This is a genomic window from Posidoniimonas polymericola, from assembly GCF_007859935.1.
Taxonomy (GTDB): domain Bacteria; phylum Planctomycetota; class Planctomycetia; order Pirellulales; family Lacipirellulaceae; genus Posidoniimonas; species Posidoniimonas polymericola.
In genome coordinates, this window is the sequence record NZ_SJPO01000001.1 from 800,042 (window position 1) to 857,712 (window position 57,671).

Below are 57,671 nucleotides of genomic sequence, written 5' to 3' on the forward strand. Positions count from 1 at the left end.
AGTTCCAGCTGCCGGCAAAGTTACGCGGGTCGGCGCCGAAGCCGTTGAGCTGCTGGTTGATGCCCTGGGAGGTAACAGCGACAGCCAGCGTGCCATTGACAAGCATGGTGTCCGAGCCAAGGTCACCCAACTTCACCGAGCCCTGCCAAGCCGGCACGCCGAATACGTTGGGGTTCAGAACGCTGATGTCGGTGGCGCCAACAACTCCACCCGGATCGGCGAGGATGTCGAACGAGGCGCCGTTGATCTTGGTGCCGGCATCTGGGGTAATCCAGATGTACAGCTCGGCGGTGTCGCCAATCCTCATTTCGGGCAGATCAGTGGCCGACGGGTCCGTAGCGCTGGTGCCGAGGAAAATGCTTACAGCCGAGGCATTGGCGGCAAAAGCGGCGACGATCAGTAGTGCAAAGAAGCTCTTCATAGGGTTGACTCCGGTATCTGATATTCTTGTTTGAAAAATCGAAACTAAATCTTAGGTGTTTGGCCTGCTGAACAAAGGTGCTTGTTGCTTAAGCGATTGGCCGCTCGCTGAAGCACACCCTGCTACATTAGCTCTCCAAGATGCATGCCTGCCAAAGGAAGCGGAGTTGCTTCGGTTGGTCAAACATTTCAAACAAGTCAGAATTGGTTGAGAATTTACGATGGATTGAGCGTTGCTTCCGAAGCCTCACTCAGGTTGTTTCAATTTAGCAGCGACGGCGGCCACGGGCCAAGCCAACCAAGCCGGTCAGCAGCAGCATCGTAGCGGCGGGCTCCGGAGCGGCAGTGGCGGCGCCACCGGTGATCAGAGCCACGAACGGGTCGATGTCAAGCGTGTTGACCGCCAGGTCGAAGTTGGTGTCGGCACGATCAACGCGGATGCCGGGGTAGATGGCATCGTAGCCGGCCGGGTCGGTTAGGGCCTGCACGAACGGGTCAATGTCAAGCGTGTTGACCACGCCGTCGTCGTTGGTGTCGCCGACCAAACCACCACCGATATTCAGGGTCGGGGCGGTCAGCAGGTCGCCGAGCACGCCGAGCTGGGCCACATAGCCTTCGGCGTCGAGGGCACCGGTGCCGGTGTAGGTGAGGTCGAGGAAGTTGTAGGTGCCGGCCGCGGTGCCGGGGCCACCGAAGGAAGCGAACACCATGCCGCTGGCAATGTCGGTCAGGTCGAGGCCGACGGCGTCACCACCGACCGGGCTGCCAGCGATGAACGGGTTGTCGCCGGGGTTGGCTTCGTCGAAGGCAACCGCGTCGGCGATCGAGGCAGCGGTGAGCGTCAGGCCCCCGGTGGCCTCGAGGGAGATCTCGGCCCCGATGGCGCCAGCGGCGTCGAGCGTGACCTGCAGGGTGGCCGAGCCACCGCCGTTGTCAATCAGCGAGAGCGACGGGACTGCAAAGGCTTGGGCGGCCGGCAGGCATAGGGCAGCTACGGCCGCCAGGGAAATCTTCTTGAAGGACATCTGAGTTTTCTCCACCCACTTATCTAGAGAAACGAGTTTAATTCCACAGAGTTGCCGAACTTTGCGATAAGTGCTCAACGCGTCTTTTCGGCGCCCCTTCCAATTGTCTCGGAGAGCCTCAAGTCAACCAGCACGCATGCCCCATCAGTATGACCAACCAGGTATCCCCTTGTCGAGGAATTGGAAGCGAAATTTAGTAAATTCGATTCCGCGGAATTTCTTCCACCGGTTTGCCCGCTGGCGGATAGCTGATGCCAGGTTGTCTTGAAAAGTTGGCTCCACTTGCTTTGCAGGAAGCCCCAAAAACCCCTGCAATGAGTAGAAACCGGCTCAACGGACCGCATTATGCGAGCGGTCAGATAGGGTGTCAAGCAGTTTTCGGAGGGTTCGGGGGTTTTTGCGCGTTTGCGTGAGCGGTGGTGGGCCAGGCGCGAAATGTGGCCACGAGTGCATAAATCCTCGGAAAATAGCCGCGTTTGTAGCGCTACCGCTGAGGCGAATAGTCTCACCCGTTGGCGATGAGTCCGCGGTCGCGAGCGGCGGGGCTGGCTTTTGTGTCGCGAAGCAGGGGCGTTTGGGCGTTCTTGAAACGTCTGCCGAATCGCCGCGGGCGTTGTTGTTCTTTGGCGTTTGCTCGGGCACGCGATTTGCGCTGGGCACGGCTGTCCTGGGCGGCAATTGCGGGGCCTTGGACTTTGTCTGGGACGTTCCGGGGCCGGGCTGCTACGAAGCGCGGCACTGGGCCGCAGCAGGGAAGAAGAGAGAGAAGAGGCGAGAGTCGTGCATTGGAGCGACGGTTCGCGGGGGCACACGGGTTCCGAGCGTAGCGACGGCGAACGGACAGGGCGGAGCCGCTGCGAGTAGGGCCGGTTTTGATCGAGGTTTGTAACGCGAGTAGGCGCGCAGGCGGCGGAAAAGCTGAGTCTGTAGGCGCTTTCGTGAGCGGCGCGTGTGAACGTCTCGCGCTCGTCTCTCAATGCCGTTGAGTCGCTGCGTTGTGGTGGCGTTGGGTGGCTGCGCTTGTTTGAGCAGTTAAGAGACGCCGTTGGCGGGCCTTGCGAGTGGTGTGCGGTGGCTGGTGGCGTGGTGGATTCGGGACGCTTCACTCGGGTTGGCGCTCGCTGGCGTCGTAGTTTCGCTACAACCGGCGCGACACGAACGCCGAGCGGATTAAAAAGCAGTTGAGGGTTCAGAATGGGGCAAAAAGCTTTGCAATCGCCGACGGCCTTTTGCTAAACCAACACTTGTCGACACGCGGGCCACAGAGACGTCTGACGGCCGGCAGAATGGTGGGGCGGGCAGGGTCGCTCGCCCAGCGATTTCGTCACCACGAAATGAGAAAGGAGAACACGATTACAGCGACGACTGGTTCCGATGACTCGTGCGATACGCCATTCGGGCACGCACGGGACGCCCGGCGCCACGCGAGCGTTTGTCGTGACTCCCCAGACAGGATTGAGGATCGGCGGGGTGGCGTCTAACGCCCCGATAAGCCGACTCGATCAGGCCCAGCAGGGCGGATGGCATAGAGCCGACCGATGCTTGAGATGGCGGTCCGACGCCCCGGCGTGCAGGACTAGAAATCAAGACCCTGACGAATAAGAAAATCTGGCTCTCAAGCCCGTCCCATCGCCGCGATGGGGCGGGCTTTTTTCGTGGGCGCCGGTTGGAGCGCGCTAGGCGCTGGGCATTCTCTTGGGCGTGGTCGCGGCGGCCGGGTCCTGTTCCACAGTTCTAGCGTTCAACGCCTTCTCTAGAATGCGGCCGGCTTAGCGACCGCGCAACAAAAAACCCCCGATCGCCGCGGGGGCGATCGGGGGGTGAAGGGGTCTAACGGTAGCCCTTTGGGGGCCAGTATTAGAAGGTCAGGATGGCGTCAACGTTGAACGAGGTGCTGTTGTAGTCACCCTCGTCGGCGAAGCCCAGCGCCTGGGCGCCGGCGTCCGACGCGGCCCAGTCCCAGCGGACTTCGGGGCGGACAATCACGTTGGCGTGAGCCTTGTAATTGATGCCCGCGGTGAGCTCGCTGTAGCTCTCGCCGTCGCTCTTCCACCACTCCATGCGGCCGCCGACGGCGACGCAGTCGTTGAGGGTGTAGAACAGGTACTGGTTGATGCCAACCTGGTCGTGACCGACGCCGTTGCGGACGCTGACCATGTCGCTCTGGGCGACGTAGTTCAGGTTGTCGCTCAGCGTGACGTCAAACACCAGGCTGTGGCTGTAGGCGCTGCCGTCGACCACACCCGCGGCGCCGCCGTAGGTGGTGGCGTCCGACCGCAGGCCGAAGTCGCCAGCGGTGCAGATGTAGGTGAAGGCAACGTCGTCCATCAGGTCCGCACTGAAGCCGCCCAGGAAGCTCGATCCCGAGGCGCCGTTCTGGTTGTACTGGTCGAAGCCAGTGTCCCAGCCGAGGGTCCAACCACCGTACACGGTGACGCCGTCGATGCCGCTGTAGGTTCCGAGCACACCGGTGTGGGTGAACGGCTCGCTGTTGAACATCGTCAGCGAGTGGGTGAAGAAGAAGTTATCCGGAGCGGTAACCACTTCGTAGCCAATCAGCGTGTAGAAGTGACCGGCGATGACGCTGAAGTCACCCGCGGCCAACTCGAGGTACGCCTGGGGCATGGCCCAGCCGTAGACGCCGTGCTGGAAGCCGGTCGAGGTGTCCCAGCGGGCGCTGTCGTTGCCGAACGCAACGGTCTTCGACGCGTCGGTGCCGTACATGACGTCGAAGCGGAAACCCCAGTCGAGGCCGCACGAGCCGTCGGCAACCTTCTCGAACCACATCCACTGCTGGTTGAGGTTCAGCTGGTCCGGGGTGTCGCCGAAGGCGAGCACGTCGCCACGGTTCTGCGACAGGCGGACGTTGTTGGAGTTGTAGCCCAACTCGGTCCAGCCACCGAAGTCCCAGCACGCACAGTCACCCAGCACGTGGGAGCTGAGGGTGCAGGGGTCGCCCAGGCAGCAGTCGCCCAGCAGGCAGCAGTCGAAGCCGCCGCAGGTGCTCCCGCAGCCGCACGGGTCGCAGCAGTCCTCACCGCAGCCGTCGTCGCAGCCGCAGCTCGGCTCCGCACAGCAGCTCGGCTCGTCGCAGCCGCAGCTCGGTTCCTCACAGCATCCGCTGTAGTTAAACGCCGTTTGAATCGCCGTTTGCGCCATCGCCGGGGATGCGCTAAGGGCGATCAGGGCTACGCCCATCGTCCATTTCGCAGTGTTCACCTTCAGACTCCTTCTTCGGAACTATCACGCGGCAGGTTCATCCTGCCAGCAACTAGGGGGATACTAACGACGGCTCGGCGGCAAACTGCCTACGTTCCGTCGCCCATTTCTGACCGCCTCGCAGGAACTATCGACGTCCCGTTCGCTGGTGATGCATTCGCAGAAGGGGCATCCTGGAGAAAAACGGGCCCAAACAGCCCCGTTTTGGCAAACCTTGCGGGCTGCGGCGACCTGCCCACCCGAGGACGGGGGGGCGGTGGGCGGCGGGCGAGCAACGCGGGCCAAGATTCGGCCCCTGGGCGTGCTAGCCCTCGTCGAGACCGACGCCGATCACCCGCCAGACAGGTGGGGCCGAGCCGACCGAGGTCCGGTCGAGCGTGATCATGTACCGCCGGGTCGGCCCCTGCTCGGGGCGGACCTCGTAGGTCTGAGAGAGCGTTGCGCGGCGGTTGCTGGAGGAGTAGATCGAGCCGCTGCTGACCCTTTTGATCGACTCAAACGGGCCGATCTCGATGAGTTGCTGGATCTCGGGACGCTCCAGGAACTGCACCAAATCGGCGTCGGGCGTCGAGGGCGCCGCTTGCGGCGGGGAGCCGTCGGACCCTGTGGCCGCCTGCTCGGCGTCGGCCTGGCGGGTCGCTTCGGGCTGCAGGAAGTACTCGGCCACGGCCGGCCGATCTTTGGCGTTCTTTGACAGCAGGAAGGCGTTCTGCTTGTCGCCCTCGCCGAGGAGCTTGAGCATCAGCTCGGCGGTCGGCGCCGCCTGCGCGTGCAGCCGCGTGTCGTAGGCCAGCTTGTAGCCGCCCCAGCTCGACAGGCACATCACGCCCAGCCCGAGTCCGGCGAGGGCCAGCCCGCGGCCGGCGGCGTCGGCCACCGAGATGCGGTGCAACGCGATCAACGCGGTGGCAATCGCCAGGCAGGGCAGGACAACCAGCAGCGGCCAGAGGAACAGCCCAGGCGAGAGCAGCCCCAGCACCAGCGACAGCACCGCGGCGGCGCTGAGGGTACGGTAGGTCTCTTCCGTAGAGAAGTCGTCGTGGTCGGTGGTCATGGGCGTCTTGCCTGTTCCGCAGCGGCTAGCGGGCTCCCCCGCGTTTGACCTTGAGTTCCCAGGCGGCCTTGGCGGCTCCCATCACGCCCTCAAACCGCTCGCGGCGGGCGGCGTAGTCTTCGACCCAAGGGCCGGGCTCGAAGTCGCCACCGTCGCCCAGGCCGTTGGGGTCGGTGAAGATCTCGGCGGCGGCCAGGAACGCCAAGTCAGGCGAGGTGGTGATCAGCGACGGGCTATCGGCGGACCCGCCGTCGTGGAGGATCGCGCCTCCCATGGTGTCCTTGGGGAGGGCCGCGAGGTGGATCGAGACCGCCGCGATCGAGGCCAACGTCAGCCCGCAGAACAGGCCGAAGGCGGGCCCGGCGTACTTCTCCAGCGGGTGCAGGAACTTGACCTGTACTGGCGACAGCGTGGTCCCAAGGGTCTTGAGGACCGTCACTGTGAGGGCGAACAGGCCCCAGAACACCATCAGGTCAAGAATATACGTGTACTCGCCCCCAGCGGCCTCGTCGGCCCAGACGGTTAGCGGCTGGTAGAAGCCAAATGCGACCACGCTGGCCAGGATCATGTGGCAGAGCAGCAGCAGGTTGTGCCACAGGCCCTCGCGGACGGTCATCGCGAACCCGGCGAAGAAGACAACGGCGACAATCGCAATGAACATGGGGAACTGGCGGTTGGATCGGGTGGTTGGGGGAAGTCGGAACGCGTGCTGTGGGCCGTGGGTTACTGCTTCAGCACCCGCTGCAGCTCGTTGAGCGAGGTCGTGCCTTTGACGATCAGCAGGATGCCCTCTTCCTGGAGTGTCCGCATGCCGGCGTCCCGGGCCGCCTTGCGGACGTTCTCCAGCTTGGGCTGCTTGCGGAGCACCTCGCGGACCTGATCGTCGACGATCAGCAGCTCGAACAAACCGGTGCGGCCGAAGTAGCCGCTTCCCGAGCACTTGGGGCACGGCTTGTTCTGCTCTTCCGCGGTCGGCGGGCGGTACAGCCGCTCGGCCTTGGCGGCCGGGATCTTCAGCTTCTGCAGCAGGGCCGGGGCCGGCTCGTAGCCGACCTTGCACTCGGGGCAGAGCACCCGGATCAGACGCGTGTTGAGGACCGCCGAGATCGCCTGGCAGAATTCCTTGTGCGGGGCCTTCTTCTGCAGCACCCGTAGCATCGCCTCGGGGGCGTCCTTTGCACGGGTGGTGGTGAGCACCAGCTTGCCGCTGTTGGCCTGCTCGATCAGCTCCTTGGCCGACTCCGGGTTCTCGAAGTCCCGCACGATGTAGAAGTCGGGGTACTTGCGGATCAGCTTGGGCATCAGCGTGGCGGGGGATTCGCCGGCCGCTGTGTCGTAGAAGTGCGGGGCGATGTTCTCGATTTCCCGCTGCGGGTCGGACTTCTCCTCGATCGAGAACACGTCCCGCATGAGCCGGTCGGTCTCCAGCAGCGAGACGTCCACCAGCGTGGTGAGGCCGCCCTCGGGCATTGCGGAGACCAGCAGCAGCCCCTCGCTCTGCTGCAGGGCGTCGGCCCACGGCTGGGACAGCTTGTCCCGCATCCCGAGCTCGGCGAAGGAGTTCAGCGGCTTCGAGTTGGAGCTTTGCAGCGAGACCATCACCCGCTCGCCGGTCTTGACGCCCTGGCTGATGATCGGGCAGGTAAAATCGGCCCCGTTGTACTTGGCGGCGAACTTGCCGGACTGCTTCTTGACCCGCTCTTTGACGTCCATGTCGGCGAGCTGCTTCATGACGGCCAGCATGACGTCGCCGGACTCGCGGTCGCGTGGCTCGCCGACGTCCCAGACGCCGTCGATGTAGTGCCGCACGCCGACCGCCTCCTGGCCGTAGTCGAGCAGCACGCGGTCGCTGCGGCGCTTGGTCATGTCGGCGATCAGCTCCTTGACCAGCACGTAGCCTGGCGAGAGCCGGGCGGTCATCAGGTTGGCCTGGTTGGCGCGGTCGTCTATACCCCCCTTGGCGATCAGGTCGACCGGCGGGCCCTTCTCGTAGTCGGCCTTCTTTTCCACGTCGATCTTGGCCCCGAATTTGTTCGCCAGGGTCGCCATGGTGTACTGCCACCAATCCTTCGTGAAGACCTTCTGGTGCTGCTGGACCGAGCGGTTGTGGGCGATTGCAAACGCGATAAACGGCCCCAGGACGAGCAGGGCGTAGACGCTGATGCCGGCGGCGTAGATTGGCAGCAGGATGACCACCAGTAGGCCAATCAACCCGCAGCCCACGACGATGCCGTTCCACAGGGCGTAGCCCAGCTTATGGATCTGTGACGCCCGGTTCACCCAGTCACAGGTGCGGATCCAGATCAGGTACAGCAGCAGCACCGGCAGCAGCTTGAGCCACGACACAAACGGCCGGGTGTCGCGGTACATGGCGTGCGAGTCGCCCCACTTGTCCTGCAGCCCCTCGGCGCGGCCCCGCTGCAGGCCGTCCGAGTCGGTGTAGGTCGGGCCGCTCGCCGCGGGGCGGTTGCCCGACACGGGCACCGGGGCGTCGGTCGACTCTGGGTTTTCCGGAGCGTCGGGCGCCTCGGGGGCGTCAATAGCTCCCTGGTCGGCGGCGGCGTTGGCCGCCCGCCGAGCGTTCTGCCCCTCGAGCTCCTGCCCAGCCGCTTGGGCGCCAAGCACGTCGCCGAGGCCAACCTGTCCGAAACAATGAGCAGGACCAAGCAGCAAAATCGCCAGCACGGCCGGCGCAAGGACCCCAAGGGTCCCGGGGAGGGATAGTCGGAGCACAGCTTGCTTCATCAGAGGATACCGCCCTGGGACACGTCGATTCCCTTGAGGGCCATTTTCAATTGCTCGGGATCGGGGGCGACTTCCATCGCGACCGTGCGGTCGATCAGCTCGGCGTCGACCAGGCCCTTGAGGCTTTGGGTGAAGTTTTGCATGCCGTCCTCGGCGCCGATCCGGATGGCGTCACCGAGCTTGGCGTCCTCTTCCTCGAGCACCAGTTTGCGGATCAGCGGCGTGAAGGTCATGATCTCGACCGTCGGCACCCGGCTGACGCCCGGCTTGATGCTCTTGAGGAGCTTCTGGGCGACAATCCCCTTCATGTTGAACGCGATCGCGCTCCGCAGGGCGGGGTGCATGTCCTGCGGGAAGAGGTCGAGGATACGGCCGATGGTGGTCGACGCGCTCGAGGCGTGGATCGTCCCGAACACCAGGTGGCCCGTTTCGGCCGCGTGGATGGCGGTCATGAAGGTCTCTTTGTCACGCATCTCGCCGACCAGGATGATGTCCGGGTCCTGGCGGACGGCGTGCTTCATGCCGATCTCGAAGTCGATTACGTCCAGGCCGATTTCGCGTTGATTCACGAGGCACTTGTCCTCGGTGAACACAAATTCAATCGGGTCTTCCAGCGTCAGGATGTGCTTGCGGTAGTGCCGGTTGATCCAGTTGAGCATCGAGCCGATGGTCGTGCTCTTGCCGGAACCCGTAACCCCCGCCAGCAGCACCATGCCCTGGTCGAACTTGCAGAGGTGCTCGACCGAGCCGGGCAGGTACAGGCCCTCGAAGTCCGGGATGAAGTTGTTGACCCGCCGCGCGACCAGGCCCATGTGGCCGAGCTGCTGCAGCAGGTTGACGCGGAACCGCCAGTCGACGCCGTCGACGTTGACGGTGTGGGCGAAGTCGGCGCCGCCGTCCCGCTCGAAGATCTTGCGGCTGCGGTCGTTCATCAGCGGGTAGAGGAGGTGCAGCATCTCCTCGTCGCGGATGGCGGGCGAGTTGAGCGCCCGCAGCGTGCCGCCGACCCGCATCATCGGCGGTTTGCCGACCTTCAGGTGCAGGTCCGAAGCCTCCTGCTTGACGCAGGCGCGGAACAGCTTGTTTACCTCCAGATCCGCCGTGTTGGGGATCAGTCCGCTCTTGACGGCCTCGGCGACACTCGCCATCGGTCGCTCTCCTCTGCGTAGCTGTTGGGGGGTAGCTGTTAGGGGGTAGCTGTTGGTCTAGCCGTTGGGGCTTCCCAATTTTCGCCCGACGCGCAGGGCGTTGCCGTGCCCCGTGCCGGGAAACCCCCAGCATACACCGAAGAAGGCGGCAGGTGGACCTCCTGGAGAAGAATCTAGCGGTCCCCGCCCGGGCGGCCACGCGGCCCGCCCCGGGGCGGGTCAGGCGGCCTGCCCGGGCTCGCCGTGGCGGTCGGCGGCGGGCGGCGCCGCCCAGGCGCTCAGCGCCCAGAATGCCGGTGGCAGCAGGGCCGCCATCCCCAGGCAGCACCACCACGGCAGCCGCGGGTCGATCTGGTACAGGAGTCCACCGACCAGCGGGGCCCCCACGAACGCGGTGGCGTGCGACACCGAGTTCAGCCCCATGTAGGCCCCTCGGTTGCGGCCACTCGACCGCCGGGCGACGTGCGTCATGCCGAACGGGGCGTTGAGCATCTCGCCGGCGGTCCACACCACCGCCAACGCCACCGCCCAGGCGAAACCGCCGCCGAACGGCGAGCAGCCAAACCCCAGGCAGAACAGCAGCGTGCCGACCGCCACGACCCGCAGCGGCGGCAGCCGGCGGAGCTTCTCGGTCAGGATCATCTCGAACACGACAATCAGCGCCGTGTTGACGACAAAGATCGTGCCGATCTGGTCCTCGCCCAGGCCGTACTGCTCGGCCAGGTACATCGGCAGCGTGCTGATGATCTGGAAGAACACCAGCCCAGCGGCCGACTGCAGCAGCAGGAACATCAGGAACGGACGGTCGGCGAATGGGCCGCCTAGCGAAGTCCGGCGGGGGCTCTCGGGGGTCGCCGCGGCGGGGCCGGACAGGTCGAAGGCCGTGAGAGTCACCACCGCCGACAACAGCACAAACACGCCGTTAATCGAGAACAGCAGCGGCCACAGTCCGGCGTGCGCCAGGTAGCCGCCCACCGCCGGCCCGATCGACATCCCCAGGTTCATCGCCAGCCGGTTCAACGCGAACGCCCGCGACAGCAGCTCAGGCGGGGCGTGGTCGGAGGTCGCGGTGGCGATCGCCGGGCGGATGGTCTCTGCGGCGATGCTCAGGTACAGCAGCACCGCGCCGAACTGCGTGGTCTGGGTGCAGGCCGCCAGCGCGGCGTAGGCCGGCGCGCTCAGCAGCAGCGAGCCCAGCACCACCCGCATCGCACCAACCCGCTCGGTGAGCCACCCCCCAAGGTACGCGCCCGCGACTCCTCCCAGGCCGTAGATCGCCAGGAACTGGATAGCCAACGCAGGGTCGACGCCGTGCACCTTCTTGAGGTAGATCGCCAGGAACGGCAGCACCATCGTGCCGCAGCGGTTAACAAAGATCAGCGCAGCCAGCAGCCAGACCGCGCGGGGCAGGCCGCTGTACGCTTCGCGGTAGAGGGCAATCAGGCGGGGCATGGGCGTCGTCCGTGGACCGGCCGGTGGGGGTCGATAGTGTACCCAGGACGAATCTGCCCCGGCGCCCCATCGGTCCGGACTGCACCCCCTACAGACGGTCGCCGGCGTAGAAGGTTCGCCGGAAGCCGATCCTGACTCCACAGCGAACCCGCCGGGAGCGGCTCGCGTTCCAGGCGATGTGCGGGCCGCGCCAAATCGAGGTCGCCTACAGCCGGACCGGCGCGCCGTACTCCCGCATCACCCGCTTGGTCTCCTCGATGGTGTACTCACCAAAGTGGAAAATGCTAGCCGCCAGGGCGGCGTCGGCCTTGCCGGCAGTGACCACCTCAGCCAGGTGCTGGGGGCCGCCGGCTCCGCCCGAGGCGACCACCGGGATGCCGACCGCTTCGCTGACGGCGCGGGTGATCTCGAGGTCGTAGCCGTCCTTGGTGCCGTCGCGGTCCATGCAGGTGAGCACGATCTCGCCGGCGCCGAGCCGCTCAACCTCCTTGGCCCAGGCGACCGCCTCGAGACCGGTCGGCAGCCGGCCGCCGTTGATGTGCACGTCCCAGAACTCGCGGCCGTCCCGCTGGACCCGCTTGGGGTCGATGTTCACGACGGTCGCGCAGCTGCCAAACGCGCGGGCGATCTCGGTCACGACCTCGGGCGTCTTGACCGCGGCGGAGTTGATGCTGACCTTCTCGGCGCCCGCCTGGATCAGCCGCCGCGCGTCCTCGAGGGTGCGGATGCCGCCGCCAACCGTGAACGGCATGAACACCACCTCGGCCACGTGGCGGACCATGTCGGCGGTGATGTCGCGGCTCTCGTGGCTGGCGGTGATGTCGAGAAACACCAGCTCGTCGGCGCCCTCGGACTCGTACCGCTTGGCGACCTCGACCGGGTCTCCGGCGTCGACCAGGTTGACGAAGTTGGTCCCCTTCACGACGCGACCACGGTCGACGTCCAGGCACGGGATAACGCGTTTGGCGAGCATTTTGGCGTCGGCGGGCGAAGGCAGCTGGGGTGGAGTCGCTCATCTTACTCGCCCGGCCTCGGTCGCAGGTAGTGACCGCCGGGTCACTTTCCAGCGTTGCGTAAACAGCACGCCCTGCGACTACTCGCCCAATTGGCACTCGCCGGCGGAGCACCGCCCGGTGAGCCTCAGCCGGTAGCGGGCGAAGAAGCGGTACGAAAGGTCGAGCAGCTGCCGCACGCCCGGCCAACGGGTCACCGCGACCGCTGTCCCCCAGCCAGTAGCGGCGTACAGCCGCCGGAACACCTCGACGCCACGGATTAGTTTGCCGTCGGGCAGGCGGCCGTGGATCTCGGCCATCAGCGTAGCCATGTCGACGCCCAGCGGCGCGGGGTCGAAGCCGGCGGCCGCGATGTCGGTGAACTCGATCTTCTCCTGCTTGTCCCAGCGACGCAGCATGTCGATCTCCCGCCGGCAGAGCGGGCAGTCGCCGTCGTAGAAGACTTCGACCTCAGTCGTGGCGGGTTGGTGCTGCATGGTAGGTTGAGGGCGGCCGTATTGGAGTCCGTATAAACTGTAGCCCGCCCGCCAGCGGTGGACAGGCTCCTCGTCGATTGCGGCAACCAGTAGGTCGAGAATCGGGCCGAAGTGATCGCGTCGTTCGGCGACCCGATCTACGATAGGGCGAGTTGCATGCGATGCCCACGGCGGTGGATCCGCCTTGCCCCTCTCCCCATCGACTGAAGCGGCGCCACGGCCGAGCGCGCAGGGTCATTACCCGTGATTGGCGCGCTATGGCGCTCAATTCTGCGGCTCACAATTCCACATCGTCCAGCGGTTCGTGCCGTTCGTCGCACCCGCCCGGCCCCGCCAACTACAACCGCTGGCTCGGTCTTACCTGGCGGCACGTGGCTTCGTTGTGGCGACAGCCGCTGCAGTACCCGCTGGAGGTCGCGCACCAGCACGGCGGCCTGAGCAGCTTCCTGCTGCTTTCTAAGCGGGTCTACATCGTTAACCACCCGCGGGTGCTGCACGAGTTCATGGTCCACCGTCGCGCAGACTTCGTGAAGGCCCCTTGGCAGACCCGCGTCATGCGTCAGGTGCTGGGGGATGGCCTGCTGCTCAGCGAGGGCGAGCTCTGGCTCCGCCAACGCCGACTCATCCAGCAGGCGTTCCGCGGCGGGGCGATGGACCGCTACGCCCAGATCACGGTCGAAGAGACCGAACGCAGCATCGACGCCTGGCGTAGCACGCCGCGGATCGATCTGGTCGACGAGATGACCGCCCTGACGATGTCGCTGTCGATCCGCTCGACTGTTGGCTGTCGGCCTGAAGGGCGCGACTGCCCGTCCCCCGCGGAGCTGGCCGAGGCCGTGATCGAGGGCGCCGACATCCTCAAGCTCGACATGGAGAACCCCCTCTCTCCGCCGGACTGGGCCCCGCTGCCGAGCCGCCGCCGCAAGCGGGAGGTGATCGGCGTGATCAACCGCTACGTCGCCCAGGCGATCGCCGACCGGCGGGCCGCCCCCACCGCGCACGACGACCTGCTCGCCCTGCTGCTCAGGTCGGTCGACGTCGAAGGGGACGGACTCGGCATGAGCGAGCGGCTCGCCCGCGACGAGGTCGTCACGATGCTGCTGGCCGGCAGTCACGCCTCGAGCGCGACGCTCGGCTGGTTTTGGAAGCTCGTGCTCGGGAAGCCCGACGTGCACCGCAGGCTTGTTGAAGAAGTTGACCAGGTGCTCGGCGGCCGGCGGGCGACGATCGACGACCTGCCGCGGCTGGCCTACGTCCGCCAGACGCTGCAGGAGACGCTCCGCTTGTTCCCGTCGGCTTGGGTGCTGTTCTGCCGCCAGGCGGTCCGGTCGACCACGCTCGACGGCTACCGCCTGCGCCGCGGTGCATGGGTGTTCGCTTACCCGTTCGCCACGCACCGCGACCCGCGGTTCTTTGCCGACCCGCTGCGGTTTGATCCCGAGCGGTTCTCGCCCGAGCGGACGGCCGAGATGGTCGATGGGGCGTACTTTCCGTTCGGGCACGGCCCGCGGAACTGCATCGGCCAGCACATGGCGATGCTGCAGCTGACGCTCATCGTGGCGACCGTGCTGCAGCGGCTGCGGCTTGAGCCGACCTCGGGCTGCGACGACCTGGCCATCCGCCGCGAGCTGTCGATCAGGCCCGCCACGCCCTGCGTGGTCGCGCCGCGGGTGCGGGCGGCGGCCGGCGAGGTGGTTGTGGGCTGGGCCGCGGCTACAGCCAGTTCCGGCGGCGGAAGTAAACCGTGAGCGCGGCCATCACGCCCGCCATCGAGCCGATCACGACCCAGAATGTGCCGGGCCGTGACGGGTCGGGCCACAGCGGGACGTTCATGCCGTAGATGCCCGCGATGACCGACACCGGCAGCATCAGCCCGGCAAACACGGTCAGCTTGTTCATCGCGTCGGCGCTGCGGAGCGAAATCGTGGTCCGGTAGTTCTCGCGGACCTCGCCCACCATGCCGCGGAGGATCTCGACAATCTCCAGCGACGAGGTCATGTGGTCTCGCACGTGCTCGAGCCGCCGCCGGCCCTCGTCCGAGAGGTGGTCGAGTTCGTTGTCGCACAACTCGATCAGCACCTCGCGCTGGGCCACCTGCACCTGCCACAGGTCGAGCACCCGACGGCGGACGTCGGCCAGGTCCTCGAGCAGGTCGTCTTCACAGTCGATGTCGACCGAGCGGTCCTCGAGCACCTCAAGCTCTTGCTCGTAACGCTTGGCGAGCATCATGCTGTTGTCGACCATCTTGTCGAGGTGCAGGAACAGCAGGTGCCCCACGCCCTTCTTGCTGACCTGGGGGGCGATCCTCGTGACGCGCCCGACGAGGTACTCGATCGACCCGATCGACTGGGCGTGTACGGTCGCCACCGCCTGGGCGGTGCAGATCAGGTTGATCATGCGGGGACGCGGCTGGTCGCTCTCTTCGGCGCCGAGCATGCCGTACAGCAGCAGGCCGGCGTAGTCTTCGAAGTAGTCGATGTTGGCCCGGCCGTCGTCCTCGCTCAGCTCCTCGATCGTGTGGCTCTCGAGGCTCATCAGGTCAGAGAGCGACTGGACCTGCTCCGGGGTTGGAGCCCAGAGATCGAACCACCAGACCGACGGGTTGGCGCCGTCGTCGGGCAGCCGCGCGGGGAGCGCGTCCCGCGTCTCGACGGTCCCGTCGGGGAGGAAGCGGAAGCAGCGGATGCTCATCTTCGGGGCTCGGGCAGGTCGGGGGAGGCGAATCTCCGGGGCATCCTACCCGATTTCCTGCGGGGCTCGACCTACCACCTCCACTGAATCGAGCCGTAGACGCCACGCCGCCTTTCCGTTGGCAGGGTCGTCCCTTGTTGCCCAATAAACTCGCGGTGCGTCGAGTCTAGCAGGTTCTGCGCTACCACCGCGCACTCAAGGACGTCGTTCGGCCGCCAGCCAACCCGCAGATCGAGCGCCACGTTGCTGTCGACGTCCAACGCCGGCAGGCTGTCGACGTAGCGTGTAATGACGTCCAGCTCCCAGTCCTCGGCCAGGTCCCACGACGACCAGAGCAACGCCTGATTGCGGGGCGAGCCCTGCTCAGACCTCGTGCCGGACAGGGAGGCGAGCGGCTCGGTGTCGACGTCCAGCCGCAGGAACGAGTAGTTGCCAGAGATCTTCCAGTTCGGCGCCATTTGGAGCTTGCCGGTTAGCTCCAGCCCGTAGCCATGGCCGTTGCCGGTGCTGGCGTAGGTTGCGGCGGTAGGGAAGGTGGTGAAAGTGCTGTTGATGAGGTTGTCGTAGACGTTGTAGAACGCGGCGGCATCCCACGAGAGGTACTCGGTTGGCTGGGCCCGGTAGCCAAGCTCGTAGGCCATCAGGTCTTCTGCCTTAAGGTCGCGGTTGCCTGTGAACACGAGCGAGGGCAGGCTCACCGTGACCGCGTCCTCCGAGCGGGTCGGCGTCCTCACCGCCCGCGACACGGCGCCCCACAACGCCCGCTGCTGGTCGATCGCCAGCAGCAGTCGGACGCTCGGCTGCACCTGAACCCCGCTGAAGTAATTGTCCTCCAGCTTGACGCCGAGCGTCAGGAACAGGCGGTCCTCGGCCAGCTCAGTTTGATTCTGCGCGAAAGCGCTGGGCAGGCCGTACGAAAGCGTTGGCGGTTGGTAGCTGGTGGTGCTACCAGGAGGAGACAGCAGCTTGTCGGAGATCTCGCGATAGCCAACCCCCCAGACCATCGACTGCCAATCGCCCCACCGGTAGTTGTGCTGGAAGTCGAAGTCGAGCGTGTCGATCTGCTGATGGGCGTAGAGGTCCAGGCGATTCGTGCGGTCCCAGTAGAACTGGACCGACCAGCCACTGTCGTCACTGGTTTGGCGGCTCCACCTCGCGAGCAGGTTGCCGCCCGAGGTGGTGGAGTCGCGGTTCGGCACAACGGTGGGCCCAAACGCGATGGCGTCGGAGTAGACCTGCTCGTAGTAGTCTCCCTGGAAGGTGAAGGTGTCGGAGCGGGTGGGGGTCCAGTCCATGCGGAACCCGCCGCGTCCCTGGCTCCACTCGTCATTCACAAAAACGTCCGGCCGGTAGCCGTAGTCGCGTTCGAACCATTTGCCCCATGCACGCCAGTGCAGATCGCCGTCGGCGGTAACGCCGCCAAGCCTTGCGCCGGCGAACCCTTCCTCGTACGTTCCGCCGCCGGCGATCGCGTACGCGCCCGTGGTGTCGGCGGCCTGCTTCGTGATGACGTTGATCACCCCGTTCACGGCGTTCGACCCCCACACCGTGGCGCCCGGCCCGCGGACGACTTCGATCCGCTCGACGTCCTCCAGCAGCAGGTCTTGCACGTCCCAGTAGACGCCACCGAACAAGGGAGAGTAGACGCTGCGGCCGTCGATCTGCACGAGCAGTTTGTTGGTGTACTGGTCATTGAAGCCGCGGATCGATATCGCCCACTTGTTGGAGTCGATCTTTGCGACGTTTACCCCCGGCACCAGTCGCAGAGCCTCAGGGATGCTGCGGACGCCGCTGCGGCGGATCATGTCGTTGGTAATGACGTACACCGCCGCCGGCGACATGCCGACCGTGCTCTCCTGACGCGTCACGGAAGTGACGGTCTCGTCGAACGACTCGACCGCCACGCTCACGCTGGTGTTGGAGAGCTGCTCGAGGTCGAGGTTCAGCAGGTCGTCGGACGAGTCCGCCGACGGGGCGGCGCCGCCGATGTCGGACGGGTCGGGTGGAGACTGCCCGGACGCGGACGAGGCCATCGCCACGATCAGCGACAGAACCAGCGCGCGCAGGCTTGGGGTTGTTGAAAGCATACTGATTCTTCCATGATGACGCCGACCGAACTTTCCTAGCTCGGACCAGTGTCGGCATCGGCTCCGCGCATCCCCACCCATCAGGGCGAGGCCGACGGGGTGTGCCTGCTGCAACAACCGCTAAACTGGTGGTGGGTAGCCACACGCCTTGCCGGCGTAAAAGCGCCCCGCGCAGTGGCAAACCACACCGTTGCGACTAGAGTCAGCCGTCAGATTACCCGAGCGGCCGGACACGTGTTTTGCAGCTCGGTGGTCCAAATGATCGATCTCCCTTCCCCGATAATCGCCAGCGATGCCCACGCCCTCCACAGACGAACACGCTTCGCCCACGCGGCCTGTCGTTGAGGTTGGCTGGCTCGTCACCGAGAACCTCGAGGCGCCCGACCGTGAGGCGATCAAGGCCGCCCACCAGCGCGTGACCGAGATGCTTGCGGAGCACCTGCCGGAGTTCGAGTGGCGGACGCCGCTGGCCGTGCAGGAAGCCCCTTCGACGGCTGGCTCGCACGAGGCGGTCGAGCACCTCGGCTGGGCCCGTGAGCAGCGGGACCTACGCGGCTGGGACTACGTGTTCGCGTTCGTCGCGCCGGACCTCATCGCCCGGCAACGCGACCACGCCTGGGAGTGCGTGTCGCGGTCGCTCGACTCGGCGGTGATCTCCACCGCGCGGATCGACCCCCGCGCCCAGGACCCGGACGTAAGCCAGGAGTACCGCGTCGCAACGCTTGCCGATCGGCTGGTGACGCTCGTGCTGCGCGGGCTCGCCCACCTGTGTGGCGTGCCGGAGGACGACTCGTCGGGTCGCGTGATGAGCGGGTTTCAGGCGGTGGGCGAACTTGAGCAAGCCGCTCCGCTGGCTGAAGAAGAGTGGGCGCGGTTGCGTCACACGCTCCGCGAGACCGCCGACCCACGGCTCGAGGAGACCGCCGACCACAGCGCCGGGGCCGCGGCGTTCTACCTGCGCGCCGGCTGGCGGAACCGCCGAGAGGTGCTCGAGGCCGTTCGTCAGGCGCGGCCCTGGCAGATGCCGCTGCGTCTGGCGCGGCTGACCATCGCCGCGGTCAGCACGATGCTGGTGCTCATCATGACCGCCGAGGCCTGGGAGCTCGGCGTGCGGCAGCCGCTGTCGGCGGTCGCCGCACTGACCGGGGTGAGCCTGGTGGTGACCGTTGTCTACGTGCTGGTGCGGCAGGGTCTGCTGCTCTCGCAGGGATCGGCCGGCCTCAGCGAGCAGGTGGTGACTACCAATCTCACGACGATCGCCATCATCGCGACCGGCATCGCGACCACGTACGTCTGCTTGTACCTGCTGACGCTCCTGGTGACCGCGTCGCTGTTCGACGCCGAATTGGTCGCCTCCTGGGCGCCTACGCTGCACGAACGCGCCGACTGGGAGTGCTACGCCACGTTCGCTGGATTCGTGTCGTCGATCGGGATTGTGATCGGCGCGCTCGGCGTGTCGTTTGAGGGGCAGCACTACTTCCGCCACATCACGTATGTAGACGAAGAAGTGTAGCGGGGGGTGGTCTTAGAGCAGCCGCATCAGCAGCATCGCCGCGGCCATCACCGCCATCGTCGCATCCTCGACGATCGTCAGCGTGCTCATCGGCAGGTCAAACGCGGTGCCGAGGCAACCGCACTGAATGTCCCGCCCACGGGCCACGGCGTTGACCACGCCCGCGGTGCTCACGAGCATCACCACCAGCGTCACGATGTTCACCGCAACCGGCGCCATGCCCAGCAGGTAGGCCACGCCTAACCCGAGCTCGATAAACGGGTAGACGTAGGCGTACGGCAGCCAGCGGGCCGCGACCAGGTCGTACGAGGTGTACGCCTCGGCGAAGCCGCGCAGGTCGAGCATCTTAAACAGCGAGAAGGTCACGAAGAACAATCCCATGAACACACTCATTAGGAACCCGGCGGTCCAGGCTCCGGCCGCCACGCCCGCGATGACAGTGCCGCCGACCAGGTACGACACAATCAGCAGCAGTGGTTTGTAGGTCGCCAGCCAGCCCTTCTCGCCTCCGTTATGATGCTCGTGGGCGTGTCCGCTGTGTTTGTGCTCGTGGCCGCCCTCTCGATGTTCCGCGTCATCGTCGTGCGATTGCCCACTGTGCGGATCGTGTGCGGGTTCCGTCCGGCTCTTGGTGAGCGGCTCGAACCGCGGGTTCTCTTCGATGTAACTGCGGACGTAGCTGCAGGTCGGCTTCACCCGCAGGCCGTTCTCTTGGGCGTAGTTCAGCGCCGACTCGGCCAGCCGGGCGCCGATCCCCTCGCCGCGGTCGGCGGGCGGCACAAAGGTGTGCTTAAGGTCAATGACGCCGTCGGCGGGCCGCTCGTAGTTGAGCACGCTGGCCCGGCCGTCGGTTTTGTAGACGAAGCGCGACTGGTCGGGGTCGTGCTCGACACCCTCGGCGAGCATGCCATTTGAGTGCTGATCGGACGCGACGTCTGCCGCTTCGCCGGTGGTCGGCTCGGACGGTTCAGGCTCTTGGGCGTCGGCCGGGGCGAGGTGGTAGTCGCCGGCCTCGGCTGCTTGGTTATTGAGCTCGGCGAGGGAGAGCATTGTGTCGCCGTCGACCGTGACGCGATTCTTCGCAAGCGACACCTCCGCCTGGCTGACGTGTGGGCTGGCGAGCAGCGACTCGCGCAGTTTCGCTTCGCAGGAACGGCAGTGCATGCCGGTGACGTCGTAAACAGCTCGCATGGCAGACCTCCACAGTTCAGCCGGCTCGCCCCGGGGAAGGCCCGCCCGCTTACCGCGTTAGGGAGATGCCCGGGGCGGCAGACGGCTGCTGACGCGGAGGGCGGACCTGCAGCCTAATGGGTGCAAGTCGGGCGCCAAGCCGGCTAACTCGCCTGCTGCGTTTCGCGGGCCTGCTTTTCCTGCGCCGCTTTTTCCTGCAGGAAGCGGTACATGTTGAAGCGTTCGGGGAACGCGACGCCGGTTTTCCGCGCCCAGGCCTCCCACTTTGCTACCATCTCGTCCCGCTTGCCGGGCTCGGCTGAGGCCAGATCGTTCAGTTCGGTGCGATCGGCGTCAATGTTGTACAGCTCCCACGGCTTCTGGTACTCACAGACCAGCTTCCACTTGCCCCACCGCACGGCTGCATTGCCCTCGTGCTCCCAGAAGATCGGTTCGGTGTGGATCGGCGCATCGTTGCCCCGCAGCAGCGGCGCCAGCGACTCGCCCTCACACGGCGGCACGTCCTGCGGGTAGTCGGCGGCCGCCAGGTCGACGCAGGTCGCCATGAAGTCGGGCAGGTAGCCGACCTGCCGCACGAAGCCGCCGCGTTCGCCCTCGGCGATGCCGGCCGGCCAGTTGGCGATCAGCGGGGTGCAGGCGCCCCCCTCGTGGACGAAGTGCTTGTACTTGCGGAAGGGGGTGTTGCAGGCGTTGGCCCAGGCGAGGCCGATCTGCACGCCGTTGGTGGTGCGGAGCGGCGGGTTCATCACCATCTTGTGGCCGCCGTTGCCGAGCCGGCCCCCTTCCTGGCAGGCGCCGTTGTCGCTGAGGAACAGGATCAGTGTGTTGTCGCGCTTGCCGATCTGGTCGAGGTGCTCCATAAGTTTGCCGACGTTCTGGTCGACCGAGTCGAGGCAGCCGGCGTAGGCCGCCATCACCGCGTCGAGCCGGTTGCGTTGCTGCGGCTTGAGCGAGTCCCACTCCGGCCCGAGGTGCTCGGCCGGCGTGACGTCGCCGGCGAACAGGCCAAGCTCACGCTGCTTGGCCTGCCGCGCCGCCATCATCGGGCCCCAGCCCCCCTCGTACTTGCCGCGGTACTTCTGGTAGTCCGACTCCTTCGCGTTGAGCGGCCAGTGCGGCGCGTTGTACGCCAGGTACAGGAAGAACGGGCGGTCGTCTGCCTCGGCGGCCTCAGAGATGAACTCCATCGCCTTGTCGGTGAAGGCGTCGGTTGCGTACCATTCGTCGTCGGTGGGGACCAGCTCGTTGCCCGAGGTGATGCCGCGGCCGCCCCCCGGCTTGAAGTAGTTAATCGCCCCGCTCAGGCAGCCGTAGTACTTGTCGAAGCCCCGCTGCAGGGGCCACGCCTCCTGCTGAGCCGGATCGACGCCGACGTGCCACTTGCCGGTCATCAGCGTGTGGTAGCCGGCGCCGCGGAGCACCTCGGCCAGCGTCGCGCAGTTATCGTTCAGGTACCCCTGGTACGGGCCCTCGAACCCAAGCGGCTGCCCGGGGGGCGCGGTCATGTGGCCGATCCCGACCTGGTGTGGGTGCAGCCCGGTCAGCAGGCTGGCGCGCGTCGGGCAGCAGCGGCCCGCGTTGTGGAACTGCGTGAACCGCAACCCGCCCTGGGCCAGGCTGTCGATGTTGGGGGTCTCGATCTCCGAGCCGTAGCAGCCGAGGTCCGAGAAGCCCATGTCGTCGACCAGGATGACGACGATATTGGGCCGGTCGTCAGCGTCGGCCGACGGGCAGACGGTCAGGCAGGCAAGCAGGCAGAACAGCGACGCGGCTAGGAGTCTTGGCATAGGAGCGAGCAAACGAGCAACCGAGTGGGAATGACCGCAGGCCCGGCGGGAACGCCGGCGCTTAGTAGACGCCATTTGAGTTTGAAACGTGACGCCAAATCTCTGGGTATTGGCCAAATCGTGGGCAATTTGGCTCATCCGAGTAAGGCGCCTCTCGCCCGCTTAGAATCGCGGGCCTCAGCGCGACGCGTTCTGCTGGCTGGCTTGGCTAGTCGCGGCTACGCGATCAACTCCGGGATAACGTGCGCGGGGACCACGCCGGTCAGCTTCTGGTCGAGGCCCTGGTAGCGGTGGGTGAACCGCTCGTGGTCGAACCCCATCAGCTGCAGGATCGTGGCGTGGAAGTCGCGGATGTGGATCGGGTCGCGGGTGATGTTGTAGGAGAAGTCGTCGGTTTCGCCGTGGATGTGGCCGCCGTTGGCTCCGCCGCCGGCCATCCACATCGTGAAGCAGCGGGGGTGGTGGTCGCGGCCGTAGTTGTCGGGCGAGAGGCTCCCCTGGGAGTAGATGGTGCGTCCGAATTCGCCGCCCCAGATGACGAGGGTGTCGTCGAGCATGCCGCGTTGCTTAAGGTCCTCGAGCAGCGCGTAGCAAGGCTGGTCGACGTCCCGGCACTGCGACGGCATGCGGCCGCCGAGGTTGCCGTGGTGGTCCCAGTTGTTGTGGTAGACCTGCACGAACCGCACGCCCCGTTCCGACAACCGGCGGGCCATCAGGGCCGTGTACGCAAAGGTGCCGGGCTGCTTGGCCGCCTCGCCGTAGAGATCGAACGTGTGCTTTGGCTCGCTGGCCAAGTCGGTCAGCTCCGGCACGCTCGCCTGCATGCGGAAGGCCATCTCGTACTGGTGGATGCGGGTGGCGGTCTGCGGATCGCCCAGCCGCTGGTAGTTCATCTGGTTGAGGGCGTTGATGCCGTCGATCGACCGGCGCCGCAGGTGGTCCGGCACGCCCGGCGGGTTGTTGATGTACAGGATCGGGTCGCCCTTGCTGCGGAACGAGACCCCCGCGTGCTCGCCCGACAGGTAGCCAGAGGCCCACAAGCGGGACGAGATGGCCTGCTCTTGCTCGCGGTTGGTGGGGACCGCGATCAGCACCGCGAAGGTCGGCAGGTTCTGGTTGATCGGCCCCAGGCCGTACGACGCCCACGCCCCCAGGCAGGGGCGGCCCGGCGCCTGGTTGCCGGTCTGCAACGCGGCGATGGCGGGCTCGTGGTTGATGGCCTCGGTGTGCAGCGAACGCATCCAGCAGATGTCGTCGGCCTTCTTGGAGAGCCAGGGGAGCAGGTCCTGGTTCATCCACATGCCGCACTCGCCCTGCTTGGCGAAGCGGTACTTAGAGGGGGCAATCGGGAAGCGGGACTGGCCGCTGGTCATCGTGGTGAGTCGTTGGCCCTGCCGCACCGACTCGGGCAGGTCCTTGTCGTACCACCGACGCACCTGCGGCTTGTAGTCGAACAGGTCCATCTGCGAGGGCCCGCCTACCATGTGCAGGTAGATCACCCGCTTCGCGCGGGGGGCGAAGTGGGGGCCGGGCGCGGCCGCCGAGGACGACGCCTGAGCGGACTCGCCCAGCAGCGAGGCGAGCGCGGCGCCGCCGAGCAGGTTGCGGCCGCTGGTGAAGAACTGACGGCGGGAGGTCAGGTCGAGCATGGCGTGGGTCCGTAGGGGCGCCCCGGGGGGCGGTGAAGCGAGGAGCTACTTGCAGAGGGCCTCGTCGAGGTTCATCACCTGGCTGCAGAGCATGGTCCAGCAGGCAAGATCGACCTTCGAGAGACGCTCGTCGAGCGGTGCATCGCCGACGCCGAGCAGCGCGGCGGCGTCTTCGGGCGACGACTGGTAGTGATCGAGGTAGGCTTGTTTGTCGGCCAGCAGTACTTGCAGCTCTGCCTGGGTGAAGTCGCGGCACAGCACTCGGCTGGCTACGTAGCGGAGCGCCTGCTGGTCGTCGGCCGCGTGGTCGCGAAGGGTGATCTCGGCGAGCCGCCGCGCGGCCTCGACGAACTGCGGGTCGTTCAGCGTCACCAGGGCCTGGAGCGGCGTGTTGGTGCGTTCGCGGCGGACGGTGCAAACCTCGCGGCTTGGGGCGTTGAACGCCTCGAGGTTGGGTGGGTGGGCCATCCGCTTCCAGAACTGGTACACCGTGCGGCGGTAGTTGCCTTCGCCGGTGTCCTGCACGTAGTCGCGGGTGTCGCCCTCGGGCAGGCCGACCACGTTCCAGAGGTCGCTCGGCTGGTAGGGCCGCGTGCCGGGGCCGTACATCTTGCGGGAGAGCAGCCCACTCGAGGCGAGCGCCGTGTCGCGGAGCACCTCGGCGTCCATGCGGAATCGCGGGCCGCGGGCGAGCAAGGCGTTGGCGGGGTCGCGTTCGACCTCGTCGGCCGTGGCGGCCGCTGATTGGCGGTACGCGGCGCTCATCAGCATCATCTTGAAGAGGTTTTTTACGTCCCACCCCGAATCCTGGAACTCAACCGCCAGCCAATCGAGCAGCCGCGGGTGGCTAGGCAGCATGCCGGTGACGCCGAAGTCCTCCGACGTGACGACTAGCCCCTGTCCGAAAACCTCCTGCCAGAAACGGTTCACCGTGACACGGGCGGTGAGTGGGTTGGCTCGGTCCACGGTCCACTGAGCCAGGCCGAGCCTGTTGTGCGGCGCGCCCTCGGGGAGCGAAGGAAATGCAGACGGCACGTCGGCGGTTACTTCCTCGCCGGGCTGGTCGTAGGCGCCACGCATCAGGATCTTGGTGGCCGGCTGGCGGTCCTCCCGCTCTCGCTGGATGTGGGTGAGTGGGCTGCGGGCCTCGATCGCCTGACGCTCGGAGCTCAGCGCGGCGACCTGCGCGTCGAGCCGCTGGTAAGCAGGGTCAACCGAAGTGAGGAAGTGCTCGAGCAAGTCACCGCGTTGCTCGGGGGTGCGGTCGTTGGCGGCCGTATCCAACGCGTCACGGAGTTGCGGTCGGCTGGCCAGCAGCAGCGCCTCGGCGTCCGAGAGCCTGCGGCGGAAGATTCGCACATCCTGGACCGACCCGCCTTCTAGCACCGCGCCCTCGCTTCGTTGCCCGATGCGCAGCGGCGTTTCCGTTCGGATCGAGGCTCCGGGGTTGAGCGAGCCTTGGTCGGTGTTGAGTGGGGCGGCCCGCCCGTTCACGTAGATGCGGATGCCGGCCGCCTTGCCGGAGCCGTCGTAGGTGGCGAGCACGTGCATCCACTGATCTGCCTGAACGACCGACTCCTTCGTGCTAACCTTCAACGCGTTGCCGGGCCAGTTGTCGATGATGTGCACCGCCAGCCTGCCGCCGTCCTGCCACAGATCCCAGCCGCGGTAGTTGTTGCCGACGTCCATCCGGGCAATGATTCCGGCCCCCGAGCCGGGGCTCGCGCTGCGCACCCAGCCGCCGTAGCTGAACGCCTCGTTACCCTCGAAGTCGCCGGCGTCTTCCAACGCGAGGGTCGCTTCGTTGCTGAGGACTACTGCGGGGCCCAGCTTGCCGTCGGGCGTCCAGCGGAGCGGGCCGGTCGCGGCGGGCGCTGCCTGCGACCCGACTGTATCTTCTACCTTGTCGCCGGCGCCCTCGGTGAGTGGCAGGTGCGTCTCGAGAGCGTCGGCGCCAACGCTCGCCAGGCTGTCCGGCGTGGCGCCGGCGAGCCAGGCGTCGAAGTCGGCGCCGGCCGCCACCCGGCGGGCCCCGCGGAGCTGCTCGGCGGCGGCGATCTCGTCGGGCAGGGCGTCCCAGCGGTCTCGGTCGGCGGCCGCGGGAGTCCTGATGGTCGGTCCGGCGCCGTCGGCGACGTTGCCGTCCTTGGCGGGCGCCTCGGTGTTGTTGAAGAACGCGGCCAGCGCGTAGTAGTCGCGCATTGTGATCGGGTCGAACTTGTGGTCGTGGCACTGCGCGCAGTTGGTGGTCATGCCGAGGAACACCCAGCCGTAGGTCTGCACCCGGTCGGCGGAGTAGTTGGCGAGGTTCTCCTCGTCGATCGTGCCCCCCTCGTTGGTGGTGATGTTGCACCGCTGCAGCCCGGTCGCGACCAGCTGGTCGAGCGTGGGGTCGGGGAGCAGGTCGCCGGCGAGCTGCTCGACGGCGAACCGGTCGAACGGCTGGTTCTTGTTGAACGAGCGGATTACCCAGTCGCGGTACGGCCACATCTCGCGGTAGTTGTCGAAGTGCAGCCCGTGGGTGTCGCCGTAGCGGGCGGCGTCGAGCCAGTACCGCGCGCGGTGCTCGCCCCACGCGTTCGACGCCATCAGGTGGTCGATCCACTCGCTGAGCGCAAGGTCCTTGCGATTCTCGTAGTCCGCGGCGAACTTGTCGGCGGTCTCCGGCTCGGGCGGCAGGCCGGTGATGTCGAGGTGCAGCCGCCTGAACAGTTGGTGGGGTTCGCACTCGGCGGCCGGCCCGAGGCCTTCGGACTCGAGCCTCGCCAGGATAAAGCGGTCGATTGGGTTCCGCACCCAAGCCTCGTTCTGCACGACCGGTGGGGACTGCTGCCGCGGCGGGATCAGCGACCAGTGCGGCTGGTACTCGGCGCCGGCTGCGACCCACCGGCGGAGCGTCTGCTTCTGCTGGTCGGTGAGTGTCTTCTTGATCTCCGGCGGCGGCATCACCAAGCCCGGATCGTCGGTCAGGATCCGTTCGATCATGCTGCTGACGGCAGGGTCGCCGGGCTCGATCGCCCCGTACTCGACCGCCGCCTCGCGCTGGTCCAGCCGCAGGCCCGCCTTGCGCGCCGCGCTGTCGGCGCCGTGGCAGGCGAAGCAGTTCTCCGCCAGGATTGGCCGGATGTCGCGGTTGTACTGGGGCTCCCCGGCATCGTTCGCGGCTGCCACGGTAGGCAGCGTGATCGACACTGCCGCAAGCAAGCACCAGGCTTGGATGCAGAACGGATTACGGGTGACAACGGGTTCCATAGCGTGTCCTTGAGGGACGAAACGCGACCAGCGACCGAGAAGACGAAGCGATAACGTTTTGGCGCCGAGCTAGCGGATTGCAAGCGAGGCGTTTCCTCTATGATCGCACGCCCCATGGGGCCGTGTCCAGTTCGAACGCCCTAGGCCCGGTCCACCACCCGCTCGCAGTCGGGCAGGCTCTCGAGGAACAGCCGCCCGTAGCTCTTGGTCGACAGCCGGGGGTCCAGGCACACCACCGAGCCGGAGTCGCTCTTCGAGCGGATTAGCCGGCCGAAGCCCTGCTTGAACTTGAGGATCGACTCGGGGAGTTGGTAGTCCGAAAACGGGTTGCCGCCAGATTGGCGGATGGCGTCGAGCCGGGCCTCGAGCAGCGGGCGGTCGGGCACGCTGAACGGCAGCTTGGCGATGATGACGGTCTTGAGCGCGTCGCCCGGCACGTCGACCCCCTGCCAGAAGCTGTCGGCGCCCAAGAGCACGCTCCGCGGGTTGGCGACAAACTGCTCGACCATCTGGGTGCGTGGCAGGCCGTCGGCCTGGGAGATCAGCTTGAGGTTCCACTCCGAGAGCCACTTCGACAGCCCCGCGCCGACCCGCCGCATCATCTCGTAGCTGGTCAACAGGACAAACGTGCGGCCGTCGGTTTCCGCGGCGTAACGCTGGATCATCTCGATGCAGCGGCGCTCGTACGCCTGCCGCTCGGTGGTAGGATCGGGCATGCCGGACAGCGTGACCAGCCTCGCCTGACGCGGGTAGTCGAACGGGCTGCCGAGCTGCAGGCCCTCGGACTGGGTGAGGCCGATCCGCGAGCGGAAGAAGTCGAACGAGGCCTGCTTGCCGACCGCGAGTGTGGCGCTGGTGAGGATCACGCTGGGGACCTTGTCGAACAGCTCGCCGCGGAGCGCGGGCCCGACGTCCACCGGCGCTGCGCCGAGCGTCATCCGCGGGCCACGCCTGGTGTTGAACGACTCGACCCAGAACACGTTCGACTCATCGCGCTGGGTGCGCCAGGCCTCGAGGTCGCCGGCCAGACCGAGCAGGCGGTCGTGGGCCGCGTTGTAGTCCTGCCGCTCGACCTCGTTGGTCAGTTGGTTGCCGGCCGACTTCACCTTCCGCGCAAGGGTCTGCAGCTCGACCGCCAGCTCTGGCGTGCCGAGGTTGGGTTGGGTGACGCGACCGTTATCGGGACCTTGCTGCATGCCCCACTCCCACAGCTCGGCGAAAAAGTCGTCCGCGGCGGTGCGGGTGCGTTCGACCTGCTTCATCGCGTCGACAAACCCGTGAGCAACCAGCAGGCCTTTGTGCTTACGGTCGTTGAACAGCTTGTTGAGCTGGTACTCGACCTGGCCGTTGCTGACCCGCAGACCGAGGTGGTCGCCGGCGATCTGCTCGACCGTGTGCGCCTCGTCCAAGATGACAACATCATAGTCCGGCAGCAGGCTCACCCCGTGCCGCCGCAGCGCGATGTCGGAGAACAACAACGCGTGGTTCACCACCAGCACCTGCGCGTGCTGCATCCGCCGGCGGGCGGCGTAGTAGAAGCACTCCTTGTAGTGCGGGCAGCGGCGGCCCAGGCAGTTGCCGCTGTCGCTGGCGACCTCGTCCCACACGGTGGGCAGCGGCTTGCGGGCGAGGTCCGACTGCGAGCCGTCGTGCGTCTGGGTGGCCCACTGGCGGAGCTGCCGCAGCTCGCTCAGTTCTTCGTCCTCGGCGAACAGCGACCCGGCCCGACTCACCGCGGCGTCGAGCCGGCGGAGGCTGACGTAGTTCCGGCGGCCCTTGACCAGCACCGCGGAGAACTCGCGGGGGATCACGCTGTTGAGCAGGGGCAGGTCCTTCCGCAGCAGCTGCTCCTGCAGCGAGATCGTGTGCGTCGAGACCACGATCCGCCGCGGCCGCTTCGCGTCGTCGCCCTTGGCGTCGGCCGCAACCGGCTCCGTCGCGGCCAGGATCGCGGGGACCAGGTAGGCAAAGCTCTTGCCGACGCCGGTGCCGGCCTCGACGATCAGGTGCCGCTTGCCCGCGATCGCCGACGCCACGGCGTCGGCCATCTGCAGCTGCTCGGGCCGGTCCTCGTAGCTGGCGAGCCGCTTGGCGATCGAGCCTTCGGCGCCCAGGATGTCGGCGGCGGAGAGGGTGGTGGATTCTGCCATGAATCAGGTGCCGCCGGAACGAAGGTCGCCTAGGTAATCGATCGCCTGCCGTCCGCTAGTTCGGCTGCCAGGTGATCACGCCTTCTTCCGGGCTGCTGGCGGTTGCGTACAGCCGCTTGGGGATCCGCCCCGACAGCCAGCTCAGCCGGCCCGCCTCGCAGGCGAGCCGCATCGCGTCGGCCATGGCTAGCGGGTCCTGGGCGTGGGCGATGGCGGTGTTCAAGAGCACGCCGTCGACGCCCAGCTCCATCGCGGCCGCAACGTCCGACGCGGCGCCGACGCCCGCGTCGACGATCACCGGGTAGGTCGGGTCGCCTTCCTTGAGGTACTCCAGGCAGATGCGGATGTTGTTCGCGTTCAAGACGCCCTGGCCCGAGCCGATCGGGCTGCCGGCCGGCATCACGCTGGTCGCGCCGGCGTTCTTCAGGCGTTTGGCGATCACGGGGTCGTCGGTCGAGTAGACCAGCACCTGGAAGCCGTCGGCCACGAGCTGCTCGGTCGCCTGGAGGGTCTCGACCGGGTCGGGCAGCAGCGTCCGCTTGTCGGCCAGACACTCGAGCTTGACCCAGTCGGCGCCGGGGTTCTCCAGGCCGGAAAGGATCTCGCGTCCCAGCCTGGCGACCCGCACCGCGTCTTCCGCGTTGAAGCAGCCGGCCGTGTTGGGCAGGATTGTGTACCGCTTGGGGTCGACGAAGTCGAGCAGGTTCTTCCCGTCGGCGTCGATCAGCCGTTCACGCCGCACCGCCACGGTCACGCAGTCGGCGCCGCTGCGCTCGAGGGCCTCGCCCATCTGTGCGTAGGTGGCGTACTTCCCGGTGCCGACAATCAGCCGGCTGGAGAGCGTGTGCGTGCCAATCGTGAGCGGAGTCAACATCGTCGCAGCAATCGAGTCGTTAGAGAGCAAGGAGTAAGAATCACTACGCAGCGGAATCACAAAGCAGCGGCGAGCCCGATCAGCCCACCCCGCCAGGGGTGGGAGCCGTCCACTAACCCCCGCCGACCAGTGTGACCACCTCGAGTTCATCCCCCTCGGCGAGCGTGGTCTCGGCGTGCAGGGCACGCGGCACCAACTCTCGGTTCCGTTCGACCGCGACGTGCTTCACGCGGATTTCGAGCTGCTCGAGCAGCCCCGCGATCGTGCAGCCGTCGGGGGCGTCGTGGGGGTCGCCATTGACGAGCAGCTTCACTGGTGGTCTCTCAACTTGCGGGGTCTCACTGGTCACGCACGAAGGTGTCGGCCCGCAGCGGCACGGTGCCGATCTTGTAGAACGTGGCGACCTGGGCGTTGCCGGCGGCCTGGCGGCTGGAGTTCCAGGGCATCACGTACGCCGACATCTGCCCGCTTGTGGCGTCGGTGATGTAGACCACGCTGCGGGCGAGCTGCGTGTTGCCCTTGCCGCGGGGGATGTTCGCGATGCCGGTCACCATCAGGTACTTAGGGCTGCGACCGGCGCCGTCGAAGTCTTGGGTGATGTCGTACTCGAAGTAGGCGGCGAAGCCGGCGTCGCGGCGGTTGATCACGGTCGCCTTGAGTTTGCCGGTCAGGAAGTCGAGGAAGTAGAACGCCTCGACCCCCTCGTCCACCAGCCCGGTGGCGACCGCAAAGTTCTCGGCGCCCATCGTCGCTGAAGCGTGCGCAGGGATCACCGGCACGGCGATCTGCGGCGCGGTCGATCGGGAAAGCCAGCCGCCCGCCGCGCCCGCGACGAGGGCCACGCCCGCGATAAGTGTGGTCGTCAGTGTCCGGTGTCTCATGCTCGTCTGCTCCTTGCTCCAGGGTCCCGGCCCTGGGCCGGGGAGAAAGTCACGATCACCCTAGAATCGTACCCGCTAGCCAAATTCTTCTCTAGCGGACGGCCTGAGCGGACAAGCGGCGCCTCGGCGGACGTATGCGCCGGGGGTTTTGTCCGCCACCATTCCAGCGTCTGGCGGTCGACTCTCGTGGGCGAGGGCGTTTCAACCTGCTATAGCAGCCCAAAACGCATTCGCCGGTTCGCAGCTGTTTGGCGCGTAAAGTCCGATTTATCGAGCGGAGGGGACAAAACCCCCGCGCGGACTTCTCCCCGGCTGGGGTGCGTGGGCGGAGGCGGCTTCCGCAGGCGCGCAGCATCCTTGTCGCCGCTGGCGTCTGCCAGCGGCGGCGCCCGCCCATGTCGACTTCCGCACCCCCTATTGGACCGCGCTGGGTGGTCGAATGCCACAAAAAAACCGGCGGGCGCCACGAGGGGCGCCCGCCGGTAGATTCGAAGTGGTTGGCTAGTCGCTGCCGCAGAAGACGGCTATTCGTTGCTGCTGCCGCCGAACCGCATCAGCAGGTACAGCAGCGTGAGGACCGACTGCAGAGTCGCGGCGACGTAGGTCCAGCCGGCGGCGTTGAGCACCTTGCGGACCGGGCCCATGTCGTGCTCGCTGACGATGCCGTACTCGACCAGTTGGGCCTTCGCCCGGTTGCTCGCGTCAAATTCGACCGGCAGGTTCACCAGCTGGAAGAACACCACAGCCGAGAAGGCGGCGATGCCAAAGGAGATCAGCATCGGACCAAAGCTCTGGGCGCCTTGGGACGTCAGGATCGCGCCGCCCATAATGCTCCACATCCCGATGCCGCTGCCAAAGCTGGCCGCCGGCACCGCCAGGTTGCGGATCGTCAGCGGGGCGTAGTTCTTGGCGTGCTGCAGCGCGTGGCCGGCCTCGTGGGCGGCGATGCCAACCGCGGCCAGGTTACGCTGGCCGTAGACACCCTCGCTCAGGCGGAGCACCCGGGCGCTGGGGTCGTAGTGGTCCGTGAGCTTTCCGCGGATCGGCTCGATCGCGACGCTCTGCAGCCCGGCCGAGTCGAGCATGTGCCGCGCGGCGGCGGCGCCCGTCAGCGAGGCCGGGTGCTGGCTAGCCGCGGCGTAGGTAGACTTCACCCGCATCTGCGCCCAGAACGCCAGCAGCATCGCCGGGGCGAGGAACAGGAAGTACATCGGGTCAAAAAACCACATGGTATTGCTTCGTTCTCAGGTGGGTTGAGAGGACTGTCGATTTGGCAGGCCGTAGACCAGCCACATCATAGTACGCAATCGCCGTGCCGCCAGTTCGGACCGCTAATCCCTAGATTCGCTAGAACCCGTAGCGCGTGTATCACCCTGGGCGGCGCCGTCGGCGGCCGCCGCGGGCGGATCCTCGGCGGCCGGTTTCACCCGCAGCACCTGGCCGAGCTGCTGCAAGAATTGTGGCAGGTACTGCGGGCTGATGCTCAGCACCGGCTGCCCGTTCTGCCGCACGCCCCGGGCTTGGACCTCGCCGGCGGCCACGCGGTCGGCGCGGACCAGCGGGGCCTGGATCACCTCTCTGGCCGCCAGGTTGTCGCAGATAATGCTCTCGCAGAGCAGCTGCTCGGCAATCACCCGTTCGGAGGAGGTCTGCTTGATCAGCTTGTCCCGCAACGCGGCGCCGAGCGCGAGGAACAGCAGCGGGTAGACGATCCAGCGTTCGCGCTCGGACATTGCGAGGAGTTTTCTGTAGGGCGTGTTGTTCGGAGGAGCGGCTGCTGCTTGGGCTACTCGACCCGCCTGAAGTAGAGCCACCCGAATCGCGGGTCGACTCCTTCTTCGCGGAGGGTGAAGGCGTCGCCCGCTTCGTCGAGCTCGAGCAGGTACCGACGCTTCATCAGGTCGGGCTGCTCTGCTGCGGCGCCCTCGGCAGGCACGCCGTCGATCAGCTCGATCTGCGACACGCCGACATCGGTCGACAGCACCTTCCAGGTCCCGTCGATGGTCGCCCCGCCGTTGAGTGTCATGACGACTTGGTTTTGTGGCTTGAACTCGAGCCCGACGCGGAAGTCGAACGCCTCGAGGTCGGTGGTCTCGCTTGGTTGCAGCTTGGCTAGCTTTCCAGCGGTCTGCTCCTCCTGGGCGCTCGCCGTCTGCGGGCCGCTGCTTGGGGTGTACCCCGAAGCAGTAGGGATCGGGTTGCGGTCCCGCTTGGCCGCCAGGCTGTCGGGGCTCCCTTCCCACTTGCCAAGCAGCACCTGAGAAGGCGACGCCGGCCCACAGCCAGTGGCGGTGACCAGCACGAGTAGTAGCAGCGGCAGGGCGGGGGTGAGGTAGCGCACGGCAGGTAGGCAGGCGGTTGGGGGGCAGGGCGTAAGCGGCTCATTCTACGCCGGCGGCTCGGCGCCCGCCACGTTGATTGCCGAGGGATCAGTAGGCCGGCGTGGCTCCACCGGAGTTGGAAAGCTCGTACGGCAGCCAGGCGAGCACGACGCGGCTAACGTCGATGTCCGACTTGCGGGGAGGCACCTCGACCGGGGTCAGCCGCAGCGTGTCGGGGGAATAGGCCGATTTCACGTCGGCGACCGCCTGCTCCTGCTCCTCGCGCAGGGCCTCGAGCTCCGCTTGAGCCTCCTCGAGGGCCTGCTTGGCGCGGCTCGCCTGGCCGTGCTCGGTGGCGGCCTGACGGGCCGCGGTCACGCTGGTGCTCTGCTTCCGCTTGGTCGCCTTGCCCCCGGCCAGGCTCAGCACGAGTTCCAGCACCTTCATCAGAAACCCACCAATCCGGCCCCAGAACTGCGACCGCTGCTCGTCGTAGTACGACTGCTTCTTGGCGACCTTCTCCTCCGCCCGGGCGATTTTCTTGCTGTAGCTTTGCTCGACCTTCTGCTGTTCTTCGAGCAGACGCAGCCGCGCCTGCTCGGCGAGCCGCGCGCGAAACTGCTGCTCGTCCTCGTCCGGACGCGACACCTCGTCGAGCGATTCGCACTCGTAGAGCGTCAGCCGCTGCTCCTGATAGATCCACTCCTCGAGGTCTTTGGCGAAGGTCTTATACTGCTTCGCTTCGGCGAGCTCTGCCGGCAGCGGCGCCTGCGCCACACCGGCGACCGGCTGCTGGGTGAACTTGGGGCAGACGTCGTACACGAGGGCCCCCTCCCACACGCCGTCGGGGATCAGCTCGTTCTGGCTCTTCATGACGAACAGGTCCCGCCACACGTCGACCTCTGGCTTGCGGTCGACAAAATGGGCCTTGCCCGAACCGAGCAGGGCAGGGCGGTACTCGACCTGGGCGTCGGCGGGCAGCTGCTCACGGATCGCGACCCACAGCTGCTCTACGCCATCGGCCACGCTGGCCTGCGCGGCGGGGGTAGGGGCGGGCGCCGGCATGGTGTCGGCCGGCCTGTCTGCCTTGGCGGCTTTGTCCTGGTTGGCCGGCGCCGGCAGGAACTTCTCACGCACACCGTCCATCAGCCGCTTGATGTGGGTCCGCGTCAGCGGCCCCGCCAGGTACGACATGGCCCAGCGGGTGTGGAACACCTCGGGCGCGTCGGCGTGCACGTTGTTGAGCAGGAACACCCGGCTGCCGAGCGCGGCGAGCGTCGCCTCCATGGCTTGCTTGTCGAACCCCGAGCCCGCCTGCGCGGACGCGCCCTCGAGCCCCTCGATCACGCGGGCCTTGTCGCGCTCGGTCTGCAGCCGTCCCAAGAACCACGCGCCGCAGTTCGACAGCCCCTTGTAGTCCAGGTCGACCGGGTTCTGGGTCGCCAGCACGCAGCCGACGCCGAACGCGCGGGCCTGCTTCAGCAGCGTCAGCATCGGCCGCTTGGAGGGCGGGTTCGCGACCGGCGGGAAGTAGCCGTAGACCTCGTCCATGTAGAGCAGCGCGCGAAGGCTGCCCGTGCCGGGCTGCGTCCGCATCCAGGCGAGCATCTCGTTGAGCAGGATGGTCACGAAGAACATCCGCTGCGCGTCGTCGAGGTGGGCGATCGAGATGATCGACAGCCGCGGCTTGCCCTCGGGGCTGTAGAGGAGCTGCTGCACGTCGAGCGGCGCGCCCTCCATCCAGCCCGCAAACGACGGGCTCGCCAGCAGGTTGTTGAGGTCCATCGCCAGGGCGGTGCGGTCCTTCTTCGGAAAGAACGCGTCGAGCTCCATCACGCCGACGGTCTCGAACGGCGGGTCCTGGATCTCGCGAATCATCTCGGCGATGTCGAGGTCCTGCCCCGCCTGCCACGCCGTGGTCAACACAGTCGAGAGGAAGATGTGCTCGCGGCTGCGAACCGGGTCGGCGTCGATGCCCAGGAGGGCGAGCAGCCCCGACACGGCCGACGCGACCCGCTCGCGGAACATCTCGGCGTCGGCCAGGATCTCGCGTGGCGGGGCGTTGAAACTCTTCATCACCGTCAGCGGGATGCCGGCAGACGAGCCGGGCGTGAAGATCAGCCGCTCGACCGAGTCGTTGTAGCGCTGGATCCGCTCCGGGCCCTCGCCCCAGCCGGCGAGCCCGTTGCGCCACAGCTCGGCCGTGCTCTCGGCAAACTGATCGGGCGTCTGACCCTTGCGGCGGGCGACGCTCTCGTCGATCCACGGGCGGAAGTCGCTCGGCGCCAGGTTGGGGAACGCGAGCAGCAGGTTGCCGAGGTCGCCCTTCGGATCGATCGCGATCGCCGGCACGCCGTCGAGGGCGGCCTCTTCCAGCAGCGACAGGCACAGGCCGGTCTTGCCGCTGCCGGTCATGCCGACGCAGACCGCGTGGGTAGTGAGGTCGTTGCTCTTCAGCAGCAGCGGGGCCTCGGCGTCGGTCTCGCCGGACGAAAGGTCGTGCCGGCGGCCGAGGTAGAAGTGGTTCTTGCTGTCCAGGTCGGGCATTGACGAGACGGTCCCAGAAAATCGGTTTCAGTTGCGGCCAAGTGAGTTAAAATAAATCAGCGATTGCTTTAATTTGAGTGCCCCGCTTAAAATTGCGCGTAAGTTCATGAATATAAAAGACTTCGGGAAACTGGCGGCAGGGTCGATTTCTGAAATAACCCCATTCTGGGGCGGAAAGCATTGCTTCGATCCCGAGCCCCTCCCTCCCGCTTGGGAGTTTCCCACAGAGCTGTGGCCTCTGCTCAATGAGGCGGTAGCACAGCTCATGCTACTTGAGGGCGTCGGGCGGAGTCTACCAAATCCGACCATCCTCCTCGGTCCGATGCGGGACCGCGAGGCCATTCTTTCGTCGCGGATGGAAGGAACCTTCGCCACTCCCCAACAGCTTCTGCTGTACGAACTCGAACCGATCGAGGCGAGCACCGAATCAGACCCCCGCAACCAATTCCGCGAAGTGGCGAATTATGTGAAAGCGCTGGAGCACGCAGATTCTTCGTCACTGCCGACTGGGCTGCTGCTGATCAGGCAGATGCACGAACGGCTGCTTGACGGCGTCCGTGGCGAGAACAAGGAGCCAGGCCGGTTTCGACGGCAGCAGGTCGCTATCGGATCCGATGCGAGGTTCGTTCCTCCACCGCCCGAACGCCTAACCGATTTCTTGGACGAACTTGACGCCTACCTCGCGGCGGAAGATCGACGCTTCCATCCGTTGGTAGTGTGCTTCCTCATCCACTATCAGTTTGAGACGATTCACCCGTTCTCAGACGGGAACGGGAGGGTCGGACGCTTACTATTGACCCATATGATTAAGCAACAGTGCTCGCTCACGATGCCTTGGCTCCATATGAGTGAGTACTTTAGCCGCGATCATGGCGGGTACTGCAACTATCTCTACCGCGTGAGCTGCTCGGGGGAGTGGCAGAATTGGATCGAGTACTGCCTGCAAGGCGTCGTTCGCCTCGCAGGGGAGGCGGTGCTGCGTTGTGATCGATTAAGGAGGCTCAGGGACGAGCATTTCGAACGATTGTCGAAAACTCGCGGAGCGGTTCGGCTTCACGGAATAGTTGAGGGGCTGTACCAGACGCCAGTCGTGACGATCGCTAGCTTGCCCGAGGCATATCAGGTCACGTACCCGACGGCTAAGGCCGACGTCGAAAAGCTAGTGAAGCTTGAAATTCTGAGCGAGTGGCCCGACAAGCACCCCAAGACCTACTACGCCCCGGAGATCTTTGACATTGCTTACGAGGGGCTCTAAACATCGACGACGTCCCCGTTGTCACGCCCCCTCGCGGCCCTTCTCGGGCGTGGGGTCCTTCACCACGCCGTAGATCTCACGGCCTTCATGGTCCTCGGGCAGGTGCTCGGTGATCGGTTTCCCGTCCTCGGTGACGAACAGCAGGCAGTGGCAGTACTTCCACTTCTTCATTTCATCGCAGGCGCAGATCCAGCGGCGGCCGTGCTCGTCGAGCTCCTTCTGCTTGTCGGGGTAGAAGTTGCAGGGGCATAGCGGGCGGCCCACCTGCTCGATGTTCGCCGCTAGTCCGTTGATAACGACCTCGGTGACGCCCGAGTCTGGGTGTCCGACCGTGCCGGTCTTCTCCCAGTACTTCTGGACGTACTTGGTCATCCGATCGATATTCTTCTGAGTGGGTTGGTGTGTGCCCATAAGCGTGGCTCCGCTGTTGTTTTTGATGCGTGACCCTACTCAGGATAGCGGCTCACGCCGATCAACGCGAAGCGAACTCAGCGGAGAGTGCTGGCGTGAAGCGGCCCGGCGCGGACGGTGCGCCTTCAGTAGCGCCGGTTCGGGGCGCGGCTGCTACGCCGCCCGGCGGAACGGCTCCGCCGCCGCTGCGCGGGCAGTCCGGAACGCCCGCTTGAGTTTTTGGCGGTAGAACTCGTAGCTGAGGCCAAGGTCCGTGGGTTTGTCGGGCCGCCAGTCGCGCCACTCGGTGCGCTGCATGACGCGGTAGAAGTCGTCGCGGTGGGGGTGATCGCAGTAATAGCGCCAAGGCTTGGCCGGCGAGCAGAAGTGGACAATCCACGGGTCTTGGAGGAGCTGCTGGTAGGCGTGCTTGTCGAGGGGGGACTCGCGCCAACTGCTGAGCAGGTGGACGCCCGCGGCCTGGTTCCAGCGAGGGTCGAGCGGCCGCCACTGGTCGGCGAGTCGCACGTTAAGCGCGTACTGATCCCACCACAGGACGTGCTCGCGGTTTGCCTCGAGGCAGTCGAATACCTCGCCGCCGATGTCCTCCTGGCGCCACCGCTGCGCGTCGAGCACCATCAGCCCCGAGTTGAAGTACTTCGACTCGGGCCGCAGGCCGAGCTCGCGGTAGTTGGCGATCGGCCTCGCCGCGGTGAGCCGCCGCAGCAGCGGCTTGCCCGCGGCCGCCACATCGGCGTCGAACCACGGGGCGGTCATCTCCTGCACCGCGAGGGTCAGGTAGTCGCCCAGCGGCTCGGCGTACAGGTCCGCCAGGCTGCGAAGGACCAGCATGTCGGCGTCAAAGTAGACCAGCTTGCCGACGTCGCTCGGCAGCAATTCGGGGAGCATCAGCCGCAGGTAACACGCCGGGCTGATGTGGTCGCTGACCGGCAGGTGCTCTACCGCGCCGATGTCGGGCTCGATCCACTCTAGGCGGACGCGCGGGTCTTGCCACGACTGCTCCAGCCGGTCGCGACTCTCGGGGGACAGGCCGCCATCAAACACAAACAGGCGGAGGCGGCAGTCGGCGTCCAGCGAATCAATCGCCGAGCGGACGGTCACGCCCAACGGCAGGGCGTAGCCCTCGTCCGCCCCGGTGGCGGCAGTCACTTCGTTGCAACAATCGTGGCCCAAGCTAGGCTCCTTCAGTTGTCTGCGTGTCATCGGGTGCGGTGGGGCTAAGCTGCGGCTCGAGGCGCCGCCGCCGGGAGCGTTTGTTGTCCGTGGGGCAGCGGCAGGCGTTCGCTTGCGGTCCAACCTTTGGTGGCCGCGTGCCGCAGCGTCTGGAACAGGTAGTCGATTTGAAGCGGGCGGAGTCGCCACGCGGCGAAGAACAGCGGCGCGGCCCGGGAGCGATTCGCCGAGGGGTCGGCCGTGGGGTGGTTCTTCGCGTGGAGTTTGGCGGACACTGCGTGCGCCCGCGCCGACAGCCGTGCCGCCTCGCCCGGCGCGCCGCCGGGCATGTCGAGGTTCCAGCTGGTCAGCGTGGCGAACTCCTCGGTGGTGCCCGCGATCCGCTGGGTTGTGGCGCCGTCGTGCTGCTTGCGGTACAGGCAGTGGACTCCGCCGACGCAGCGGAACCGCTTGCCGAGCTTGGCCACGCGGAAGAAGAACTCGGCATCCTCGCAGTACCGGAATGTTGTGTTCCAGCGGCCGGCTTCCGCGAGCACGCTCCGCCGCAGCACCGTGGCCGAGGGGGTGACAAAGTTGCGGCCGAGCAACGAGTGAGGGAACCGCAGGACCTCCTCCCGCGAGGGCCCCCAGAACCCAATCATCTGGTCGGAGCCATCCTCAAACATGGCGGCCGCCGAGTAGGCAACGTCGTCGCCAGAATCACGCAACGCCCCGACGCACGCCCGCAGGTGGGTTGGCAGCCAGAGGTCGTCGCAGTCGAGGAACGCGACGTACTCTCCCTTGGCGAGCTCAAACGCCAGGTTCCGTGTGGCCGCGGCGCCGAGCGACTGCTCGTTGCGGCTGTAGCATACGCGGCGCCCCGGGCAGCGGGACGCAAAGCGTTGGACGATCGATTGCGTCTCGCCCTGGGAGCCGTCTTCGATGACGATCACCTCCCAGTCGCCGTGAGCCTGCGCGGCGACCGAGTCGAGTGCGGCGCCGATGTACTTGTCGCCGTTGCGGGTCGGGATCACCACCGACACGCGACCCTCGGCCGCCGGGTATTGGAACGTCAACGCCTGCATCGCTGCTGCTCCTCGTTGGGCGTTTACAGGACCCATACCGTGCCGCCGAGTCGGCGTGGACCGCCGCACTCATCCACGATCTGCATCACTCCGGGGAACTTGTCGCAGTAGTCGTGCCCAGAGATGATCTGAGCGCCAACTTCTTTGGCCCAGAGGATGTCCTTCTTCGTCTCGTCGTAGTCGTGCATGGCGTCGAGGAACACCATCGAGGGCGCCGGTCCGTTGTAGCTCTTGAAGAACTCGTTCTTGTCGCTCCGCACCATTTGGACCTCGCCGCGGGCGATGGGGTAGTGCAGGATCTGCGCCGCCAGGTCGTGCTGAACATCGGGTGGCAGGCCCCAAGGATTCCAGCAAAACAAGTCGACCGTGATGATTTTTTGTTCGGGGGTCTTGGCCAACGCCATGTGGGTGGCCGTGATGCCCAACAGCGTGCCGATCTCGATGATCGGGCCCGCGTGCTGCGACGATTCTCTGACCAACTCGGTGATCAGCTCTACCCCAGCGGGCTCGACCGTGCAGTCCTGTGGGTGGAAGTCGTGAATGCTACCGCCGGAGCTCGATCGGCCGCCGGAGATCTGGCGGAAAGGCCGGACGCACTCTCGCCAGATTTTTTGGTGTGGCGCGAGCGGCGATTTCGTTAGGACACTCATGGCAAGTCCTTATGGAGGGGGCAGTCTGCTCGCAACCCGCTCCGGGGCGGGGTGGTTGCGGTCAAGCGACGCCGAGTTGGGCGACCCATTTCGGAGTAATTCCGCGGGAAGCTCGCAGAACCGTCAACCGGCGTCAACCACAATGCCAAGCTGAACAGCCCCCAGCGAGAGCGGGGCGCCCCCCCAATATGTGGGGCTCTAGCAAGGCGCGCCACGCCCGCGGCCAATGCCGTGAACCGTGGCACGCCACATTGCTCGATGCCCGACCATTCGGTTTCTGGCCCGCCTGGGCGCCGCCGGCCTGGGCGCCGCATAGATCAGGCTCCGAAGCGTCTCGAGTTCGGCGGCCGCGGCGGGATATTCAAGCCTGGGCTGCAAATCTGGCCCGGCAATTTAGGACCGGCGCAGAACTTGCTTTCTGTCCTGGCAGGCGGCTTTCAACCTACCGAGTTGTTGGGCTCTAGGTGACCGGCAACCGAGGTAGAAACGTTAGGAGAGGTGCTGTGATTTTGAAAGAAAGCCGCTTGCGATCGGCCTGCGCGCTGGTTTCGGCGCTGGTAGCCTCGGCGCCCGCGTGCGGTGACCAGTCGTTCGGCCGCGCCGACGTTGAGGCAATCGCTGAACGAATGGGCGCCTCGCCCCACGTGCCGCCTGAGAAAGTGGCGCCAGCATTTCTCGACCTTACCTACGACACCTACCGCCTGATCGCTCAACGGCACGAGCGAGCTATGTGGCGGGACGCCGAGCTCTCGACCTGGGTCGAGTTCTTTCCGGCTGGGTTCCTGCACCAGTACCCCGTCCGGATTCATGTTGTGGATAACGGCGCGAGTTCGCCGATCCCCTACAGCAGCCAATGGTTCCAGTTCCGCGGACAGGCCGAGTCGCTGCGCGACGAGCCGGGCGGCGGCTTCGCGGGCTTCCGCCTGCTCACCAGGCTGCCAGGGAACGAACACCCCACCGAGTACCTGGCGTTCCTCGGCGCGAGCTACTTCCGCGGCATCGGATCGGGTCAGTGGTACGGCTCGTCCGCCCGCGGCCTGGCGATCGATATTGGTCTGCCCCGCCCTGAGGAGTTTCCGCGGTTCACCGACTTCTGGATCCAACGCCCCGCCGAGACGGACGCCGGCAGTGCTTCAGAAGAGCAGGTGGTGTGGGCCTTGCTCGAGAGTCCCGGCGTCGTTGGAGCTTACGAGTTCCGCATCCGCCCTGGACGCAACCTGCCGATAGGCGTCCACGCCAAGCTGTGGCGGCGGCACGGCATCCAGAAGCTGGCGGTCGCTCCCCTAACCAGTATGTGGATGTGGGACAACGGCGGCGGCCCCGCCGGCGACAACCGACCCGAGGTCCACGACGCCGACGGGCTGCTCATCCATCGCGACGCCGATCAGTGGGTGTGGCGCGGCTTGACCAATCCAGAGACGCCACGCGTCGAGCGTTGGCGGGCAGAAGAGCTGCACGGCTTTGGCCTCGTGCAGCGAGACCGCGACCCCGCGAACTACGCCGACTCCGAGGCTCGGTACCACCTCCGCCCGAGCGTGTGGGTGCAGCCGGATGCCGACCACCCCTGGGAGGCGGGACACGTTGAGTTGCTCGAGCTGCCGGCGCCCCACGAGGGGGTAGACAACATTGGCGCCTATTTCGTCATGGATTCGACCTCGCGGACAGCGCGGGACCCTATCGAGCTGGACTACGAGCTCACCTTCGGGGTGGGGCTGCCCGCAGGCCGCTCGGTCGCAGTGATCAAAACGGAACAGATCGACCAGCCCGCGGGCGAGATCACGGTCCGCTTCCAGGCGGCCGTAGGTCAGCGGTTCAACTCAACCGCCGCGATTGGCGCAGTGGCCAAGGCCAGCACACCGCTCGAGGTGGTTGTGCGGTCCATCGAGATCGGCGCCGAAGAGATTGAAGTGACGGTTGGCGTACCGCCAGCCGGAGAGGAGGAGCCACGCATCGAAGTGTGGCTGGAGCAGGCAGGCAAAACCGTTTCAGAGATTGGGAGTTATAGATGGACCCGTTGAAATCTTCGCAAACCGACACCCCTCCCAACGCCGAGTGGGCGACAGACGCTGCTTCGTCGGAGGTGAGGACGCTCGTAGCAGACTACGCCCGAGCGCACGGCGTGCGAGACCCAGACGTGCTGGCTGGATTCTCCCGTCAGTGTGTGGCGATTGCACACCAGTCCCTCGAGCAGCGTCCCGACGGGGAGCACGACGACCCCCACGGACGGCTCGAGCGGGAGGCGGTCGCGATCGCTATGCAACACCTGTCCTGCAGCGACGGCGACGCCGCATTGGGTCGGCTCTCCCGCCGCGACGTCGCCCCGGCCGAGCGGCCTGCCGCGATGCCGCCGCAGCCGCTCGGCGAGTTGCACCCGATCGTGAATCCAGAGAAGTGGGTGGCGGTATTCCAGGGCGTCGGGGCGACGGTCCGACTGTCCTCGGACCAGCAGCGGTAGACGCCTGGGAACGGGGCCCGCTGGCGGCGGCCCCCGGTTTCACCAGCACTAACTCACCAGCAACGGGCGCCCGGGGCGCCGAGAACCAAAGGAATTCGTCCGATGAACCAGCCAGAAGCCAACGCCGCGCCCAGACGCTGGGCGGCGCTGCTCGCCGTCGTGGCGGCGTGCTCCGCCCTGGTCACGCTCGTCTTCTGGAACCTGGTGGCAGGCCCCTCCGCGACCTTCGCTGACGTGCTGGTTTCATTCCTGTTCTTCGTGCTCACGGGCTGGATTCTGTTGTGGACCGGCGTCGCGGTGATTGGAGCCTTCCTGCTGCACCGAGCCCACGGTGAGACGCCGCAGTCGTTCTGCCAGGCCGGTCCAAGCAGCGGCGACCGCCGCTGCGCGGTGCTGCTGCCAACCTACAACGAGGACCCGAGTCTGATCTTCGCGGGGTTGCAGGCGATGGTCGACTCGCTGGTCGACACCGGCAACGCCGCGAGGTTTGACTTCTACGTGCTGAGCGACACCACCAGGCCGGCAGTATGGCTCGAAGAGGAACGCCAGTGGCGGCGCCTTGGCGCCGGGCAGCCCGGCCGTCCCCGCGTCTACTACCGCCACCGCAACGAGAACTCGGGCAAGAAGGCGGGCAATATCGCCGACTTCTGCCGACGCTGGGGAGCCAAGTACGAGTACATGGTCGTGCTCGACGCCGACAGCCTGGTCGAGGGCGAAACGCTCGTCGAGATGGCCCGCCGAATGGACGCCGACCCAAAGCTGGGCATCCTCCAGACCCCGCCGCTCCCGCTTGGCGGCGCCTCAACGCTTTCGCGCTGCCAGCAATTTGTCTGCCGGCTCTGCGGCCCGGCGCTGACGCGTGGCCTGGCCTACGTAACCGCCGACGGCGGCAACTACTGGGGCCACAACGCGATCATCCGCACCGGGGCATTCATGCGTCACTGCGGTCTGTCGGCCCTGCCGGGCGCCCCGCCGCTGGGCGGTCAAATACTCAGCCACGATTTCGTCGAGGCCGCTTTGATTCATCGGGCGGGCTACAAGGTGCAGCTCGCCTGGGACCTCGGCGGCAGCTACGAGCAGAGCCCCGGCACGCTGCCAGAGTTCGCCGTTCGAGACCAGCGGTGGAGCCAGGGCAACCTGCAGCACGCCCGACTCATCGTTAGCCGCGACATCCCATGGTCCAACCGCATGCACTTCCTGACCGGCGTCGCTTGCTACGCGGCCTCGCCGGTGTGGCTGGCCTTCTTGCTGCTCAGCCCGCTGGCGTTCCTCGACACGGGCGCCGCCGCGGTCGTTGGCGGCGGAGGCATCGCGCTGTTCGGTTCCGTCATGGCTCTGCTGCTGCTCCCACGCGCAATCGGGCTCTCGCTGGTAGCGCGGAGTCGGGCAGAAATGGAAGGGTTTGGCGGTGCGGCGAGGCTGATTGCGAGCACAGTCTTCGAATTCCTCGTGTCGGTGCTCATCGCGCCGATCATGATGGCCTTCCACTCAACGTTTGTAGTCTCGACCCTGCTGGGGACCTGCGTCGGCTGGAACGCCCAGGACCGCGACACCGAGCGGCTTTCCTGGCGGGACGCATTCGCCGTGCACTGGCGCCACACCGCCGCGGGGCTCGCAACCACAGCCGTAGCTGCCTGGGCGTCGCCGACGCTGCTGCTCTGGCTGTCGCCATTGCTGGCGGGGCTCGTGTTCTCGATTCCCCTCTCGGTTGCGCTCAGCAGTTCTTGGGTCGGAAGGGCCGTCCGCAGCGTTGGCCTGCTGCAATCGCCGGAGGAGACCAGCCCTCCCGACATTGTGCGGCGCTACCACGCCCACCGTACGGCAGGCGAACAGACGCCGAACGCTGCGGCCCCGACCTTCCGCGACTTTGTGCAGGACGGCCTCGGCGTGAGCGATCACATCGTCGCGATATCGGCGACGCGGTCGGTTCAAGTAGCGCCGGTGCAGACGGTCGACCGGCTCACGGCCTGGGCCCGCGGCGGGGCCGCCGTCGACCCGGACGAGGACGATCAGCGGGCCGTGCTGTGCGACCCCGATGCGCTGCGCGGCATCCATCGGGACCTCTGGGTGCACAGCCGCGGCCGCCCACTATCCACCAACTGAAACGCCTCCTCACCCCGCACCGCCCGCTGCCGCAGCGGGCGAGCAACGGAACGGAAATCGGAAAACCGGAGAAAGTAGAATGTACCGCCCCATGCGAAACGACGACGACGGACACGACGACCCCAGGGATCCCTCACGCCGGCTCCGCAGCCTGATCAGGGCAATGGAGAGGGGCGCCATGCCCCAGGGGCGCCTTAATGGCGCGGCGCGAATCGGATCGATCGATAGTGACTCCGCAGAGCTCGATCGGCTCCGTAGAGACTGGCAACGGCGCGAGCGACTCTACGACGCGCACGGCGCTAAGGCCCCAACGCGGTCGCCGCGCGGACGCAAACCACCGGCTCCCGAGCCGCTGTTCCGTTTGCGCCTGTGGGTGCTGCTTGTCTGGACAGCGGTCGTGGCGGGACTCTGCACCGCGTTCGTGACCGGCGGCGCCCACTGGGCCGCCGCCGTCGGGACGCTTACCGTGAGCGCTGTGACCGCGGCCGTGCTGCTCGCCGTCCTCCACCGTGGCGCCGACCGGGCCTTCTACGCCGGTTTCGCGGCGTTTGCGTTGGCGTTCTTGAAGACCGGCGGCGGCTGGATGCCGGTTGGCATCACGGTGTTCTCGCACTGGCCAACGGCGCTCAGCGGCTGGTGGCACGGCAACGGCTCGCTGTGGCCCGAGGTAATCGCCAAGCACTCGCTGGTCCTGATCGCGGCGACCCTCGCTGCTTACGCGTGCCGTGCCGCGTACCTGCTGCACGAACGTCGCGACCAGCGTGTGGAAGCGGCAGCTGCCCGCTAACTGATTCTCGAAGCGAGCCGACCGCGATTTTGAATCGAGACGCTTCAGGGCATTAGCGTGCCGGCCGGCGGCCCACTGCCCATGGCGTGAGCAGCAGCAAGGCGATGATTGTCGCGGGTTCGGGAACCGGTCGCCCAACGGTCGCCAAATACTCTTCCAGATAGAGCGACGCATAATGCTCGCGGGTCAGTTTGTCGGGGCCATCAGGCGCCAGCATGATGTAGATCGGGTCGCTGTCGGCGATCACGTCCTCCACGGATGGATTCGTCGGCGTCGCCGACAGGGTGAATTCGAGCAGGTGGATGGTGTTGCTCGGGTGACCACCGACCTGATAGTTCACCGGAATGTCGAGGATGCCGCCCGGCGGCACCGATGGACTTAGCACGAGCGAACCGAGGCCGGTGGTGTCGACCACGCCGCCGGTCGACTCGATCCGGATGACCTGCCCGGCGTCCAGCGGCGTCAGCGTGGGGACCACTCCGGCGGTCGGCATGGCCGGCGGGTCGGCCCACTGCGATGCCCTGGTCAGATGAAGGCTCAGTTCGTGGTCCTTCAGCAGCGTGAACGACGCGTCGATCGGAACCTCAAAATCGGGCAGGAACGCGGATGCAAAGGGCCCCAGCAGTGATCCGGGCGCAGGCGTCACGTTGACCCAATGGTCGTGGATCGAGTTCGGGTAGTCGCGGATAGCTGGGGCGCCGTCGCTGGCGCCGGTGTTTTCGCCCTGGACACGCAGTTGCCCCCCCACCACTTCGACTACGAATCGGCGGCCTGTATGGGCGTCGACGGCTGAGGTGATCAGGCTCACCACAACCATGGCAACAAGAGTCGTAAGCGGATCGTACAGGTTGGCGAATTTCATGACAGAGCGTTTCATCATGGTTGTAGACCCAGTGTGACCGAGGCGGCGTGAGGGCGCCTACCTGCGGGGCGACAACGGCGACTGAGTGGGGCGTCGCAACCCCGCAAAGGCCGCGTCGCGGTCGGCCGCGGTGGCGTCCTGTTCTGTTTCCGAGGCGGGGGACAGTTCCAGAGTCCAGGCAGGACGCATCGGGCGTCGGCCTCGTGCGAGGCCCTCGATCGCCTGCACCTGGGCGTCACGCCCGGTGGCGTCCGAGCCGCCGTTCGCCGCGAGTGAATCAAGCGCCGAGGAAGCTGAGGACTGGGGCGTTGCCTCCGGCGAGAACGCGGCGAACACTGCGTTGGTAAGCAGAGAGTCGTCCGGGGCGGGCTCCGACTGGTCAGCCGCCAGGGAATCGGTTGCAACCGCAATCGGCGATTCTGCGGGACTGGGAGCCGGCAACGCTGCCCCGATATTGTCCCGCCACACGGTGTAGTCGGCGGCGTTCACAACGCCGTCGCCGTTGCCGTCGGCGGCGAGCAGCAGGTTGGAGCCGTAGGTGCTTCTCCAGACGGTGTAGTCGTCCTGGTCGACGTCGCCGTCGATGTCGTAGTCGCCCGCCAATTGGTTCACGTAACGGATCCGGTAGATCCGTGCTCCGGGGCCGGTGGCGCCCCCTTCGCCGGTGTCTTCGTAGAGCTCGGAGAAGTACAGGCCGTCATGGCCAGCGGCCAGGGCGACCACGCTGCTGCGTCCGACGCCGACGTACTCGACCAGCGTGTTGGGGCCGTCGACCAAGTCGCCATTGGCGTCGAGTTCAAACTGCGTGACCCGTTTCCCGTTGGCCTGCGGGCCGGCGGCGTAGGTCGGCCCCGACTCGCCAATGAAGGCCATGTCTTGGAAGGACGCCGGGAATTGGCTGCCGTTGAAGGTCTCGGGTTGCACGAAGGTAATGTTCACCGGCGCCGTCGAGGGCGCCCAGTTGTAGATGGCGAACGTCTGCATCGAGGCGTTCGAACCATCCCACCCGTAGTTCACCCCCTCGTTGACCTGGGCAAACCGGTCGACGCTGGGGCCGTTCTCGACCTCGTAGTGCTTGCCGTCGGACGCCCGCCACGCGCCGCCGAACGGGTTGCGGAAGCCGTACGCGTAGACGTAGTCCGTCGGCGAAATCCCGTCGCCCGCGTTGTAGAACGGGTTGTCCGTGGCGGGGGAGCCGTCGGTCTCCATGCGGAGGATCTTGCCGCGGAACTGGTTGAGGTCCTGAGCCGTGCTGGCGTCGAACCCGTCGCCGACATGCACGTAGAGCTTGCCGTCGGGCCCGATGCTGACGTTCGAGATCTGGTGCGACTGGCCCTGGGTCTCGGGCTGCATATTCAGCAGCACCGTGCGCGAGTCCATCGACAGTCCGCCCGCGACGCTGTCGATCCTCTCGACCTTTGGGTAGTGCGAAGCCCCGCCCGCCGGCGAGCCGTTGTCCCACAACATCCCGACGTACAGGTGATAGACCTCCGGGTCGAGCTCGTCCCGCTGCACGGCGATGCCGGTCAGCCCCTGCTCGCCCGAGCCCGAGATCGGCCCCTGAGGGTTGTAGTCGAGCAGGCCAGTAGCGAACTCGTGCTTCGTGCCGTCGCGGGTGACCACCTGGATCGAACCGTAGAGCTCCGTGACGAAGTAGAGCGGGTCGTCGGGGTTCGGGCCCGGGTTGGGCACGAACGCGATGTTGACCGGCAGGCGGTAGCCCTCGCCCACCTGCTCAACAACAAAGCCCGGCTGGCTGGAGACAAACGGGATATCAAGCTCTGCCGAACGCGCCAGCAGTGAGAAGTCGGGCGTGGTCTGGCCCTCGGTCCCGTAGTAGGTCCCGCCCGCCGACGAGACCCACAGGTCCAGCCGCTCGCCGGCGGCTAGATCGACCGCCGGGAGGAAGAGGGTCCTCTCGCCGCCCGCGCCGTCGCCGATAGTGAGGTCCGAACGCGTAAGCGAGAGCGGCCGATCGCCGGCCGTGATCACGATCCTCACCGTGGCGTGGTTCGCCATCTCCGGGAAGTCGGTTACCAGGTTCCCTGGGAGGTCGCTGCCCTCAATCTGCAGGAACGGCGAGCCGGTCGAGCCCGCCTCGATGGAGAGCTTGGGGGGCAGGCCGGCGGTCTCGCCTCCGAAGAACTCGACCTCCGAGAATTGCATCGAGTTCGCCGCGTTGACGTCGCGCACCTCGGTGATGACCATCCGGTAAGAGGTGAACGCCCCCAGCGTGTTGTCGACCGCGACATCGCCGCCCTGGGTGAACCGCTCGAGCGGCAGGTTGATCTCGCCCGAGTCGATCAGGGTCCAGTTTTCGCCGTCGCCGAAGCCGCCGTCGACCGACTGGATCGCCTCGTTTGTGCCGTACAGAGCCCAGGCAGAGGGGTCCCGCTCGGGCGCGTCGTTGGCGGTGGTCATGCGGAACCCGCTGATGGTGGTCGCCCCTACCTCCGGAGTAATGATGAACCCGGATCGCTCCCTGCCGTGGTTGATGTACTTGGTGCCGGCATCGCCGTCGATGGCCTTGTCGACCTCCTCGCCGGGAGCCGAGTCGCTGGTGAAGGTCGACGCGATGTCCTGGACCGGGAGGATCGCGTCGCCGGCCGACAGGACGCCGGGTCCTGCACCGCCGCTCTGCGCGAAGAACTGCGCGTCCGCCACCTGCATGCTGTTGGCGGCGCCCTCGTTCTTGACCGTCGGGAAGATCAGCTTGTACGACGAGTAGACGGTGTCGTTGGCGAAGCTGACAGCCGCCCCGATCGTCTGCCGGGCGTCCGGCAGGCTGAGCGCGCCCGACGAGATTTCTGTCCAGTTCTGCTCGCGGCCCGATCCGTGGGGCGTCGCGGAGATGGCGTCGTTCGTGCCGTACAGGACGTAGCTGGCGGGGTCGCGGGCTGCGGCGTCGTTCGCGGTGGTGAGGACCAGGCTCTTGACCGCCGACGCCGACGTGGGCGTGACGATGAATCCAGTCAGCAGCTTGCCAAAGTTGAGGTACTTGGTGCCCGGGTCGCCGTCGAGGACGTCGACCGCCTGCTCGCCGTTGGGAGATTCGCTGTCGGTGCCGGCGTCGAAGTCGAAGGCGATAATGGCGTCGCCCGGCGACAGGAACGAGTCGCCAACCGGCAGTTCGATCGGCGTGCCGAGAGTGCTAGTCCACACCGGCGCCGGCGTGGCCGGGATGTCTTCGAGCTGCAGCGCGAACGTGCTCGAGGCTGCGCCGGTCTGGAACAGCCGGCTCGCGTAGCTGCTCACCGAGCCGGCGTCGTCGCGGTACCGAACCCGCAGTTCGTACTGGGTGTTTGCGTTCAGCTCGATTTGGCCCGCGTGGCTGTTGATGAAGATGCCGTCCCCCAGGTGCGTGTGCAGACGCTCCACCCCCTCGATGCCGAGGGTCTGCCACACCGGTTCGGCCCCCCCGCCCGTCGTCCAGATCTCCCAGTCGGTCGACTTGTGGGCGTCGGAGTCCGGATCGAAATAGCCGACCGCCTCCATGTGCACGTCCGCCGGGTTGACCTCCTGGCCGTCGAAGGCGGGCTCGGTGACATTGGGCGCCGAGGGAACGGCGTTCGGCGTGCTGGGGATGCCAACGATGTGGATGAAGTCGATGCGCGTCGCCATGTTGGCCGCGGCTCCCGAGTCGAGCGTCAGCCGCCCGTCGGCGACGGTTACTTCCGCGGTGGCGAACATCGGTCCGGCGCCGTCCTGCACCGCGGAGAAGAAGCTCACGCCCTCGACGTTCACTGTGTGCAGGCCGTGGTCGTTGCCTGGGTCGCCGACCGCGACGGTAACCTCATAGGCGCCGTTCGCGAGCGCGAACTCCCAGTCTTGCCTGGCCTCGATGTGGATCAGGGTGTCGAGCCGCTGGTCGGCCAAGACGCTGCGCTCCCGCCCCTGATCGGTATGATCGCTCGACCAGCCGTAGCTGTAGCCCCCGCCCCGGTCGCCGAAGAGGTTGCCGGAGTCACGCAGGTACCCGGTCGGGGTCGTGCCCTCGTCGTTCTGAAAATTGACCAGGTAGGTGTCGCCGGCGAGGAGCTCTCGCTGCTCGAGCAGCTCGACACGCAGCGGACGGCGTTGGGGACGCTTGGACTCGGAGCTCATGGTGCGTGCCTTGAGGGAAATCCGCGCAGTCACACCGCCCTCACGATAGCCGCCGTGGGGGCGTCGACTCGGATTGGTTGTTCCGGGAGGAGATCAGACGCCAGCGGCGGGACGGCCGCCGCGGCCGCTAGTGAGATCGGCCGCCGGTGAGGTCAGCCGGTAGGTGAGCAGTTGAGTTCTCAGGGGGAGAACAGCTTGACGTAGACCTGCAGGTCTCGCCAGTCATTGTTGTCGATGGAATTCGGCGAATCCTCGAACCCGACAGTAATCGTGCCGTTGTCGCTGTCCGAAACCACGTGTGGGCTGACGCGCCAGGGCGTTTCGGCCGTGCCGAGGAAGGGCTTGTGGCGGCCCTGGATCTTGTAGCGCCGGATCTTTTCGCTGAGGTTGCGCACAACGTACACGCCCCGATTGGTGGGTTGCTTGAGGCCCGGTGCGGACTCGACGCCGTCGTCCGACCACAGCAGCTTGCCGTCCTGCGCGTCAACGATGCGGAACCCGGTCTGGAACCTCGCCTCGGCTGTCAGGGTCAGCAGGGCCTCTTCGCCGGGACGCAGGTCGAGCGAGAAGCCTTCACTGACGTCCACGTCTTCGGGCTGCTCGGACGAGGCCATCGGCTCGGGCAACAGGGGCGAGACCGGAAGGCGCGGCGCGCCAAGGCGCTGCGGGAAAGAGAACTTGAGCACGGCCCGGATGTCGTTGAAGTCGCGGTCGGGCGAGTACATGTCGGCGTCCTCGGCGAGTCCGTCGTAGCCGCTGTCATCCCAGCCGATGACCAGCAGGTCTTCCTCGTCGAATTGGATAAGGTAGTCGCTCTGCTGCCACTGCTCATTGCCCTCGTTGTCTTCCAGCGCGAACGAACCGGTCAGCAGGTAGTACTTTGTCAGCGAGGAGTCATTGAACTCAGAGAACGACCCGATCTGGCCGGCGGCCCGCTCCCGTGAGTAGACCTTGATGTCGGCGCTGTGGTCGCCCTGCGACGAGTTGTCGAACATCAACGCCTTGCCGGTCATGTTGCCAAGGTGGTTCAGCTCGACAACCGCCAGCGAGTTCTTGCCGCGGGCGTCCGTGTCGACCGCCACCTGCATCAGGCAGCCCTGGGGCAGCGCGACCAAGTACCCTCGTTCGCGGCGATTCCGCACCCGCTCGAACCAGGCGTTGCCGCTGCAGAGCGTGAGTCGCGTGCCCGCCGAATCATCGGTCTGCGGCAGCACGATATTCGTGAGCAGCGGGTGCCGCGTCAGTTTCTCGAGCAGCCTCAACGAGGTCTTGTCCTCGACTACCAGGCCGGGGGAATCACTAGGCGGGTTGGTGTTGCTCGACCAGACCCGGGCGACCTGATTGGAATCGTGGGGATCGGGCACGCCGCTCGATGGCTTCAGCGACCAGACCAGCCCAAAGAAGAAGACCGCGGCGAGGGCGGCGGCACACACCTGGGCGGTCGGCCACCCACCCGACGCCGCCTGGGGCGAGATGGTCGGCGACTCGGGGCGCTGGGGCCGCATGCTCGTAAAGTCGAGCACCGGCTGGCCGACGTGTGAGTACTCGAGCTCCAGCACGGCTAGCACGGTCTGCTGGCTGGCGTAGTAGTCTTGCAGCTCGGGTTGATCAAGGAGAAGGGACTCGAGACGCCCGATGCGATCCACGCTTGCGCCCTCGTCGGCGATAGCCGACAGCAGCGAGTCGATCTCCTGTTTTTGTGATTCAGTCATCGCCCTGTTCAGATTATGTGCCGCGCCTGCCTGTTCTGCTCCACTATCACGCCCGCTCCTCACACGCCGGCGTCAGTCGCCGCACCCCCCGATTGGAGCCGGCCAATTGGGCCCGGGCAACCGGGCCCGGGCTGTCGCCGCCCCCAGCGGGGGCGTCGCCGGTTAGGCGTTCTCTGCAACCTGCCTCTCGATGCAGCCTTGCAGCGCCCTCCGGATCCGCATCAAACCTACTTTGACCGCCGACGGGCTCTTGCCGATGCTATCCGCAAGTTTCGCGACCGGCATCCCGTCCTCATATCGCATCCGCAGCATGTCGCGGTTCTTCTTGCTAACGCTCGCCAGGCAGTGACGCAGCGCGAGGCGGACTTCTGCCTCGCGCGGGTCCTGGGCCTCTTCCCGATTGGTGAGTTGCTCGACGAGCTTCTCGGTGAACACCAATCGGTCGCGGCCCTGGTCCCGGACGTAGGCCTGCACTTGCCAGTACGCCACTTTCCTCGACCAGGCGCGGAAGTTGGTCCCTGGCTCGAAGGTCTGGGACTTGCGCCAGATCGCAACGTTGGTCTCTTGCAGGACGTTGCTAGCCGCGTCTGGGTCGCCCAGCAGCACCGTAATATACCGACGCAGGCGAAACTGTTCGGCAGTCAGCAGCTGGATGAAGGCCTCGTCCACTGGGGCCGGCTTGTCCCCCGACGATGCGTCCCCCGACGATGCGTCCTGCGGATTGGCGTCGTTGGCGTGCGGTGTGCCCAAGTTAAGTCCTGCCGTATTTCTTCGCTCGCCAACGCCCGTACAAGCAATGCCCGTACAAGCAATGCCCGTACAAGCAATGCCGTGTCGCAGCGACAGACCCTCGGCGTTCCGCACGCCGCAACTTTTGACGCCGCACGCGCTGCCTATACCCGTATCGCAGCTGCGGCCACTTTACGGCTTACTCCTTGATACCGAGCCACGGCTCACGGTTACACAAGTTCTGCAAAAGAATTAGCAAAACGCGGGCGTCGCCCTGTGCGTTGACCCGATGGCGCCTGCTTCAAGTTGGGGCTCGAGCAGCGGTTCTCACAGGAATGTCTTGGAATTCCTGTAACCCTTGGATAAACCTCGGTATTAGGAGGTGGCGGTCAACCCGCTCAACGGCGTGGCACGCGTGTCCCGGGCAAGGCGCCGGGCGGTGGATGATGTGCTTGGGCTGTTGCTTTTCATTGGTGGGTATGCCGCCTGATTCGAAACACACGCAGTTGCGAAGCACGCCAGGTGGCAGCACCGATCGCTCACGGCGTTTCGGTCTGAGGGTTCACTTTTCGCCTTAAAACGTCGGTCGCTATCAACTTTTTTCAGTCAGTGCCAAGGAGCGAAGCATGTTCGCTGAGGCGACAAATTGTCGTGTGCATTCGGAAGCCCCCAGTCTGGTCATCGGGCCGAGTGATCCACCGCGATCGACCCGGTTGCGGCGACCCGGGTTCACACTTGTCGAGCTGTTGGTGGTCATCGCTATCATCGGCATCCTAGTAGCTTTGCTACTTCCCGCAGTTCAGGCCGCACGGGAAGCCGCTCGGCGAACCAAGTGTGTCAACAACTTGAAAAACATCACCCTCGGCATGCTCAATCATGAGTCGACCTACGGCAACCTGCCGTCGTCGGGCTGGGCCGGCAACTGGACCGGCGACCCAGACCGCGGCGCCGGGGCGACTCAGCCCGGCAGCTGGCTGTACAGCATCCTGCCGTTTATCGAGGAGACCCCGATCTACGAAATGGGCAGTGGGCTCACCGGCGCGGCTCGGTTCGCTAAGTTGGCAGAGCGTGACGCGACCCCGATTGACGTGTTGAACTGCCCCTCACGCCGTGAGGGGGGACCGTACGCAGCCAGCAACACGGCGAAGTCGGGCGATGGAACGGGTGGTGTAGGGCAATATGTACAACGGGTGGGCGCGCGAGCCGACTACGCGGTTAGTGTCGGCGATGAAACCCAGTACGACGGCAACTGCATCGGTCTCTGCCCGAGCGATTACAAGAAGACCAGCTACGACCCCAAGGATTTTCCCCCGAAGGCCGCCAAGTTCACCGGGATCAGCTACTGCGGCGCCGCAGTCAAGCTTAGACAGATTACCGACGGGCTCAGCAAGACAATCGCCCTCGGCGAGCGCTGGGTCCCCGAAGAGATCTACGCTGATGGCGAGAACTGGGTGGCAGACGACTGGGGCATGTACGCCGGGTTCCAGGACGACATGGCGAAGTCGACCTACTACAACGGCCGCAACCCGACGCACCGCCCGCGCGGCGACTTCGAATCGCTCGAGGCAGTTCAGACCGAACTCGGCACTTTCGGTGACCGAACCCGCGAGTTCTTTGGCGGCCCGCACACCGGCGGCTGCATGTTCTCGATGTGCGACGGGTCCGTCAGCCTGCTGAACTACGACGTCGACGTCGAAACCTTCCGCCAGATGGGCGCCCGCGCCGATGGCGGTCAGATCAAAGAGTTCGCTCGCACCCGCAATTAGCCAGGGCTGCACCAAGGCCAAGCGCCACGCGGCCTCGTCCTATTCACAACGATGCACGTTTACTTCAGATGAACACGCAAGGATTTTCGACAATGGCGAAGAATAGCATTGTGCCCGCCCTCGGGGGGCGCGCCTTACTACTAGCGGGCGCCCTCTTCTGGCTCGCCTCGCCTGCCCATGCATTCAACGTGATTACCCCCGGCGACCCGATCATCGCCATCGACCTCGACTTTACGATTGGCAGCAGCTTCCCCCTCGCCGAGGGGCCGGAGAATATCCTCGACAACAACATCAGCACCAAGTACCTCAACTTCGGGACCAGCGACACGGGTTTCATCGTGAACCCGGCCGGTTCGCCGACCGTGCGGAGCTTCACGCTGACCACCGCCAACGACGCGCCAGAACGCGACCCCGCGTCATGGGTGCTCTACGGCACCAACGATCCGATTGTCTCGGAGTCGAACAGCAACGGCCGACTCGAGAACTGGACGCAGATCGACATGGGCGCGCTGTCTTTGACCAACGATCGCCAAACGCTGCAGGGCGCTTTCAACGTCAGCAACTCGACCGGCTACGACTCCTACAAGATGATCTTCCCGACCACCAAGACCCCCGACACCATTATGCAGGTGGCGGATGTGTCGTTCTTCGACGCCCTCGATGGTGGCGGCAGCAGCCTGCTGAACATTGGTGACCCGGTGCTGGCGATCCGCGATGTCGACCCGTTCCCCTCTAGCAACTCCCCGGCGAATGAGCTCGCCGAGCGGCTGATCGACCGTGACCTGAACACCAAGTACCTGAACTTTGGCAAGCAGAACTCGGGCTTCATTATCTCGCCGACGACCGGCTCGACCGTTATCAACAAGTTCAGCATCACCACGGCGAATGACTTCCCCGACCGCGATCCGGCGACCTGGGAGCTCTACGGCACCAACGAGGCGATCACCACCGAATCGAACGGCATCGGCGACGAGCAGAACTGGACGCTGATCGACTCCGGCGCCTTCACCGCCAATGAGGCGCCCATCGGTCGCTTTACCAAGGGCGACGACGTCACCGTCAGCAACAACACGGCCTACTCGTCGTACCGGATGATCTTCCCCGACGTGCGCAACAACGATACCGCTTGCTGCATGCAGATTTCGGAGATCTCGCTCGACGCGCAGGACCTGGCGATCCTGACGGTCAATCGCCAGACCGGCGCGGTTGAGATCGAAGCGGTTGTGGATGTCGCCCTGGGCAACTACGAGATTGTCTCGAACTCGACCGAGGGCCTGACCCCTGCGAACTGGACCTCGATTGCGTCCACAAACGGCGACCCCAACGACGCGTGGGTTGAAGAGTCGGCGGAGGCCACGCTGCTCAGGGAGAGCGACGAGGCGGGCACAGGCGCCGACGACGGCCGCACCCTGCTGGCCGGCCAGTCGATCAGCCTGGGCAATATCTGGCAGTTGCTGCCCAGCTCGTTTGAGGATCTACAGTTCAACGTTCGTGGCAGCGACGGCTCGCTCATCGGCGGCACCGTCGAGTACACCGGCCCGGAGATTCTACTCGGGGACTACTCGGGTAACGGCAGTGTGGGCGCCGAAGACTGGCCGGCCTTCAAGGCCGTCTACGGCGGCACTTACGAGGGCGCAACCGCGCTGGAGGCCTACCTTGGTGGCGACCTCGACGGCGACTTTGATTCCGACATCCACGACTTCAACCTGTTCGTCGCCGCGGCGGGCGGGGCTGCGGCTCTCTTTGGAACCGTTCCCGAGCCGTCTTCGCTGATGCTGTTCGGCGCCATGGCCGCTGGCCTCGGGCTCCGTCGGCGCCGTGCAATCGTGGCGAAGGCCCCGGTCGCGGCGGCGGTAGCCCTGAGCGTGCTGTGCGCCTCGCAGGCCTCGGCCCAGTACCAACTGGTTGGCCCGATCGATCAGACGACTATCGTCACCTCGATCCCCGCTGGTCAGGAGAATGAGAACGAGAACTCGGGTCCCGAGAACCTGCTCGAGGACCCCTTTATGGCTCCGGACCTCGACATCAACCTCGACCTTTTTAACTTCAGCTACGCCACGCCCGACCTTGATCCCGCGCCGCTGCAGTACGCGGGTCTGGGCGTCGCCCCGAAGACGGTCTTTTTTGACTACGGTTCGAGCGTCACGGCCAATCACTTCGTGTACGCCCAGCGTTCCGGCGGCAACCCGATTGCCGACCGTGTTGGCCAGTTCGAGTTCTGGTTCAGCAACACCGACTTCGGCGGCGTGGTCCCGACCGGCGAGCCGGACTCTGTGTTTAACCTGTCGCCGACCGACAACCGACTGCTCGACAGCGTCATCCGTCCGTACCCGCTGTACGGGAGCCAATCGGGCCGCTACGTCGCGGTGCGGTTCACCGTTTCGGAGATCTCCGGGGACGCCGGCAACATCGGCGGCCACGAGTTCCACCTGGCGACTGGCCCTACCGAGCCCGTGGTTGAGGTGAACCGCGCGACCGGCGCCATGACCCTCCGCAACAACCTGTCCGGCGCGGCCGCGGTTGACATGAAGTCGCTCACCATCGAGAGCCCCTCCGGCGGTCTTGATGCGTCCAGTTTCAATGGCCTGGGCGGCGACTCTGGCGCATTCCCGCTCGGCAACGGCAGCGGCAACGGCTGGGAGGTCGGTGGCGGCTCCGACTTCTTCCGGCTGGCCGAGGGCTACTTCGCGTCGGAGTCGACCCTGGCCGCAGGCGTGTCGGGCTTGTCGCTCGGCAACGGGTACAACCCGCTGTCGGTGGCTGAGGACCTGATCATCACCTACAGCAACGCTGCTGGCGAGGTCTACAACGCCCGCGTGACCTACACCGGCACGGCGCCGGACGTGCTGCTCGGTGATTTCAATGACGACAACGTCGTCGACGCGGCCGACTACACGGTCTGGCGGGACGCGTTCGGCACTACCACCGTGCTCCCGAACGACAAGACCCCTGGCGAGGTTACGGACCTCGACTACATGGACTGGGTGGCCAACTACGGTACGGTTGGCGCCGCCCCCGCGGCTTCAGCCCCGGAGCCAACCGCCGCCCTGCTGGCCGGCGTCCTTTCACTGGGTTTCGCGTCGCGCCGTCGACGCTAACTTTAGC

The 57,671-nt window shown here is 66.1% G+C and carries 41 protein-coding genes (1 of these 41 cut by a window edge); 9 read left to right on the forward strand and 32 right to left on the reverse strand.

All coding sequences use genetic code 11. The features are described from left to right. From Pla123a_RS03260 to Pla123a_RS03305, 10 genes are all read right to left on the reverse strand, one after another. Positions 1-421 carry the 5' portion of a PEP-CTERM sorting domain-containing protein gene (locus Pla123a_RS03260; protein WP_146584084.1) on the reverse strand. The gene continues 215 nt to the left of window position 1, outside the view, so only the first 421 of its 636 coding nucleotides appear in the window; its start codon is at positions 419-421; its stop codon lies off the left edge, out of view. A 265-nt stretch (positions 422-686) separates the two neighbouring features. Beyond that, complete coding sequence (locus Pla123a_RS03265; protein ID WP_146584085.1) at positions 687-1,445, reverse strand: PEP-CTERM sorting domain-containing protein; 759 nt, start codon at positions 1,443-1,445, stop codon at positions 687-689. Positions 1,446-3,302: 1,857 nt separating this feature from the next. After that, positions 3,303-4,664 (reverse strand): outer membrane beta-barrel protein, encoded by a 1,362-nt coding sequence (locus Pla123a_RS03270; RefSeq protein ID WP_231956308.1) that lies wholly within the window; start codon positions 4,662-4,664, stop codon positions 3,303-3,305. 304 nt (positions 4,665-4,968) lie between these two features. Continuing rightward, positions 4,969-5,718, reverse strand: a complete 750-nt coding sequence (locus tag Pla123a_RS03275) for a hypothetical protein (RefSeq protein ID WP_146584086.1) — start codon at positions 5,716-5,718, stop codon at positions 4,969-4,971. 25 nt (positions 5,719-5,743) lie between these two features. Then, positions 5,744-6,379: a CvpA family protein gene (locus Pla123a_RS03280; RefSeq protein WP_146584087.1), complete on the reverse strand. Its 636-nt coding sequence runs from the start codon at positions 6,377-6,379 to the stop codon at positions 5,744-5,746. A 62-nt stretch (positions 6,380-6,441) separates the two neighbouring features. Next, the gene (locus tag Pla123a_RS03285) at positions 6,442-8,451 is read right to left on the reverse strand and encodes an ATPase, T2SS/T4P/T4SS family (RefSeq protein WP_146584088.1); all 2,010 of its coding nucleotides are present in this window, start codon (positions 8,449-8,451) and stop codon (positions 6,442-6,444) included. Between the two features lie 11 nt (positions 8,452-8,462). Continuing rightward, complete coding sequence (locus Pla123a_RS03290) at positions 8,463-9,611, reverse strand: type IV pilus twitching motility protein PilT (RefSeq protein WP_146584089.1); 1,149 nt, start codon at positions 9,609-9,611, stop codon at positions 8,463-8,465. Between the two features lie 219 nt (positions 9,612-9,830). Continuing rightward, positions 9,831-11,063, reverse strand: coding sequence for an MFS transporter (locus Pla123a_RS03295; protein WP_146584090.1), 1,233 nt, complete (start codon positions 11,061-11,063; stop codon positions 9,831-9,833). Positions 11,064-11,268: 205 nt separating this feature from the next. Continuing rightward, entirely contained in the window at positions 11,269-12,036 is a 768-nt protein-coding gene (gene hisF, locus Pla123a_RS03300) for an imidazole glycerol phosphate synthase subunit HisF (RefSeq protein ID WP_146584091.1), read from the reverse strand. A gap of 120 nt (positions 12,037-12,156) precedes the next feature. Further along, positions 12,157-12,552: a thiol-disulfide oxidoreductase DCC family protein gene (locus Pla123a_RS03305; RefSeq protein ID WP_146584092.1), complete on the reverse strand. Its 396-nt coding sequence runs from the start codon at positions 12,550-12,552 to the stop codon at positions 12,157-12,159. Positions 12,553-12,809: 257 nt separating this feature from the next. On the opposite strand from Pla123a_RS03305, the gene Pla123a_RS03310 reads away from it, so the two are divergent. Next, positions 12,810-14,300, forward strand: coding sequence for a cytochrome P450 (locus tag Pla123a_RS03310; RefSeq protein ID WP_197527625.1), 1,491 nt, complete (start codon positions 12,810-12,812; stop codon positions 14,298-14,300). On the opposite strand, the gene Pla123a_RS03315 is transcribed toward Pla123a_RS03310, so the two are convergent. Further along, on the reverse strand, positions 14,266-15,243 hold the full coding sequence (locus Pla123a_RS03315; protein ID WP_146584094.1) for a magnesium transporter CorA family protein: 978 nt from the start codon (positions 15,241-15,243) through the stop codon (positions 14,266-14,268). The two genes, Pla123a_RS03310 and Pla123a_RS03315, sit on opposite strands and share 35 nt — an antisense overlap. A 71-nt stretch (positions 15,244-15,314) precedes the next feature. Beyond that, positions 15,315-17,330, reverse strand: a complete 2,016-nt coding sequence (locus Pla123a_RS03320) for a TonB-dependent receptor plug domain-containing protein (protein WP_197527626.1) — start codon at positions 17,328-17,330, stop codon at positions 15,315-15,317. Positions 17,331-17,622: 292 nt separating this feature from the next. Between Pla123a_RS03320 and Pla123a_RS03325 the strand changes: the two genes are divergently transcribed. Next, a complete protein-coding gene (locus tag Pla123a_RS03325; RefSeq protein WP_146584096.1) occupies positions 17,623-18,843 on the forward strand; it encodes a hypothetical protein in 1,221 nt (406 codons plus the stop codon). 12 nt (positions 18,844-18,855) lie between these two features. On the opposite strand, the gene Pla123a_RS03330 is transcribed toward Pla123a_RS03325, so the two are convergent. From Pla123a_RS03330 to Pla123a_RS03385, 12 genes are all read right to left on the reverse strand, one after another. Next, positions 18,856-20,034: an N-acetyltransferase gene (locus Pla123a_RS03330; protein WP_146584097.1), complete on the reverse strand. Its 1,179-nt coding sequence runs from the start codon at positions 20,032-20,034 to the stop codon at positions 18,856-18,858. Between the two features lie 143 nt (positions 20,035-20,177). Next, positions 20,178-21,821, reverse strand: a complete 1,644-nt coding sequence (locus tag Pla123a_RS03335; protein WP_146584098.1) for an arylsulfatase — start codon at positions 21,819-21,821, stop codon at positions 20,178-20,180. Positions 21,822-22,039: 218 nt separating this feature from the next. Continuing rightward, positions 22,040-23,470 carry a DUF1501 domain-containing protein gene (locus tag Pla123a_RS03340; protein ID WP_146584099.1) on the reverse strand — a complete coding sequence of 477 codons (1,431 nt, stop codon included), beginning with the start codon at positions 23,468-23,470 and terminating at the stop codon, positions 22,040-22,042. A 45-nt stretch (positions 23,471-23,515) separates the two neighbouring features. Further along, positions 23,516-26,722: a DUF1553 domain-containing protein gene (locus tag Pla123a_RS03345; RefSeq protein WP_197527627.1), complete on the reverse strand. Its 3,207-nt coding sequence runs from the start codon at positions 26,720-26,722 to the stop codon at positions 23,516-23,518. 140 nt (positions 26,723-26,862) lie between these two features. After that, entirely contained in the window at positions 26,863-28,872 is a 2,010-nt protein-coding gene (locus Pla123a_RS03350) for an ATP-dependent DNA helicase (RefSeq protein ID WP_231956309.1), read from the reverse strand. Positions 28,873-28,927: 55 nt separating this feature from the next. Continuing rightward, positions 28,928-29,746 carry a thiazole synthase gene (locus Pla123a_RS03355; protein ID WP_146584100.1) on the reverse strand — a complete coding sequence of 273 codons (819 nt, stop codon included), beginning with the start codon at positions 29,744-29,746 and terminating at the stop codon, positions 28,928-28,930. 112 nt (positions 29,747-29,858) lie between these two features. After that, entirely contained in the window at positions 29,859-30,059 is a 201-nt protein-coding gene (gene thiS / locus Pla123a_RS03360) for a sulfur carrier protein ThiS (RefSeq protein WP_146584101.1), read from the reverse strand. 25 nt (positions 30,060-30,084) lie between these two features. Next, entirely contained in the window at positions 30,085-30,627 is a 543-nt protein-coding gene (locus Pla123a_RS03365) for a hypothetical protein (protein ID WP_146584102.1), read from the reverse strand. 524 nt (positions 30,628-31,151) lie between these two features. Further along, positions 31,152-31,856, reverse strand: coding sequence for a zinc metallopeptidase (locus Pla123a_RS03370; protein WP_146584103.1), 705 nt, complete (start codon positions 31,854-31,856; stop codon positions 31,152-31,154). Between the two features lie 102 nt (positions 31,857-31,958). After that, on the reverse strand, positions 31,959-32,360 hold the full coding sequence (locus Pla123a_RS03375; RefSeq protein ID WP_146584104.1) for a hypothetical protein: 402 nt from the start codon (positions 32,358-32,360) through the stop codon (positions 31,959-31,961). A 53-nt stretch (positions 32,361-32,413) separates the two neighbouring features. Beyond that, positions 32,414-32,968 (reverse strand): hypothetical protein, encoded by a 555-nt coding sequence (locus Pla123a_RS03380; protein WP_146584105.1) that lies wholly within the window; start codon positions 32,966-32,968, stop codon positions 32,414-32,416. A gap of 88 nt (positions 32,969-33,056) precedes the next feature. Continuing rightward, positions 33,057-35,495 carry a helicase HerA domain-containing protein gene (locus tag Pla123a_RS03385; protein WP_146584106.1) on the reverse strand — a complete coding sequence of 813 codons (2,439 nt, stop codon included), beginning with the start codon at positions 35,493-35,495 and terminating at the stop codon, positions 33,057-33,059. Positions 35,496-35,601: 106 nt separating this feature from the next. On the opposite strand from Pla123a_RS03385, the gene Pla123a_RS03390 reads away from it, so the two are divergent. After that, complete coding sequence (locus tag Pla123a_RS03390; RefSeq protein ID WP_146584107.1) at positions 35,602-36,750, forward strand: Fic family protein; 1,149 nt, start codon at positions 35,602-35,604, stop codon at positions 36,748-36,750. A 21-nt stretch (positions 36,751-36,771) separates the two neighbouring features. Here Pla123a_RS03390 and Pla123a_RS03395 read toward each other — a convergent pair whose 3' ends face one another. The 4 genes from Pla123a_RS03395 to Pla123a_RS03410 form a co-directional block, all read right to left on the reverse strand. Beyond that, positions 36,772-37,161 (reverse strand): ferredoxin-thioredoxin reductase catalytic domain-containing protein, encoded by a 390-nt coding sequence (locus tag Pla123a_RS03395; RefSeq protein ID WP_146584108.1) that lies wholly within the window; start codon positions 37,159-37,161, stop codon positions 36,772-36,774. A gap of 153 nt (positions 37,162-37,314) precedes the next feature. Further along, entirely contained in the window at positions 37,315-38,364 is a 1,050-nt protein-coding gene (locus tag Pla123a_RS03400; RefSeq protein WP_146584109.1) for a glycosyltransferase family 8 protein, read from the reverse strand. Between the two features lie 14 nt (positions 38,365-38,378). After that, positions 38,379-39,398 carry a glycosyltransferase family 2 protein gene (locus Pla123a_RS03405; protein ID WP_197527629.1) on the reverse strand — a complete coding sequence of 340 codons (1,020 nt, stop codon included), beginning with the start codon at positions 39,396-39,398 and terminating at the stop codon, positions 38,379-38,381. Between the two features lie 23 nt (positions 39,399-39,421). Further along, positions 39,422-40,048: a class I SAM-dependent methyltransferase gene (locus tag Pla123a_RS03410; RefSeq protein ID WP_146584111.1), complete on the reverse strand. Its 627-nt coding sequence runs from the start codon at positions 40,046-40,048 to the stop codon at positions 39,422-39,424. 503 nt (positions 40,049-40,551) lie between these two features. Here Pla123a_RS03410 and Pla123a_RS03415 point away from each other — a divergent pair. The 4 genes from Pla123a_RS03415 (at position 40,552) to Pla123a_RS03430 (ending at position 45,393) form a co-directional block, all read left to right on the forward strand. Beyond that, positions 40,552-42,066, forward strand: a complete 1,515-nt coding sequence (locus tag Pla123a_RS03415; RefSeq protein ID WP_146584112.1) for a glucan biosynthesis protein — start codon at positions 40,552-40,554, stop codon at positions 42,064-42,066. Beyond that, positions 42,063-42,503, forward strand: a complete 441-nt coding sequence (locus Pla123a_RS03420) for a hypothetical protein (RefSeq protein WP_197527630.1) — start codon at positions 42,063-42,065, stop codon at positions 42,501-42,503. The genes Pla123a_RS03415 and Pla123a_RS03420 overlap by 4 nt, the downstream gene beginning before the upstream one ends. A gap of 93 nt (positions 42,504-42,596) precedes the next feature. Next, entirely contained in the window at positions 42,597-44,606 is a 2,010-nt protein-coding gene (gene mdoH / locus Pla123a_RS03425; RefSeq protein WP_261342744.1) for a glucans biosynthesis glucosyltransferase MdoH, read from the forward strand. 373 nt (positions 44,607-44,979) lie between these two features. Next, on the forward strand, positions 44,980-45,393 hold the full coding sequence (locus Pla123a_RS03430) for a hypothetical protein (RefSeq protein ID WP_146584115.1): 414 nt from the start codon (positions 44,980-44,982) through the stop codon (positions 45,391-45,393). Positions 45,394-45,445: 52 nt separating this feature from the next. Here Pla123a_RS03430 and Pla123a_RS03435 read toward each other — a convergent pair whose 3' ends face one another. The 4 genes from Pla123a_RS03435 to Pla123a_RS03450 all read right to left on the reverse strand — a co-directional run bounded on the left by Pla123a_RS03435 (position 45,446) and on the right by Pla123a_RS03450 (position 52,821). Continuing rightward, complete coding sequence (locus tag Pla123a_RS03435; RefSeq protein ID WP_197527631.1) at positions 45,446-46,255, reverse strand: PEP-CTERM sorting domain-containing protein; 810 nt, start codon at positions 46,253-46,255, stop codon at positions 45,446-45,448. 57 nt (positions 46,256-46,312) lie between these two features. Then, on the reverse strand, positions 46,313-50,359 hold the full coding sequence (locus tag Pla123a_RS03440) for a PQQ-dependent sugar dehydrogenase (protein WP_146584117.1): 4,047 nt from the start codon (positions 50,357-50,359) through the stop codon (positions 46,313-46,315). A 179-nt stretch (positions 50,360-50,538) separates the two neighbouring features. Continuing rightward, on the reverse strand, positions 50,539-52,071 hold the full coding sequence (locus tag Pla123a_RS03445) for a hypothetical protein (RefSeq protein WP_146584118.1): 1,533 nt from the start codon (positions 52,069-52,071) through the stop codon (positions 50,539-50,541). A gap of 162 nt (positions 52,072-52,233) precedes the next feature. After that, positions 52,234-52,821 carry a sigma-70 family RNA polymerase sigma factor gene (locus Pla123a_RS03450; RefSeq protein WP_197527632.1) on the reverse strand — a complete coding sequence of 196 codons (588 nt, stop codon included), beginning with the start codon at positions 52,819-52,821 and terminating at the stop codon, positions 52,234-52,236. A gap of 728 nt (positions 52,822-53,549) precedes the next feature. Here Pla123a_RS03450 and Pla123a_RS03455 point away from each other — a divergent pair. After that, entirely contained in the window at positions 53,550-54,566 is a 1,017-nt protein-coding gene (locus Pla123a_RS03455) for a DUF1559 family PulG-like putative transporter (protein WP_197527633.1), read from the forward strand. Positions 54,567-54,658: 92 nt separating this feature from the next. Then, positions 54,659-57,664, forward strand: a complete 3,006-nt coding sequence (locus tag Pla123a_RS03460; protein WP_197527634.1) for a PEP-CTERM sorting domain-containing protein — start codon at positions 54,659-54,661, stop codon at positions 57,662-57,664. The last annotated feature ends 7 nt before the right edge of the window (positions 57,665-57,671 follow it).

Excerpts from the sequence above, each read along its gene's own strand:
- Pla123a_RS03280 (WP_146584087.1), bottom strand. The coding sequence starts at position 6,379 with ATGTTCATTGCGATTGTCGCCGTTGTCTTCTTCGCCGGGTTCGCGATG.
- Pla123a_RS03440 (WP_146584117.1), bottom strand. The coding sequence starts at position 50,359 with ATGAGCTCCGAGTCCAAGCGTCCCCAACGCCGTCCGCTGCGTGTCGAG.
- Pla123a_RS03370 (WP_146584103.1), bottom strand. The coding sequence starts at position 31,856 with ATGTGGTTTTTTGACCCGATGTACTTCCTGTTCCTCGCCCCGGCGATG.
- Pla123a_RS03335 (WP_146584098.1), bottom strand. The coding sequence starts at position 21,821 with ATGCCAAGACTCCTAGCCGCGTCGCTGTTCTGCCTGCTTGCCTGCCTG.
- Pla123a_RS03400 (WP_146584109.1), bottom strand. The coding sequence starts at position 38,364 with ATGACACGCAGACAACTGAAGGAGCCTAGCTTGGGCCACGATTGTTGC.
- Pla123a_RS03275 (WP_146584086.1), bottom strand. The coding sequence starts at position 5,718 with ATGACCACCGACCACGACGACTTCTCTACGGAAGAGACCTACCGTACC.
- Pla123a_RS03325 (WP_146584096.1), top strand. The coding sequence starts at position 17,623 with ATGCCCACGCCCTCCACAGACGAACACGCTTCGCCCACGCGGCCTGTC.
- Pla123a_RS03385 (WP_146584106.1), bottom strand. The coding sequence starts at position 35,495 with ATGCCCGACCTGGACAGCAAGAACCACTTCTACCTCGGCCGCCGGCAC.
- Pla123a_RS03305 (WP_146584092.1), bottom strand. The coding sequence starts at position 12,552 with ATGCAGCACCAACCCGCCACGACTGAGGTCGAAGTCTTCTACGACGGC.
- Pla123a_RS03310 (WP_197527625.1), top strand. The coding sequence starts at position 12,810 with ATGGCGCTCAATTCTGCGGCTCACAATTCCACATCGTCCAGCGGTTCG.
- Pla123a_RS03290 (WP_146584089.1), bottom strand. The coding sequence starts at position 9,611 with ATGGCGAGTGTCGCCGAGGCCGTCAAGAGCGGACTGATCCCCAACACG.
- Pla123a_RS03390 (WP_146584107.1), top strand. The coding sequence starts at position 35,602 with ATGAATATAAAAGACTTCGGGAAACTGGCGGCAGGGTCGATTTCTGAA.
- Pla123a_RS03410 (WP_146584111.1), bottom strand. The coding sequence starts at position 40,048 with ATGAGTGTCCTAACGAAATCGCCGCTCGCGCCACACCAAAAAATCTGG.
- Pla123a_RS03320 (WP_197527626.1), bottom strand. The coding sequence starts at position 17,330 with ATGCTTTCAACAACCCCAAGCCTGCGCGCGCTGGTTCTGTCGCTGATC.
- Pla123a_RS03265 (WP_146584085.1), bottom strand. The coding sequence starts at position 1,445 with ATGTCCTTCAAGAAGATTTCCCTGGCGGCCGTAGCTGCCCTATGCCTG.
- Pla123a_RS03395 (WP_146584108.1), bottom strand. The coding sequence starts at position 37,161 with ATGGGCACACACCAACCCACTCAGAAGAATATCGATCGGATGACCAAG.
- Pla123a_RS03365 (WP_146584102.1), bottom strand. The coding sequence starts at position 30,627 with ATGAGACACCGGACACTGACGACCACACTTATCGCGGGCGTGGCCCTC.
- Pla123a_RS03295 (WP_146584090.1), bottom strand. The coding sequence starts at position 11,063 with ATGCCCCGCCTGATTGCCCTCTACCGCGAAGCGTACAGCGGCCTGCCC.
- Pla123a_RS03435 (WP_197527631.1), bottom strand. The coding sequence starts at position 46,255 with ATGAAATTCGCCAACCTGTACGATCCGCTTACGACTCTTGTTGCCATG.
- Pla123a_RS03345 (WP_197527627.1), bottom strand. The coding sequence starts at position 26,722 with ATGGAACCCGTTGTCACCCGTAATCCGTTCTGCATCCAAGCCTGGTGC.
- Pla123a_RS03405 (WP_197527629.1), bottom strand. The coding sequence starts at position 39,398 with ATGCAGGCGTTGACGTTCCAATACCCGGCGGCCGAGGGTCGCGTGTCG.
- Pla123a_RS03445 (WP_146584118.1), bottom strand. The coding sequence starts at position 52,071 with ATGACTGAATCACAAAAACAGGAGATCGACTCGCTGCTGTCGGCTATC.
- Pla123a_RS03375 (WP_146584104.1), bottom strand. The coding sequence starts at position 32,360 with ATGTCCGAGCGCGAACGCTGGATCGTCTACCCGCTGCTGTTCCTCGCG.
- Pla123a_RS03350 (WP_231956309.1), bottom strand. The coding sequence starts at position 28,872 with ATGGCAGAATCCACCACCCTCTCCGCCGCCGACATCCTGGGCGCCGAA.
- Pla123a_RS03460 (WP_197527634.1), top strand. The coding sequence starts at position 54,659 with ATGGCGAAGAATAGCATTGTGCCCGCCCTCGGGGGGCGCGCCTTACTA.
- Pla123a_RS03330 (WP_146584097.1), bottom strand. The coding sequence starts at position 20,034 with ATGCGAGCTGTTTACGACGTCACCGGCATGCACTGCCGTTCCTGCGAA.
- Pla123a_RS03340 (WP_146584099.1), bottom strand. The coding sequence starts at position 23,470 with ATGCTCGACCTGACCTCCCGCCGTCAGTTCTTCACCAGCGGCCGCAAC.
- hisF (WP_146584091.1), bottom strand. The coding sequence starts at position 12,036 with ATGCTCGCCAAACGCGTTATCCCGTGCCTGGACGTCGACCGTGGTCGC.
- Pla123a_RS03355 (WP_146584100.1), bottom strand. The coding sequence starts at position 29,746 with ATGTTGACTCCGCTCACGATTGGCACGCACACGCTCTCCAGCCGGCTG.
- Pla123a_RS03315 (WP_146584094.1), bottom strand. The coding sequence starts at position 15,243 with ATGAGCATCCGCTGCTTCCGCTTCCTCCCCGACGGGACCGTCGAGACG.